At 62.0% G+C, this 54,251-nt stretch carries 60 protein-coding genes and 1 pseudogene (1 of these 61 running past the window's edge); 27 read left to right on the top strand and 34 right to left on the bottom strand.

Annotation, left to right across the window (positions count from 1 at the left end; genetic code table 11):
• The 4 genes from AC19YR_RS19835 to AC19YR_RS19820 form a co-directional block, all read right to left on the bottom strand.
• Positions 1-2,268: the 5' portion of a LuxR C-terminal-related transcriptional regulator gene (locus AC19YR_RS19835; RefSeq protein ID WP_500599801.1), read on the bottom strand. 282 nt of this gene lie to the left of the window's left edge; only the first 2,268 of its 2,550 coding nucleotides appear in the window; the start codon lies at positions 2,266-2,268; its stop codon lies beyond the left edge, outside the window.
• A gap of 131 nt (positions 2,269-2,399) precedes the next feature.
• Positions 2,400-3,926, bottom strand: coding sequence for a glycoside hydrolase family 10-like protein (locus AC19YR_RS19830; RefSeq protein ID WP_500599800.1), 1,527 nt, complete (start codon positions 3,924-3,926; stop codon positions 2,400-2,402).
• A 242-nt stretch (positions 3,927-4,168) separates the two neighbouring features.
• On the bottom strand, positions 4,169-5,536 hold the full coding sequence (locus tag AC19YR_RS19825; protein ID WP_095107878.1) for a DUF1329 domain-containing protein: 1,368 nt from the start codon (positions 5,534-5,536) through the stop codon (positions 4,169-4,171).
• A gap of 24 nt (positions 5,537-5,560) precedes the next feature.
• Positions 5,561-7,354 (bottom strand): DUF1302 domain-containing protein, encoded by a 1,794-nt coding sequence (locus AC19YR_RS19820; RefSeq protein ID WP_095107877.1) that lies wholly within the window; start codon positions 7,352-7,354, stop codon positions 5,561-5,563.
• A gap of 595 nt (positions 7,355-7,949) precedes the next feature.
• Here AC19YR_RS19820 and AC19YR_RS19815 point away from each other — a divergent pair.
• Positions 7,950-8,717: an N-acetylmuramoyl-L-alanine amidase gene (locus AC19YR_RS19815; RefSeq protein ID WP_500599799.1), complete on the top strand. Its 768-nt coding sequence runs from the start codon at positions 7,950-7,952 to the stop codon at positions 8,715-8,717.
• A 7-nt stretch (positions 8,718-8,724) separates the two neighbouring features.
• Here AC19YR_RS19815 and AC19YR_RS19810 read toward each other — a convergent pair whose 3' ends face one another.
• From AC19YR_RS19810 to AC19YR_RS19790, 5 genes are all read right to left on the bottom strand, one after another.
• On the bottom strand, positions 8,725-9,636 hold the full coding sequence (locus AC19YR_RS19810; RefSeq protein ID WP_095107875.1) for an SDR family oxidoreductase: 912 nt from the start codon (positions 9,634-9,636) through the stop codon (positions 8,725-8,727).
• A 242-nt stretch (positions 9,637-9,878) separates the two neighbouring features.
• The gene (locus tag AC19YR_RS19805) at positions 9,879-10,781 is read right to left on the bottom strand and encodes an alpha/beta fold hydrolase (RefSeq protein WP_500599798.1); all 903 of its coding nucleotides are present in this window, start codon (positions 10,779-10,781) and stop codon (positions 9,879-9,881) included.
• Complete coding sequence (locus AC19YR_RS19800) at positions 10,781-11,563, bottom strand: class II aldolase/adducin family protein (RefSeq protein ID WP_500599797.1); 783 nt, start codon at positions 11,561-11,563, stop codon at positions 10,781-10,783. Before AC19YR_RS19800 ends, AC19YR_RS19805 begins: the two co-directional genes overlap by 1 nt.
• A gap of 131 nt (positions 11,564-11,694) precedes the next feature.
• Positions 11,695-12,381, bottom strand: coding sequence for an LrgB family protein (locus tag AC19YR_RS19795; protein WP_095107872.1), 687 nt, complete (start codon positions 12,379-12,381; stop codon positions 11,695-11,697).
• Positions 12,371-12,757, bottom strand: a complete 387-nt coding sequence (locus AC19YR_RS19790) for a CidA/LrgA family protein (RefSeq protein ID WP_095107871.1) — start codon at positions 12,755-12,757, stop codon at positions 12,371-12,373. The genes AC19YR_RS19795 and AC19YR_RS19790 overlap by 11 nt, the downstream gene beginning before the upstream one ends.
• Positions 12,758-12,852: 95 nt before the next feature.
• Here AC19YR_RS19790 and AC19YR_RS19785 point away from each other — a divergent pair, with 95 nt between their 5' ends.
• Positions 12,853-13,737 carry a LysR family transcriptional regulator gene (locus AC19YR_RS19785; protein WP_500599795.1) on the top strand — a complete coding sequence of 295 codons (885 nt, stop codon included), beginning with the start codon at positions 12,853-12,855 and terminating at the stop codon, positions 13,735-13,737.
• Here AC19YR_RS19785 and AC19YR_RS19780 read toward each other — a convergent pair.
• Complete coding sequence (locus AC19YR_RS19780; protein WP_095107869.1) at positions 13,730-14,182, bottom strand: flavodoxin; 453 nt, start codon at positions 14,180-14,182, stop codon at positions 13,730-13,732. The two genes, AC19YR_RS19785 and AC19YR_RS19780, sit on opposite strands and share 8 nt — an antisense overlap.
• 153 nt (positions 14,183-14,335) lie before the next feature.
• Here AC19YR_RS19780 and AC19YR_RS19775 point away from each other — a divergent pair, with 153 nt between their 5' ends.
• Together AC19YR_RS19775 and AC19YR_RS19770 are read left to right on the top strand one after the other, a co-directional pair.
• The gene (locus AC19YR_RS19775; protein ID WP_500599793.1) at positions 14,336-14,809 is read left to right on the top strand and encodes a PAS domain-containing protein; all 474 of its coding nucleotides are present in this window, start codon (positions 14,336-14,338) and stop codon (positions 14,807-14,809) included.
• A gap of 51 nt (positions 14,810-14,860) precedes the next feature.
• The gene (locus AC19YR_RS19770; RefSeq protein ID WP_500599791.1) at positions 14,861-15,466 is read left to right on the top strand and encodes a hypothetical protein; all 606 of its coding nucleotides are present in this window, start codon (positions 14,861-14,863) and stop codon (positions 15,464-15,466) included.
• A gap of 5 nt (positions 15,467-15,471) precedes the next feature.
• On the opposite strand, the gene AC19YR_RS19765 is transcribed toward AC19YR_RS19770, so the two are convergent.
• The gene (locus AC19YR_RS19765) at positions 15,472-16,422 is read right to left on the bottom strand and encodes a MerR family transcriptional regulator (protein ID WP_095107866.1); all 951 of its coding nucleotides are present in this window, start codon (positions 16,420-16,422) and stop codon (positions 15,472-15,474) included.
• Positions 16,423-16,633: 211 nt separating this feature from the next.
• Between AC19YR_RS19765 and AC19YR_RS19760 the strand changes: the two genes are divergently transcribed.
• The 6 genes from AC19YR_RS19760 (at position 16,634) to AC19YR_RS19735 (ending at position 19,582) form a co-directional block, all read left to right on the top strand.
• Positions 16,634-17,203, top strand: coding sequence for an antibiotic biosynthesis monooxygenase (locus AC19YR_RS19760; RefSeq protein WP_095107865.1), 570 nt, complete (start codon positions 16,634-16,636; stop codon positions 17,201-17,203).
• 62 nt (positions 17,204-17,265) lie between these two features.
• Complete coding sequence (folM, locus tag AC19YR_RS19755) at positions 17,266-17,976, top strand: dihydromonapterin reductase (protein ID WP_095107864.1); 711 nt, start codon at positions 17,266-17,268, stop codon at positions 17,974-17,976.
• Between the two features lie 23 nt (positions 17,977-17,999).
• Positions 18,000-18,560, top strand: coding sequence for a GTP cyclohydrolase I FolE (folE, locus tag AC19YR_RS19750; protein ID WP_095107863.1), 561 nt, complete (start codon positions 18,000-18,002; stop codon positions 18,558-18,560).
• 2 nt (positions 18,561-18,562) lie between these two features.
• On the top strand, positions 18,563-18,934 hold the full coding sequence (gene folX, locus AC19YR_RS19745) for a dihydroneopterin triphosphate 2'-epimerase (protein WP_095107862.1): 372 nt from the start codon (positions 18,563-18,565) through the stop codon (positions 18,932-18,934).
• A gap of 20 nt (positions 18,935-18,954) precedes the next feature.
• On the top strand, positions 18,955-19,251 hold the full coding sequence (locus tag AC19YR_RS19740) for a DUF1244 domain-containing protein (RefSeq protein WP_095107861.1): 297 nt from the start codon (positions 18,955-18,957) through the stop codon (positions 19,249-19,251).
• The gene (locus AC19YR_RS19735; RefSeq protein ID WP_500599789.1) at positions 19,244-19,582 is read left to right on the top strand and encodes a HopJ type III effector protein; all 339 of its coding nucleotides are present in this window, start codon (positions 19,244-19,246) and stop codon (positions 19,580-19,582) included. Before AC19YR_RS19740 ends, AC19YR_RS19735 begins: the two co-directional genes overlap by 8 nt.
• Before the next feature lie 65 nt (positions 19,583-19,647).
• On the opposite strand, the gene trxB is transcribed toward AC19YR_RS19735, so the two are convergent.
• On the bottom strand, positions 19,648-20,610 hold the full coding sequence (gene trxB, locus AC19YR_RS19730; RefSeq protein ID WP_095107859.1) for a thioredoxin-disulfide reductase: 963 nt from the start codon (positions 20,608-20,610) through the stop codon (positions 19,648-19,650).
• 313 nt (positions 20,611-20,923) lie between these two features.
• Between trxB and cysZ the strand changes: the two genes are divergently transcribed.
• Both cysZ and AC19YR_RS19720 read left to right on the top strand, forming a co-directional pair.
• A complete protein-coding gene (gene cysZ / locus AC19YR_RS19725) occupies positions 20,924-21,679 on the top strand; it encodes a sulfate transporter CysZ (RefSeq protein ID WP_095107858.1) in 756 nt (251 codons plus the stop codon).
• A gap of 42 nt (positions 21,680-21,721) precedes the next feature.
• Positions 21,722-22,972, top strand: coding sequence for a glycosyltransferase family 4 protein (locus AC19YR_RS19720; RefSeq protein WP_500599788.1), 1,251 nt, complete (start codon positions 21,722-21,724; stop codon positions 22,970-22,972).
• Here AC19YR_RS19720 and AC19YR_RS19715 read toward each other — a convergent pair.
• The 3 genes from AC19YR_RS19715 to AC19YR_RS19705 all read right to left on the bottom strand — a co-directional run bounded on the left by AC19YR_RS19715 (position 22,941) and on the right by AC19YR_RS19705 (position 25,293).
• The gene (locus AC19YR_RS19715; protein WP_095107856.1) at positions 22,941-24,044 is read right to left on the bottom strand and encodes an NADH:flavin oxidoreductase; all 1,104 of its coding nucleotides are present in this window, start codon (positions 24,042-24,044) and stop codon (positions 22,941-22,943) included. The two genes, AC19YR_RS19720 and AC19YR_RS19715, sit on opposite strands and share 32 nt — an antisense overlap.
• Positions 24,045-24,201: 157 nt before the next feature.
• On the bottom strand, positions 24,202-24,684 hold the full coding sequence (locus tag AC19YR_RS19710) for a glutathione peroxidase (protein WP_500599787.1): 483 nt from the start codon (positions 24,682-24,684) through the stop codon (positions 24,202-24,204).
• Between the two features lie 123 nt (positions 24,685-24,807).
• The gene (locus AC19YR_RS19705; protein WP_095107854.1) at positions 24,808-25,293 is read right to left on the bottom strand and encodes an FKBP-type peptidyl-prolyl cis-trans isomerase; all 486 of its coding nucleotides are present in this window, start codon (positions 25,291-25,293) and stop codon (positions 24,808-24,810) included.
• Between AC19YR_RS19705 and AC19YR_RS19700 the strand changes: the two genes are divergently transcribed.
• The 3 genes from AC19YR_RS19700 to yihG are packed head-to-tail and all read left to right on the top strand — an operon-like array spanning position 25,262 to position 28,664.
• A complete protein-coding gene (locus AC19YR_RS19700; RefSeq protein WP_095107853.1) occupies positions 25,262-25,600 on the top strand; it encodes a DUF3565 domain-containing protein in 339 nt (112 codons plus the stop codon). The genes AC19YR_RS19705 and AC19YR_RS19700 overlap by 32 nt on opposite strands.
• A gap of 58 nt (positions 25,601-25,658) precedes the next feature.
• A complete protein-coding gene (pta, locus tag AC19YR_RS19695) occupies positions 25,659-27,758 on the top strand; it encodes a phosphate acetyltransferase (protein WP_500599786.1) in 2,100 nt (699 codons plus the stop codon).
• A complete protein-coding gene (yihG, locus tag AC19YR_RS19690) occupies positions 27,759-28,664 on the top strand; it encodes a 1-acylglycerol-3-phosphate O-acyltransferase, YihG family (protein WP_095107851.1) in 906 nt (301 codons plus the stop codon).
• A gap of 127 nt (positions 28,665-28,791) precedes the next feature.
• On the opposite strand, the gene cysN is transcribed toward yihG, so the two are convergent.
• The 4 genes and pseudogenes from cysN to AC19YR_RS19670 form a co-directional block, all read right to left on the bottom strand.
• Positions 28,792-30,690, bottom strand: coding sequence for a sulfate adenylyltransferase subunit CysN (gene cysN, locus AC19YR_RS19685; protein WP_500599785.1), 1,899 nt, complete (start codon positions 30,688-30,690; stop codon positions 28,792-28,794).
• A gap of 53 nt (positions 30,691-30,743) precedes the next feature.
• Positions 30,744-31,085: pseudogene (locus AC19YR_RS19680) on the bottom strand (four helix bundle protein).
• 104 nt (positions 31,086-31,189) lie between these two features.
• The gene (cysD, locus tag AC19YR_RS19675; protein ID WP_095107849.1) at positions 31,190-32,107 is read right to left on the bottom strand and encodes a sulfate adenylyltransferase subunit CysD; all 918 of its coding nucleotides are present in this window, start codon (positions 32,105-32,107) and stop codon (positions 31,190-31,192) included.
• Between the two features lie 169 nt (positions 32,108-32,276).
• The gene (locus tag AC19YR_RS19670; RefSeq protein ID WP_500599784.1) at positions 32,277-33,035 is read right to left on the bottom strand and encodes a Nif3-like dinuclear metal center hexameric protein; all 759 of its coding nucleotides are present in this window, start codon (positions 33,033-33,035) and stop codon (positions 32,277-32,279) included.
• Positions 33,036-33,137: 102 nt separating this feature from the next.
• Between AC19YR_RS19670 and algW the strand changes: the two genes are divergently transcribed.
• A complete protein-coding gene (gene algW, locus AC19YR_RS19665; RefSeq protein ID WP_500599783.1) occupies positions 33,138-34,298 on the top strand; it encodes a Do family serine endopeptidase AlgW in 1,161 nt (386 codons plus the stop codon).
• Between the two features lie 71 nt (positions 34,299-34,369).
• On the opposite strand, the gene hisC is transcribed toward algW, so the two are convergent.
• The 10 genes from hisC to AC19YR_RS19615 all read right to left on the bottom strand — a co-directional run bounded on the left by hisC (position 34,370) and on the right by AC19YR_RS19615 (position 42,319).
• Positions 34,370-35,422, bottom strand: coding sequence for a histidinol-phosphate transaminase (hisC, locus tag AC19YR_RS19660; protein ID WP_500599782.1), 1,053 nt, complete (start codon positions 35,420-35,422; stop codon positions 34,370-34,372).
• 2 nt (positions 35,423-35,424) lie between these two features.
• Positions 35,425-36,750, bottom strand: a complete 1,326-nt coding sequence (gene hisD / locus AC19YR_RS19655; protein ID WP_095107845.1) for a histidinol dehydrogenase — start codon at positions 36,748-36,750, stop codon at positions 35,425-35,427.
• Between the two features lie 126 nt (positions 36,751-36,876).
• Entirely contained in the window at positions 36,877-37,512 is a 636-nt protein-coding gene (gene hisG, locus AC19YR_RS19650) for an ATP phosphoribosyltransferase (RefSeq protein WP_095107844.1), read from the bottom strand.
• 124 nt (positions 37,513-37,636) lie between these two features.
• A complete protein-coding gene (gene murA / locus AC19YR_RS19645) occupies positions 37,637-38,902 on the bottom strand; it encodes a UDP-N-acetylglucosamine 1-carboxyvinyltransferase (RefSeq protein WP_095107843.1) in 1,266 nt (421 codons plus the stop codon).
• Between the two features lie 22 nt (positions 38,903-38,924).
• Positions 38,925-39,164 carry a BolA family protein gene (locus tag AC19YR_RS19640; RefSeq protein ID WP_095107842.1) on the bottom strand — a complete coding sequence of 80 codons (240 nt, stop codon included), beginning with the start codon at positions 39,162-39,164 and terminating at the stop codon, positions 38,925-38,927.
• Between the two features lie 114 nt (positions 39,165-39,278).
• On the bottom strand, positions 39,279-39,584 hold the full coding sequence (locus AC19YR_RS19635; RefSeq protein ID WP_095107841.1) for an STAS domain-containing protein: 306 nt from the start codon (positions 39,582-39,584) through the stop codon (positions 39,279-39,281).
• The gene (locus AC19YR_RS19630) at positions 39,581-40,234 is read right to left on the bottom strand and encodes an MlaC/ttg2D family ABC transporter substrate-binding protein (protein WP_095107840.1); all 654 of its coding nucleotides are present in this window, start codon (positions 40,232-40,234) and stop codon (positions 39,581-39,583) included. The genes AC19YR_RS19635 and AC19YR_RS19630 overlap by 4 nt, the downstream gene beginning before the upstream one ends.
• An 11-nt stretch (positions 40,235-40,245) precedes the next feature.
• The gene (gene mlaD / locus AC19YR_RS19625; RefSeq protein ID WP_095107839.1) at positions 40,246-40,713 is read right to left on the bottom strand and encodes an outer membrane lipid asymmetry maintenance protein MlaD; all 468 of its coding nucleotides are present in this window, start codon (positions 40,711-40,713) and stop codon (positions 40,246-40,248) included.
• Positions 40,713-41,510, bottom strand: coding sequence for a lipid asymmetry maintenance ABC transporter permease subunit MlaE (gene mlaE, locus AC19YR_RS19620; RefSeq protein WP_095107838.1), 798 nt, complete (start codon positions 41,508-41,510; stop codon positions 40,713-40,715). The genes mlaD and mlaE overlap by 1 nt, the downstream gene beginning before the upstream one ends.
• Positions 41,510-42,319 (bottom strand): ATP-binding cassette domain-containing protein, encoded by an 810-nt coding sequence (locus AC19YR_RS19615; RefSeq protein WP_095107837.1) that lies wholly within the window; start codon positions 42,317-42,319, stop codon positions 41,510-41,512. Before AC19YR_RS19615 ends, mlaE begins: the two co-directional genes overlap by 1 nt.
• 276 nt (positions 42,320-42,595) lie before the next feature.
• Between AC19YR_RS19615 and AC19YR_RS19610 the strand changes: the two genes are divergently transcribed.
• From AC19YR_RS19610 to AC19YR_RS19565, 10 genes are all read left to right on the top strand, one after another.
• Positions 42,596-43,570: a KpsF/GutQ family sugar-phosphate isomerase gene (locus tag AC19YR_RS19610; protein WP_095107836.1), complete on the top strand. Its 975-nt coding sequence runs from the start codon at positions 42,596-42,598 to the stop codon at positions 43,568-43,570.
• Entirely contained in the window at positions 43,571-44,095 is a 525-nt protein-coding gene (locus AC19YR_RS19605) for a KdsC family phosphatase (RefSeq protein ID WP_095107835.1), read from the top strand.
• Positions 44,096-44,102: 7 nt separating this feature from the next.
• A complete protein-coding gene (gene lptC, locus AC19YR_RS19600) occupies positions 44,103-44,675 on the top strand; it encodes an LPS export ABC transporter periplasmic protein LptC (RefSeq protein WP_095107834.1) in 573 nt (190 codons plus the stop codon).
• Positions 44,662-45,207 carry a lipopolysaccharide transport periplasmic protein LptA gene (lptA, locus tag AC19YR_RS19595; RefSeq protein ID WP_095107833.1) on the top strand — a complete coding sequence of 182 codons (546 nt, stop codon included), beginning with the start codon at positions 44,662-44,664 and terminating at the stop codon, positions 45,205-45,207. Before lptC ends, lptA begins: the two co-directional genes overlap by 14 nt.
• The gene (lptB, locus tag AC19YR_RS19590; protein WP_095107832.1) at positions 45,207-45,932 is read left to right on the top strand and encodes an LPS export ABC transporter ATP-binding protein; all 726 of its coding nucleotides are present in this window, start codon (positions 45,207-45,209) and stop codon (positions 45,930-45,932) included. Before lptA ends, lptB begins: the two co-directional genes overlap by 1 nt.
• Positions 45,933-46,108: 176 nt before the next feature.
• Positions 46,109-47,602: an RNA polymerase factor sigma-54 gene (locus AC19YR_RS19585; RefSeq protein WP_500599781.1), complete on the top strand. Its 1,494-nt coding sequence runs from the start codon at positions 46,109-46,111 to the stop codon at positions 47,600-47,602.
• 125 nt (positions 47,603-47,727) lie between these two features.
• Complete coding sequence (gene hpf / locus AC19YR_RS19580) at positions 47,728-48,036, top strand: ribosome hibernation-promoting factor, HPF/YfiA family (protein WP_095107830.1); 309 nt, start codon at positions 47,728-47,730, stop codon at positions 48,034-48,036.
• Between the two features lie 12 nt (positions 48,037-48,048).
• Positions 48,049-48,513, top strand: a complete 465-nt coding sequence (gene ptsN / locus AC19YR_RS19575; protein WP_095107829.1) for a PTS IIA-like nitrogen regulatory protein PtsN — start codon at positions 48,049-48,051, stop codon at positions 48,511-48,513.
• A gap of 1 nt (position 48,514) precedes the next feature.
• Complete coding sequence (gene rapZ / locus AC19YR_RS19570) at positions 48,515-49,372, top strand: RNase adapter RapZ (protein ID WP_095107828.1); 858 nt, start codon at positions 48,515-48,517, stop codon at positions 49,370-49,372.
• 16 nt (positions 49,373-49,388) lie between these two features.
• The gene (locus AC19YR_RS19565; RefSeq protein ID WP_095107827.1) at positions 49,389-49,661 is read left to right on the top strand and encodes an HPr family phosphocarrier protein; all 273 of its coding nucleotides are present in this window, start codon (positions 49,389-49,391) and stop codon (positions 49,659-49,661) included.
• Between the two features lie 64 nt (positions 49,662-49,725).
• Here the strand turns inward: AC19YR_RS19565 and AC19YR_RS19560 are convergent, their stop codons facing one another.
• Genes AC19YR_RS19560 through AC19YR_RS19540 form a run of 5 tightly spaced genes read right to left on the bottom strand, consistent with a single transcriptional unit; the run spans position 49,726 to position 53,499 of the window.
• Positions 49,726-50,619: a ZIP family metal transporter gene (locus AC19YR_RS19560; protein WP_500599780.1), complete on the bottom strand. Its 894-nt coding sequence runs from the start codon at positions 50,617-50,619 to the stop codon at positions 49,726-49,728.
• A gap of 32 nt (positions 50,620-50,651) precedes the next feature.
• On the bottom strand, positions 50,652-51,263 hold the full coding sequence (locus tag AC19YR_RS19555; RefSeq protein WP_500599779.1) for a superoxide dismutase: 612 nt from the start codon (positions 51,261-51,263) through the stop codon (positions 50,652-50,654).
• Positions 51,264-51,713: a DUF2753 family protein gene (locus AC19YR_RS19550; RefSeq protein WP_500599778.1), complete on the bottom strand. Its 450-nt coding sequence runs from the start codon at positions 51,711-51,713 to the stop codon at positions 51,264-51,266. It lies immediately after the preceding gene.
• A gap of 27 nt (positions 51,714-51,740) precedes the next feature.
• The gene (locus AC19YR_RS19545; protein WP_500599777.1) at positions 51,741-53,111 is read right to left on the bottom strand and encodes a class II fumarate hydratase; all 1,371 of its coding nucleotides are present in this window, start codon (positions 53,109-53,111) and stop codon (positions 51,741-51,743) included.
• The gene (locus AC19YR_RS19540; protein WP_095107822.1) at positions 53,098-53,499 is read right to left on the bottom strand and encodes a FagA protein; all 402 of its coding nucleotides are present in this window, start codon (positions 53,497-53,499) and stop codon (positions 53,098-53,100) included. The genes AC19YR_RS19545 and AC19YR_RS19540 overlap by 14 nt, the downstream gene beginning before the upstream one ends.
• A 297-nt stretch (positions 53,500-53,796) precedes the next feature.
• Between AC19YR_RS19540 and AC19YR_RS19535 the strand changes: the two genes are divergently transcribed.
• A complete protein-coding gene (locus tag AC19YR_RS19535) occupies positions 53,797-54,048 on the top strand; it encodes a hypothetical protein (RefSeq protein WP_500599776.1) in 252 nt (83 codons plus the stop codon).
• Positions 54,049-54,251: the final 203 nt, after the last annotated feature.

The raw sequence follows: 54,251 nt of genomic DNA, 5'->3' as shown, positions 1-54,251 counted from the left end.
GGCCTGTTGCAGGTTGCACCGCTGCACCAGGCTCAGGCCGCTTTCAAGGGCCTCGCGGGCCAACGCCGTTTCGCCGCGCAAGAACGCCACCTCGCCACGGGCCAGCAGCAACTCGGCCTCCAGGCCATGGCGGCCCTGGCGGCGGGCGCTTTCCAGCAGCGCGGCCAGTTGCTCCAGCGGCTGGCGGGCTTGATTCAAGTGCACGTCGGCGAGGATCAGCAGGTACTCGATGCGCGGGATCAATTCGACGCTTGCCGGTGGCGCCTGCAAGGCTCCCGGCCCACGGTAATGGCGCAACAGCCGGGTAAGGGCTTCGTGAGCCAGTTCGGGGCGGCCCTGCTGTAGCCAGAACTGGCTGCTGATTTGCAGCAGCACGCCACGGTACACGGTGTCGGGGATCTGCCGTTGCTGCATCAAGCGTTCGGCGTCGCGTAGGCGCACAAAGCCGTGGGCATAGTCGCCCTGGTTGACGGCCAGCAGGGCCTGGCCCAAAAAGCCGTACAGCGCCCGTTTGTCCTGGCTCGGCAGGCAGGCTTGCAGGCCGGCCTGGAAAAACACCTGGGCCAATTCACCCTGGCCCTGGCTCAAGGCCAGGCGCCCGCGCCGCAGGGCGATGCGCCCCAGCAACGGGGTGGCGCAGGGCACATGCTGGCTGACCAAGTCGTGCACGCCGCACAGCAGGCTTTCGGCGCGATGGGCGGCGCCGCGCTGCTCCAGTAACTGTGCGTGGTCCAGCTCCAGCAGCGCCTCGAACAGCAACGAGCCCTGGGCCCGCGCCAGGCACAGGGCCTCGCGGTTGATGGCTTGGGCGACGTCCAGCTCACCTTTGAGCAACGCCTGTTGGGTCAAGCCGCACAGGCACAGCAAACGGGCGGTCCAGGCTGAGGCGGGCAGCGCAGCCAGGGCTTCCTGGAAATGTTCGCGGGCCGGTTCCAGGCGCCCCTGCAAGTGCAGCAGCCAACCCTGTTGCGCTTCCCAGCGCGCCAGCAAGAGTTTTTGCTGCGCGGCGCAAGGCTGCGGGGCGAACCGGGCCATTTGCTCGATACATGCCGCCGCTTGTTCAAAACGCCCGGCGAACAACAGTGCGGCGGTCAACAAGCCTACCAGTTGCGGGCTGCCGAGCATCAGTTCTTCGCCCTGCTGCTCGTGCAGGCGCAACAGCAGCACCACGTTGTGCTGCTGGAACACGTGTTCGAAATCGAAATGCTGCAACAGGCTTACCGCCACTTCGTACTCTTGGGCGAGCAAGGCCTGCTCGAACGCCGCTTGCCAGTCTTGCTCGGCGGTGAACCATTGGCAGGCGCGCCGGTGCCACGAACGCCCCACCGGCCATTGCTGGCGGCGGATCAGCTGCGCCAGGGGCTCGAACACCTGGAGCCATTCGCCGCTGTCGTCCCAGGGTTCGATAAAGCAACCCAGGGCCTGCAACGAACGCAGCCACTGCGCGCCCTCCCCCGCGCCGAACAGGTGCTCGCACAAAGGCGCGTTGAAGCGCGGCAGGTGGGCGAGCACGCGCCATGCCTCGGCTTGCTCCGGCGACAGGCAACTGAACAGTTCATGTTCCAGGTAATCGAGCAAGGTGTCCGACGGCCCGGGTTCGCGGTCGGCGACGGCCCAGTCCTTGGTTTCCAGCAAGGCGATGCGCACCCCGGCGCACCAACCGCCGCTGCCCTGGAAGATGCGCTCCGGGGTTTGCGTGCAATAGGGCTGGGGCAGATTGTGGATCAGTTGGCGGATTTCGTCGGCGTTGAACAGCAGCCCATGGCCATCGCATTCGAGCAGTTCATCGTCGAGCAGCAGGCGCGGCCAGTTGCATTGCGGGCGGCGGCGCCCATTGAGCCACCAGATCAGCGCGGGGCTGCTGACCACCAGCAAGCGGTCGAGCAAGCCGTCCAGTTCCGGGGCCGGCACCCGGCAGTAGTCATCCAAAAACAGCCAGGTGGGCGCCTGCAACCGCGCCAAGTGGGCCAGCAGGCTGGGTTCGTCGGCCGCCCCCAGGCCCAGCGCCTGGGCCAGGGCGGCGCACAGTTGTTCGGCGGTTTTCAGCGCGCCGGCCAAGGGCAGCCAGTACACCTGGCAGTCCGCCGGGGCCTGGAGCAAGCACTCGGCCATCAAGGCGCTCTTGCCGCTGCCCGCGGGCGCACACAGCAGGCGCACGCGCGCAGGCGAAGCCATCAAGGGCGCACTCAGGCGCTGGCGCGACAGGTGATGGGACGACAAGCGGGGCAGGAACCCAGGGCGGTCCAGACACAGGCTCATGGCGGTCATTGCGGCGGGCCTTTTTTATTTTTATCCAGCGTGCCTCCACCCTAGCCCTCTGCAAGACGCTTGTTGAGAGCTATTCAGCACGCTGATTGGCCACCATAAAAAACCGAGCCGCCACGGTGCCGCGGCCGCACTTACCAGGCCAATGTCGCCGCGCTCTCGAAATGCCCGCGATCCAGCGCCGTGACACCGTAGGTCACAGCGCCCGCGTCAGGGTTGGCGTCGGTCCAGTGAGCGCTGGCGCTTTCACAGCGCACCGTCGCCACCAGGCAATCGGCGCGCGTGGTGTCCAGCGCTTTGCCCGGCGCACTGCGGTACACGGCGTAGTAACGGGTCTGGCCGGGCGTGTTGGCCGGGTGGTCCTGCCACTGCAATTGAGTGCCCGCCGCCGTCTCCTCGCGCCGCACGGCCACCGGGGGTTGAGGTGCGCGACCTGTCTTCCAGGCCATGGCAGGGATCAATGCCGGGTGTTGCCACACTTGCGCGCGGATCGCCGCGACGGCCCGTGCAGCCTGGGGTGCACGTAGCGACAGGTGGCGAAACAGCACGCTGCCGCTTACCTGCGGGTTGTCGGTGTTCCAGGTCAATTGCCGACTGATTTGCGTGATGCCCTCGTCCTCTGCCCAACCCGGTTCCCGGGCACTGGCGACCCCGACTTTGTAGAGGGCCTCACCGATGTACAGGTGCACATTGCGCCCGCGTACCGTGTCGGCCCACCACTTGGCCACCACCTCGAAGGGCGCCACCTCCAGGTCAAAGGTCCAGTAGACCTGGGGCAGGATGTAGTCCAGCAGTTCTTCGTGAACCCAGCGCCGGGTGTCGGCAAACCCCACGTCGTAATTGGGGGCGCCGTGGCGGGTAGCCGAGCCCAGGGGATCGACGCTTTGGTTACGCCAGACCCCGGCAGGGCTGACGCCGAACTTTATCCCTGGGTCAAATTCGCGCAGGGCGGCCGACAGTTCGCGGATAAGTTGATAGGTGTTGTCGCGGCGCCAGTCGCCCTTGTCGGCAAAGTCCTGGCCGTAACGGGCGAAGGTGGCGCTGTCGTCTAGTGGCGAGGCGGCGGACTCGTAATAGAAGTAGTCATCGAAGTGCACGCCATCGATGTCGTAGTTGCGCGCCACCTCCATCACGGCCTCGACGATCGCGCTTCGCGCCTGGGGGATGCCGGGGTCGATCACGAAGCGATCGGAGGCGCTGGCGATCCATTGCGGCTGAGCCTGGTACACGCTGGCGGGGCGCCCCGGTGCCACGCGGTTCAGTTGTTCGACCGTGGCGGGCGAACGATCCATCGAGACGCGGTAAGGGTTGAACCAGGCATGCAGCTCCAGGTTGCGCCGATGGGCCTGCTCGATGACGAACGCCAGCGGATCGAACCCTGGGTCCTGGCCCAGGGTGCCGGTCAGGTAGCGTGACCAGGGTACGAGGGTGGAGCGGTAAAAGGCATCGGCACAGGGCCGGACTTGGAAGAACACCGCGTTCATCCGCAGGCTCACTGCTTCGTCGAGCATGGCGGTCAGTTCGCGTTGTTGCAGGGCCACGCGCTCGGCCTCGTTGCTGATGGCCAGCGACTGCTTGGATGGCCAGTCAAGGTTAAGCACCGTGGCAATCCAGCTTGCGCGCAAGTGATGTTTGGTCGTTGTCGTTAGGTGATGAGTCATGGCTCGGATTCCTGATGACGGGGGCCTGGTGGTATCCCGTCGATAACGCACTTGCAGGCACTCCGTGGGCCTTGAGCCTAATCAAGCCGTGGAGGTTTACAGGGGTGAGGGGCAGATTCAGAAAAGCCCTGCGATGAGTGCCGATCCATTCCCCCCTGAACATAGGAAGAGCCTGACAGGTTGGCGCTGATCTGTGGGAGCGGGCCGGGCAAGCCCGCCCCCACAAGGAGCGTGGCAAGCGATCAGCGCACCCCGCTGCTGCGCAGGGCCGAGGGAGTGTAGTCGGCGGCTTGGGCCTTGAAGCCGAAGATCAAGCTGTGTTTTTCCTCGTTCTTCATGCCCAGGGCGATGTAACGGCCGGCGATCAGGTCGTAGAGGGTTTCCAGGGTGTAGGCCGGGGCTTGGTGGTTGTAGTAGAACTGCGCATGCCCTTCGGCCACCCGCCACAGTTGCCCGCGGCCGTCATAGTGATCGACCAGCGCGGCCTGCCAGCTGTCTTCGTCGATGTACATGTGGCGCTTGGCGTAAATGTGGCGCTCGCTGGGCTTGACCGTGCCGACCACTTCCCACACCCGGTGCAGTTCGTAGCGGGTCAGGTCCTGGTTGATGTGCCCAGCCTTGATGACGTCGTCGTACTTGAGGGTCGGCGAGTCGAGCTTGTAGCTGTTGTAGGGGATGTACATCTCTTTTTTGCCGATCAGTTTCCAGTCGTAGCGGTCGGGGGCGCCGGAGAACAGGTCGAAGTTATCCGAAGTGCGCAGGCCATCGGCGGCGGTGCCCGGGCCGTCGTAGGCCACTTGCGGGGCGCGGCGCACGCGGCGCTGGCCGGCGTTGTAGATCCACGCCAGGCGCGGTTCTTTCACCTGGTCGAGGGTTTCGTGCACCAGCAGCACGTTACCGGCCAGGCGCGCCGGGGCGGTCACCGATTGTTTGAAGAAGGTCAACACGTTGGCGGCCTTGGCCGGGTCCATGTCGGGGATCAGGTTGGGCACGGCGATTTCTTCTTCAAAACGGATCGGTGTGTAGCTGCCGTTCGTCTGCGGCGTGGCCTGGGTGATGATGCGTTTGACGTTACCGCCGTGGTAGCGGGTGATGTGGTTCCACAGCACTTCGACGCCGTTCTTGGGCAGCGGGAAAGCGTAGTAGCGGTTGCCGGTGAAATTGGCCAGGCCATTGCCGTCGTTGATGGTGGTCACGTTCAGGGCGCTGCGCTTGGCCGCTTCGTAGACCTCGTCGGGCAGGCTCACGGTGCGGTGGGTTTTGTACACCGGGATTTTGTAGGTTTCGGGGTAGCGCTTGAACATTGCCACCTGGCCGTCGGAGAGTTTGTCCTTGTACTTGTCCACCGTGGCCGCGGTGATGGTGAACAGCGGTTTTTCATCGGCGAAGGGGTCGGCCAAAAAGCCCTTGCTGTCTTCAGCGCCGGCGTTCTTGCCGATGCCGCCGGTCCAGGCCGGGATCGAGCCATCGGCGTTGCCGGCCTTCTCGGCGCCTACCGGGGTCAGGCTGGTGCCCAATTTGGCGGCCTCTTCGGGCGATACCTGGGCCATCACGTTCAGGGCCAGCAAGCTCAGGGCCAGGGCGCTGCATTGCAGAATCATCTTGCGCATAAAAGTTGTTCCTCTTGTGCCGAATCAGAAGTTCACGCCAAAGCTCAAGGCCAGGAAATCGCGGTCGGTCAGGGTGTTGTAGTCGCCGCCGAAGAAGTCGGTGTAGCTCAGGCTGGCGGTGTAGGTGTTGCGGTAGTCGGCATCGACACCGAGGCTGACCGCTTTGGCGCCTTCGTTGAACAGGCCGTTGGGGCCGTAACCCTTGACGTCATGGGACCAGGACAGGTTGGGCTTGAAGTTGATGCCCGCCACCAGGTTGTTGTAGTCCAGGATCGCCCGGGCGCGGTAACCCCAGGAGGTGGCCGTGACGAAGCCTTCGGTGTCGCCGCCATAGCCGTACTGGCCGTAGACCGAGTCGCGGCCGTAGCGGATCTTGTCCCGCGATTCCAGGCCCCCGACCCGCACCACCGCCGCCTCGCCCACCAGGGTCAGGCGATCGGCACCCAGCACTTGGTCGAAGAATTGGGTCATGGTGCTTTGGATTTGGGTGACTTCCTTGCGCCGATAGCCGGTGTTGTCGGCGCCCAGCGAAGTGGCCAGCGGCGAGGTGGCGCCACCGGTGAGCGGGTTGAGCAGGGCCAGGGTCAGGTCGTTGGTGTTGACCTGCACGGGGGCGTTGGGGCGGTAGCTGATTTCGCCGGTCCACGCGGTGCCGGTGCGCAGGGTCGTGGAGAAACTGGCGCCGTAGAGGCGGATGTCTTCGGGGTATTCGAGGTAATACTTGCCCCGGCCCAGCATCACGCTTTGCGCCAGGCCCGCGCTGCTGCCCGGTGCCAACTGCTCGGCGATGCGCAGCATGCCCGGCAGCGCGGCCACGGTGGAAGCGCTGGCGGTGGTGGTGCCCACGGTGGGGGTGCGGCTGTGGTAGTTCATGAAATACAGACCGTACTCGGTGTCGTCCCCCAGCCAACGCAGGGCCGTGCCCCACTGCCCGGAATCGCGGGCATCGCGGTCGCCCGTGCGGCCGATGACCACGCCTTCGGAGGTGACATTGATGTCCTGGCCGAACGCCGCCGCCAAGGGCCGAAACGGCGCAATCGCCGGGCTGCCGACGGTGTAACCGGTGGTGCAACCGTCCTGCACCACGTCCACGCCGAAGTAGGTGCCACAGTTGTCCACCACCGTCTGGTCCCACTCCAGTTGGTAGAAGCCCTCGATGGTGAGTTGGTCGGTCAGGCCCTGGGAGGCGAACAGCATGTTCACCGGGACCAGGCCTTCCTTGATTTCCGCGCCGGGGCGGCGGAAGGCCGAAACGTCCACCGGGTTGATGCTGTTGATGGAGTTACCGATAAAGGTGCTCTCGCCCCAACTGACCACTTGCTTGCCTGCGCGCACGGTGCCCGGCAGGTTGGCGATGGAATAGTTGTGGTAGACGAAGGCGTCGAGGATCTGCGCGCCGGACGACTTGGAGCCTTCCTTGCGGTTGTGGTCGCTAATCTGCTTGAACTCGCGGTCTTCGTCCTTGAGCTCGAAGTCGTACCAATACTTGCCGCGCACGAACACGCCGGTATCGCCGTACTTGAGTTCGAGGTCGTGCAGGCCCTTGAAGATTTTCGAGAAGGTCTCGCCCTTCTTGAAGTTCAAGCGCCCGTCATCACCGGTGGAAGCCTGGCCCGTGCCGCCGTTGGACACCCCGACCAAATCCTTGTCGGCACTGCGCATGCCCCAACTGGCGCCGACCGAGAGGGAAGAGTCGAATTGCCCCTCGATTTCGCCAATGTTGAATGAAACCGCTTGCGCCTGGGCACAGCAGCCCATAGCCACCGCCGCGGCGAGCGCCTGCGGCGTGAAGATGGCGCGCATTGTTGTTTTTGTCATGCGTCTTCCCCGGTGAGTGAACAGAAGGCCTCACCCTACTGCCGGCACTACGCAGCGATAAGCGCACCAAGGAGGTATTCACGCTGTACCTCTAAAGGATGACACCCCCCTCTAGCCCAGGCTTGCGCACGCCATGCACGGGATGGATAGCGGGGCATCAGGGGCGTGGATTCAGGGCCAGCGGCCACTGTTACCTGAACTGCAACAGTCTTTGTCGACAATCGCGCTGTTTCCCCGGGGGGCAAGCTCTTATTCTTACCGGGCTCTCACAGCCATCCCCGCTGTAAGAGCAAATGTTCAATAGCTGTTTAGTTGCACTTATTGAACGACCGTTTTTATCTAAGTTGATGGCTCAACTTAGCGCTGCGTGTTCACTGACGTAGATTTGTTGCTCCTTGATCTGACGTCTTACTTTAGCCGCTGCCGATGCAGCGGCTTTTTTTTGCCTGTGGATAAGTTGGCGTAAAACTTACGCGACTGGGTGAAAACAACTACAACCCTCAGCGACAACCGCGCAAACCCGAACGGCTAGCCTGATTCAAGTGACTTAGCGAGGCATGCGCCTTGGTTTAACCCCACTTATTCAGGCACCTTTATGTTCCCCATCAACACTACGCGTTATCGCTCAACAACAGGCTTTAATGGCCGCGTACGTTTTTTAATCATGCACTACACCGCGGCCAACTTTTCAGTCTCGGTCAATGCCCTGACCGGGCCGAATGTCAGTGCCCATTACTTGGTGCCCAATATTGTCGACCCCACTTACCGCCAGGCCGGTTTCACCGAACAGCAGATATTCAACCTGGTGGATGAAGACAAGCGCGCCTGGCACGCCGGAGTCAGCAGTTGGGCCGGGCGCAATAACCTGAACGACACCTCCATCGGCATCGAGGTGGTCAACCAGGCCAGCGACAACCAGGGCCAATTCACCTTCCCGCCCTATCACCCGCAACAGGTCGAAGCCATCGCCCAACTGGCCAAAGACATCCTGCAACGCCACCCGGATATCAGCCCGACCCATGTGCTGGGCCACTCGGATATCTCCGTGGGCCGCAAGAGCGACCCGGGGCCGATGCTTCCCTGGCATGAGCTGTATTTGCGCGGCATCGGGGCCTGGTTCGACCCCGCCACCCAAGAGCGCTTCGCCAGCACCTACAGCGCCAATGGCGTGCCGGCGCGGGCCGAGGTGATCGCGCTGTTCAAGAAATATGGCTACGACGTTGCCGCCGCGACCACTGAGGTGGGTTTCCAGCGTTTGGTGCGGGCCTTCCAGTTGCACTTTCGGCCCGAGAACTACAACGGCGTGCTGGATGTGCAAACCGCCGCCAACCTGGCGGCGCTGGTGAGCAAGTACATGCCTTGAGGGCGGGTCAGAGGGCGTACTTTTGCAGGTTGGCCATCATTTCCTTCAAGGCTTCGATGTTGTCCTTGGGGTGGGCCGCCCCGTCGAAGTCGCAGATCTGCTGCCAGTGGGCGGCGACATCTTCCGGCGAGAAGCCTGCACGGGGGTCGAACCCGGCGCCGAGGCTGCGCTCCCAACGCACCTTGCCGATCCAGCCGCCGCCAACCTCAAACAGGCCGCTGGTTTCCTGGCAGTTTTCGCTACCCAGATACACCACCAGCGGGCTGACCAGTTCCGGCTTGAGTTGCTCGAACACTTGCGGCGGGATCAGGCCTTCGGTCATGCGCGTACCGCCCGTAGGGGCGATGGCGTTGACCAGGATGTTGTTCTTGCGGCCCTCGATGGCCAGGGTGCGGGTCAGGCCATAGAGGCCAAGCTTGGCCATGCCGTAGTTGGCCTGGCCGAAGTTACCGTAGATGCCCGAGGTGGACGCGGTGAAAATCACCCGCCCGTAGTTTTGCTCGCGCAGGTGCGGCCACGCGGCGCGGGTCACCTTGTAGGCGCCTTCGACGTGGACGCGGTACACCAGGTCCCAGTCGCTGTCGTCCATTTTGTGGAAGCTTTTGTCCCGCAGGATGCCGGCGTTGTTGACCAGTACATCGACGCGACCGAAAGCATCGAGGGCGTTCTGCACGATTTTTTCGCCATCGGTGACAGAGTCGTGGTTGGCCTCGGCGGTGCCGCCGGCGGCGCGGATTTCAGCCACCACGCGGTCGGCGGCCGAAGCGTTGGCGCCTTCGCCCTGGGCCGAACCGCCAAGGTCGTTGACCAACACCTTGGCGCCATGGCGCGCAAACAGCAGCGCGTGGGCCCGCCCCAGGCCACCGCCGGCACCGGTGACAATCACGACTTTATCTTCCAAGCGCACAGACTCACTCATAACGAACTCCCGCAGGGCCAATGACTAATGCCCCGAGTGTCGGGCACCGGCGTTCTGGTCACAATAAACACGGCCCACGCTGAATGGTGCGCGATAAGGCTGGGGGATAAAGCGCCGGATTTGCTCTGTAGCAAGCGGGCTTGCCCGCGCGGGGGTGCGAAGCAGCCCTGACGGATGTGTGCCCATCCATTTTTACGCCCGCCATGCCGCCGAGCGCGGGCAAGCCCGCGTGTTACAGGTGCTCAGGAACAGGCGCGGATACGCGGCGGCGCGGCCAGTTGTTCGCGAAAAGCCAGGTAATGCCACAGCACCTGCACCGGCGCTTCCGCGTGGGGGTAATGGCCAATGCCGGGCAGGGTCACGGTGTCGGCGCCGGGGATCAGTTGCCGGTAGCGCGCCACCATGTGGCCACCCGACACCGGGTCGGCTTCGCCGTCGATCACCCGCAGCGGTAAATCACCGCGCTGCATGGCGGCGACCCAGCGGTCGCGGTGCACGCGCCGTTCGGGCACGTAAGCCATGAGCCGGTGCAGGATGCGCGGCCCGTGGTTGCTGGCCACCAGGCTCCAGAAGTCGTCCAGGGCACTCTCGCTGGGGCGGGTGTGGGGGCCGAAGATCTGCCGGAAGTTCTTGACCAGCGTATCGCGGCTGAACGCCCGGCCGATCATCCAGCCCAAGGGGCTAAGCAGCAGTTTTTGCATCAGCACCGGGCGGTGGGTTTCCGGGAACAGCCCGCCGTTGAGGAACACGCAACTGGCCAGGGCGCTGCGGCCTTCGTAATGGCGGGCCAGCAACTCTTGCGCAACGCTGTCGCCGTAGTCGTGGGCCAGCACATGCACGGGCTCACTGACCTGCACGTGGGCGAGCAAGGCCAGTTGCAGGTCGGCTTGCTCGATCAGGCTGTAGCGGTGCTGGCGCGGTTTGTCGGAGTCGCCGAAACCGAGCATGTCGCAGGCAATCACGCGGTAGCGTTGGGCCAATGGTTGCCATAGGTAGTGCCAGTCCCAACTGGCGGTGGGGAACCCGTGGATCAGCAGCAGCGGCTCGCCCTGGCCTGCGGCCCAGTAACGGATGCGGTGGCCGCGAAACGTAAAGCTCTGCGCGCGTTTGCGCCACACGCTCAGGGGGATCTCGGCCAGTGGCATCAGTCGCGGTATCCGCTGTGGTGTTGATCGAGTTTGCGCAGCAGCGCCGGCCAGGCCAGCGCGCCACCCATGCCCTGGGCACTTTTGGTGACACCGGCGACCATCGCCTTGGCGCCGGCGAGGATCTGCGGCTCGATGTGGATCAACTGCGCCGCACCGTTTTGCGCCAGCACCTGGATTTCGCAGGTGCGCTGGAAGGTGAACATCATCAAGAAGGTGTCGGCGATGGTGCCGCCGCAGGTCAGCAGGCCATGGTTGTGCAGCATCAGAAAGTTATTCGGCCCCAGGTCGGCTTGCAGCCGGGCCTTTTCCTCATGGTTGAGGGCCACCCCTTCATAGGCGTGGTAAGCCAGGCTCGACAACACGAACAGCGACTGCTGGCTGATGGGTAGCACACCCTGGCGTTGGGCCGACACGGCCACGCCGGCGGCGGTGTGGGTGTGCATGACGCAGGCTACGTCGTGGCGCACTTCATGCACCGCGCTGTGGATGGTGTAGCCGGCGGGGTTGATCTCGTAGGGGCTGACCATCAGTTTGCGCCCGGCCTGATCGACCTTGACCAGGCTGGAGGCAGTGATTTCGTGAAACATCAGGCCGAACGGGTTAATCAGGAAATCTTCGGTGCCCGGCACCTTGGCCGAGATGTGGGTGAAGATCAGGTCATCCCAACCGTGCATCGCCACCAGGCGATAGCAGGCCGCCAGGTCAACGCGGGCCTGCCATTCGGCGGCGCTGACGAGGTCTTTGACACTGGTGGACGACGGGGCTGGGGCTGGGCTCACGGCAACGGACCTCGCGTTGGGTTTTTTTATTGTTCAGCGAATGTCCTGGCAGTCTAGTCAGGTGGCGCGTGCGCCGTAGTTGCATTGGCAGCCAGCTTACTGGCCGAGGGAGTCATCCTGGCGCAAGGTTGCTACAACAGGGCGGCCAACAATGGCGCGGCGAACAGGTTGAGCAACCCGGTCAGGACCATCACCAGGCCCGCCACCGAGCCCTCTTCACCGCCCACTTCCTGGGCGCGGCTGACCCCGGCACCATGGGCGCCCACGCCGAACAGCGCACCGCGGGCCAGGGCGCTGCGCAGCGGCAGCCACTTGAGCAGAATGCCGCCGAGCAAGGCACCGAACACCCCGGTGAACATCACGAACACGGCCGTCAGCTCCGGCACGCCGCCCAGGTCGTGGGCCAGGGGCATGGCAAAGGGCGTGGTGATGGAGCGCGGCACCAGGGACATGGTTACCGAACTGTCCAGCGCCAGGGCCTTGGCCAAACCGTAGGAACTGGCAATCGAGGCCACGCTGCCTGCCAGCATGCCCAGCGACAGCGCCGACCAGTGCCGGGCAAGCAAACGCCGTTGCTGCCAGATTGGCACCGCGAAGGCCACGGTCACCGGCCCCAGCACCAACATCAGCCAATGGGTGTTGCGGGCGTATTCGGCGTAGGCCGTGTGCAGCGGCACCGCCAGAGCCAGCAGCAGCGCCGGCACGAGGATCAGCGGCGACAACACATAGCGCCCGGTGCGCCGGTAGAGCCAACGGCTGAACAGGTACGCGCCCAGGGTCAGCAGCAGCCAGAACACCGGCATCGGTTCAAACGTCATGGCGAGTCCTCCAGCGGCACACCCATTCCACGGTGAACGCGGTGACCAGCATCACCAGCAAGGTGCTGACGCCAATCACCAGCAGGATGCGCCAGCCGTCATGGCGTAGCAGGCTGCCGTAGTCCAACAGGCTCATCAGCGCCGGGATAAAAAACAGCAGCATTTCCGCCAACAGCAGGCCCGCGCCCAATTGCAACGCGGCAGGCTTGACCACGCCCGAGGCGAACGCCAACAACAGCAACGCCAGGCCAATCACCCCGCCGGGAATCGGCCAACCCAGCCACACCGCCAACTGGCAGCCCAACAGGTAGATCGCCAACAGGATCGCCAACTCGCCCAATAGGCGGGCCAGATGTTTTAACGCAACAGGTTTCATGGTGGGGGTCCTCTGAGAGGCTCAGTTTAAAGAAGCCCCTTCCATCCCCAAAACGAATTGTTAGACTACAAGCCATTCCAAGCTGGAATCACACAATGGAATTCAAACACCTGCGCAGCTTCGTCGAAGTCATCCACCAGGGCGGCTTCACCCAAGCGGCGAAAACCCTCAACGTCAGCCAATCGGCGGTCAGCAAGCAAATCGCCCAATTGGAACAGAGCCTGGGCACCCCGCTGCTGGATCGCCTCGGCTCCCATATCCGCCTCACCGCCGCTGGCCAAGTCGTCCTGCAACGGGGCGAAGCCATGCTCCGCCAGCACAACGAATTGCTCAGTGAACTGGACGACTTGAGCCAACTGGCCAGGGGCGAACTGCGCCTGGGCCTGCCGTTGCTGGGCAGTGATGCGCTGTTTGCCGGGTTGTTTGCCGAATATCGCCGACGTTACCCCAACATCACCGTGTATTTGCTGGAGGGCGGCAGCCGTAGCATCGAGCAAGCGGTGCTCAGTGGCGAACTGGAACTGGGCGGCAGCCTGCAACCCAAGGACCCGCAATTTGCCTTCCAGCCCTTCTGCGACGAGCCGCTGGACGCCTTGCTGCCCGCCGATCATCCCTTGGCCGGGCAGGTTGTGATTGGCCTGGAAGAATTAGCGGATACGCCGTTCCTGCTGTACCAGCGCAGTTTTGTCCTCAATGACCGTTTGCACCAGGCTTGCCAGCAACTGGGCTTCACCCCCCGCGAGGGCGGGCGCAGTGGCCAGGCCGATTTTCTCGCGGCGCTGGTGGCCGCGGGCCAGGGCGTGGTGCTGCTGCCGCGGCTGGTGGCGCGAGGCCTGGTGCGCGAAGGCGTTATCCTGCGCCCGTTGCGGGCGCCGGACTATTTGCGTTGGGACATTGCCTTTATCTGGCGCGAGGGCGCGTACCTGTCAAAGGCTGCCCAGGCCTGGCTGGCCCTGTTGCGCGAGCGCCCGGTTACTTGAGGGCGTGGATGAAGTCGGCGATCCATGGCTCGGAATCGCGGTCCGGGTTGATGGTTTCGCTAGCGTCCAGGCGCAGCATCGGCAGCACCTCACGCACGCCCAACTCCTCGAACAGTTCGTGCATTTGCTCCCCGCCACTGCAAAAGGTGTCGCCGTAGCACGAATCGCCCAGGCCGATTACGCCGCCGGGCAAACCGCGCCAGGCACCGGGCAACTGGTCACGAAGGCTGGCATACAGCCCTTGCAGGTTGTCTGGCAGCTCGCCCAGGCCGGTGGTCGAAGTCACCGCCAACAGGGCGTCGGGGGCAAATTCCAGGAACTGCTCCAGGCTTGCCCGGGGGTTGTGCATCACATCGAAACCCGCGGTTTTGAGCAATTTCGCAGCGTTCTGTGCGACGTCTTCCGATACGCCGTACACCGAACCGTTAAGAATGGCGACTTTCATCAATCTGATCCTGAGGCTGATACAAAGACCGCGATACTAGCAGTGCGCAGGAAAAAAATGCGACTGCCTCTCAATTAGAAATGATGGCAAGTGGACAGTTGCCGATCTTGCCTTAGAATCCCCGGCTACCGCGAATGACCGGACAGCTTGCCGATGATAAATGCCCACCTGCTGCAAATGGTCATCAACGCCTCCCACGACGGCATCGTCATCGCCGAGAAAGAAGGCGAAGACAACATCCTCATCTACGTGAACCCGGCCTTCGAGCGCATGACCGGCTACAGCAGCGACGAGATTTTGTACCAGGACTGTCGCTTTTTGCAGGCCGGCGACCGCGACCAACCGGCATTGGCGCTGATCCGCGACGCCCTCAACCGACGCCGCTCGTGCCGCGAAGTGCTGCGCAACTACCGCAAGGACGGCACGCCGTTCTGGAACGAGCTGTCGTTATCGATGGTGCTCAACGCGAACGACCAACAGACGTACATAATCGGGGTGCAGAAGGATGTCTCGGCCCAGGTTCGCGCTGAACAACGGGTGCAGAAGCTGGAAAACCAAGTGGCCGAGTTGCAGGCGCAATTAAGCGCGCTCCAGGCGACGGGCGGCGCAAACAAGACCGCGAATTAATTGTCATTAACTACAATCACCCCTGAACCTGCCCTTTTTCTCGAGTTCGCCATGCACCGTGACACCCTCCTGACCCAGGATGAGCTGGATTTCATCCAGACCATGCAGCACAACCCGCAGCTCAATGTGCGGGATGCGACCTCGAGCCTGTTGGTCAACGGCGGTTCGCAGATCCGCGATCTGCTCACGCGCCTGGCGGCCAACGAGCAAGTGACGATTCAAGCGCAATTCGAAAACCAGCAGATGACCTTTCCCCTGCACCTGGTGGAAGACGAGTTCCACGCCTTGCACCTGCGCCTGGGTGTGCCGAGTATTTTTGAAGACGGGCCGATGGTTCGCCCCTGGCGCCTGGCGCTGGAAGAGCCGGTGCCCCTGGAGAATGCCCATGGCCAGCCCGGAGCCCTGTGGGTACACGAGGTGTCGTTCAAAGGCGTGCTGGTGGAAATCCGCAACCGCACCAAGCCGCCGCGCCAGTTCGCCCAGTGGTTCAGCCCCTCAGGCTATGAGCGCATTGCCCTGCGCGGCAGCTTCGAGCGCGAAACCGCCCAAGGCTTCTTCGCCTATCGCCTGAACCAGAGCGACACGGACGAAACCGAGCGCCTGCGCCAGTTCATCCTGCAACAGCACCGCCTCAGCCATCCGGCCCTGCATAGCTGAGCCACTCAGGTATCCAGCGTACCGCTGAGAAACCGCATCAACCGCCGCTGCATCAAAGGCCCTTCGCTACCCAGGCGACCGATCGAGGTGCCGGCCAGGCTTTCCTGAAGCAGGTCAGCGGTAGCGCCCGCCAGCATCAGCGGGCAATCCAGGCTCATCGCCAGGCGATTGAGGCGCCGTGGCCACTCCGGCGCCGGGGCATGGTTGCCGAACAGCACCAGCGCCTGGGGCTTGATCCGCTCGCACAGCAAGGTCAATTCATCGAAAGGCTGGCCCAGCGCCAACACCCGCACCTCAACCTGCTCGTTACCCAGCAACAGCGCCGCCACCAGCAATTCGAGTTCGTAGCTGGGTTCGGTAAGGGCGCTCAGCAGGATCTTGTGCGGTTGTTCGCCGCGCAAAAACAGCAAGCGTTGAGACACCCGGGTGCGCAGAAAGCTGTCGAGCATCAGCCATTCGCTGGCCTGGCCAAAGCCCCGGGGCTGCTGCATAAGGCTTTTCCACAACGGCAGCAGAATGTCCTGGAACACCACCGCCACGGGGTAGCTGGCGAATACCTGGCCATAGAGCCGCTCCAGGTGCCGCTCGTCAAAGGCAGCGAGGGCACCGCGCAGGCGGCTTTGCCACTGTTCGTATTCCTGGCGGGCGCCTGGCGCGTCGGCATAGGCGTGAACACTGCTGTTTTTAGCCAGGATCCGGCCGATCTTGCTCACCGCCACACCGCGTTCGATCCAGTGCAGGATGCTGCGCACCCGCTCGATATCGGTCATGGAATACAGGCGATGCCCACTTTCGGTGCGTGTGGGCACGATCAAACCATAGCGCCGCTCCCAGGCACGCAGGGTGACCGGGTTGACGCCAGTCAGGCGTGACACTTCCCGAATCGGGAACAGGTCTTCTTGCTGGAGCTGTCGGGACGCCGTGGAAGATCCGTGAAGTTCGGTGATAACAGGCATGTTCTGCGGGAAAGGTCCGAAAAAGTATTGGATCCCATTCTATCCCCGGCTCACCTGGGGATATCAAGTGCAGTTTGTCGCACACCGCGCTGGTGTATTTGATGGAATCGGGAATAATCCTTGCCTGAATTTCAACGCAGCCCACCACCCCGGCGCTGCGTGCAGTGCGCCCCTACCCGGGAACGCGCGTCAGCATTACGGAGATAAACCCATGTCGACCTCACCCGTCACCCTGATGGTGGCGCGCCGCGTTGCCGATGGCCGCTATCAGGACCTGATTGCCTGGCTCCACGAAGGCGAGCAACTGGCCACCGACTTCCCCGGCTACCTCGGGTCCGGCGTACTGGCCCCACCGCCCGACGATAACGAATTCCAGATCATCTTCCGCTTCGCCAATGAACAGACCCTGCACGCCTGGGAGCATTCTGTCTCGCGTACAGCGTGGCTCGCCCGTGGCAGCGACCTGTTCGCCCACCCTTCGGAACATCGGGTACGCGGCATCGACGGCTGGTTCGGCACCAGCGGCGCGCGCCCGCCACGCTGGAAGCAAGCGGTGGCGATCTGGCTGGCGTTCTTTCCGGTGTCGCTGCTGTTCAACTGGCTGCTGGGCCCGTGGCTCACCGACCTGGGACTGCTAAGCCGAGTGTTCGTCAGTACCCTGGCCCTGACGCCGCTGATGGTGTACCTGTTCATCCCACTCTCCACGCGCCTGTTGGCTAATTGGCTCAACGCCACGGCGACCCGCGCCCTGCCCGCCCCGACCGCTGCGCAGAACCCATAAGCGCGGGGCGCTGATAGCCCGTCGCTGGTATAGTTTTGCCCTACCCGTGACGCGAGCCGCACATGACCCAGCCCCCAGCCCCGATTCTTATCACCGGCGCCAGCCAGCGTGTCGGCCTGCACTGTGCGCTGCGCCTGCTCGAGGCCGGCCACCCGGTGATTGTCAGCTACCGCAGCGAACGCCCCGGCCTGCAAACCCTTCGCGAGCGGGGCGCGGTAACGCTGTTCGCGGATTTTTCCAGCGAGGCCAGCATCCTGGCCTTTATCGGCGAACTGAAAACCCACACCGACAGCTTGCGCGCCATCGTCCACAACGCCTCGGCGTGGCTGAAGGAACCTGCGGGCGATGAGGCGCAAGCCTTCACGCAGATGTTCAGCGTGCACATGCTCGCGCCCTACCTCATCAACCTGCATTGCGCGCCGCTGCTGGAGCGCTCGAGCCCGGCGGATATCGTCCACATCAGCGATGACGTGACGCGCAAGGGCAGCAGCAACCACATCGCCTACTGCGCCAGCAAGGCCGGGCTGGACAGCCTGACCCTGTCGTTCGCCGCCCGCTATGCGCCGCACATCAAGGTCAACGCTATCGCCCCGGCCCTGGTGCTGTTCAATGAGGGCGATGACGCGGCCTACCGGGCCAAGGCCTTGGCCAAATCGGTGATGGGCGTTGCGCCCGGTAGCGAGGCGATTTACCAGGGCTTGCGTTATCTGCTGCAAAGCCCTTGTGTCACAGGCACCACCCTGACCGTCAATGGCGGGCGGCACCTCAAGTAGGCGGCCCCCGCGGAGGATGTTGTATGACGCTGTCCCTGCCCCAGCATTACCGGCAAATCCTCATCGGCCTGGGCGAAGACCCCACGCGCGAAGGCTTGCAAGACACCCCGGCACGCGCCGCCAAGGCCATGCAGTACCTTTGCCACGGCTATGGGCAGAGCCTGGAGGACATCGTCAATGGCGCCCTGTTCGCGTCAGATAGCGACGAGATGGTGATCGTTGCCGACATTGAGCTGTACTCACTGTGCGAACATCACCTGCTGCCCTTTATCGGCAAGGCCCACGTGGCGTACATCCCCACCGGCAAGGTGCTGGGGCTGTCGAAGATCGCGCGCATCGTCGATATGTACGCGCGGCGCTTGCAGATCCAAGAGAACCTCACGCGGCAGATCGCCGACGCGGTGCAGCAGGTCACCCAGGCCGCCGGCGTGGCGGTGGTGATTGAAGCCAAACACATGTGCATGATGATGCGCGGGGTCGAGAAGCAGAACTCGACCATGAACACCTCGGTGATGCTCGGCGCCTTTCGCGAGTCGAGCAACACCCGCCAGGAATTCCTGCAACTGATTGGACGGAGCAAGTAGCAATGCCACAACTACAACCAGCAATGGCCCGCATCCGCGTCAAGGACCTGCGCCTGCGCACCTTTATCGGCATCAATGAGGACGAAATCCTCAACAAGCAGGATGTGCTGATTAACCTGACCATTCTCTACGCCGCCCAGGATGCCGTGCGCGACAACGATATCGACCACGCCCTGAACTACCGCACCATCACCAAGGCCATCATCGCCCACGTCGAGGGCAACCGCTTTGCCCTGCTCGAGCGCATGACCCAGGAACTGCTGGACCTGGTGATGCAAAACGCCTCGGTGCTGTACGCCGAAGTCGAAGTGGACAAACCCCATGCCCTGCGCTTTGCCGAGTCGGTGTCGATCACCCTGGCGGCCAGCCGTTAACCCTCCCGGACCCTGCCCCTATGTCTCCTCAAGAACGCCTGGAACTCGAAGCCGCCGCCTTTCGTCGATTGGTGGCGCACCTGGACAGCCGCAAGGATGTGCAGAACATCGACCTGATGAACCTCGCCGGGTTCTGCCGCAACTGCCTGTCCAAGTGGTACAAGGCCGAGGCCGACGAGCGCCAGATCGAGGTCAGCCTCGATGACGCCCGCGAAGTGGTCTACGGCATGCCGTACGCCCAGTGGAAAAGCCAATACCAGAAAGAAGCCAGCGCCGAGCAGCAAGCGGCGTTCGCCAAAGGAAAAACCCATGACTGACCTCGACACCCTGCGTGCCAGCCTCGACAGCGGCGCGCACGCCTTCGCCGACACCCTGGCCTTTATCGCCGCGGGCTACGACTACCAGCCCCAGGCCTTCACCAACGGTGGCGTAGCAAATGCCGCCGGGCAGAACGAAGGCTCGTGCAAGACCCTGGGCCTGGCCTTGCTTGAAGGTTTGAGCGACCAGCATGCGCTGCTGGCCTTTGGCGAGCACTACCGTTCGGTCCTGGCCACGCCCGAAGGCAACGACCACGGCAATATCCGTGCATTGATCGCCTATGGTTTGGCTGGCGTACAGTTCACCGCCCCGCCCCTGAGCCGGCGCTGAACACGGCCCTTACAGGCATAAAAAAACCGGCCTGAAACTCAAGCCGGTTTTTTCGTTGCAGCGCCTTAGAGCGCTGCGTTCTGCAGGTCGTCCAGGTAGCGCTCGGCGTCCAGAGCGGCCATGCAGCCTGCGCCGGCCGAGGTGATGGCCTGGCGGTACACGTGGTCGGCCACGTCGCCTGCGGCGAAGATACCTTCCACGCTGGTGGCGGTGGCGTTGCCTTCGGTGCCGCTCTTGATGACCAGGTAGCCATCCTTGAGGGTCAGTTGGCCTTCAAACAACGAGGTGTTCGGGGTGTGGCCAATGGCGATGAACACGCCATCGACTTTCAGCTCGTCGAAGCTGCCGTCGTTGTTCTTCAGGCGCGCACCGGTCACACCCATGTTGTCGCCCAGCACTTCGTCCAGGGTGGCGTTGAGCTTGAGCACGATCTTGCCCTCGGCAACCCGCGCATGCAGCTTGTCGATCAGGATCTTCTCGGCGCGGAAAGTCTCGCGACGGTGGATCAGGGTCACTTTGCTGGCGATGTTGGCCAGGTACAGGGCCTCTTCCACGGCGGTGTTGCCACCGCCAACCACGGCCACTTCCTTGTTGCGATAGAAGAAGCCATCGCAGGTCGCGCATGCCGAAACGCCTTTGCCCATGAAGGTTTCTTCGGACGGCAGGCCCAGGTAACGGGCGCTGGCGCCGGTGGCGATAATCAGCGCATCGCAGGTGTAGACGGCGCTATCGCCGGTCAGGCTGTACGGCTTGGAGGCGAAATCCACCGCATTGATATGGTCGAACACGATCTCGGTTTCAAAGCGCTCGGCGTGCTCTTTCATCCGCTCCATCAGGGCAGGGCCCGTCAGGCCATGGACGTCGCCGGGCCAGTTGTCGACTTCGGTGGTGGTGGTCAGTTGGCCGCCGGCCTGCATGCCGGTAATCAGCAGCGGCTTGAGGTTGGCACGGGCAGCGTAGACCGCCGCGCTGTAACCGGCAGGGCCGGAACCGAGAATAATCACTCGCGAATGACGGACTTCAGGCATGACTCACTCCTATTGATCGGTTCGGGCAGCAAGGGCACGGAACCGATAAACCTGCGGAAATAAAAAAAGGGTTGCCAAAGCGCTTGGGGAAGGCTTGAAACCGGCAGCCCTGAAAAATAGTGGGTGCAGCGTATCGAGGGGGGGAAGATTAAGGAAATACGGTTTAACAATCCAGCTCATAGGTGGTCTCTATCTGTAACGCCTCTGTTTAACAGCCCCTTTGTTACAGCTAATGTCGAGGCCATCACTGTGCTTTCACCCCCGGGGCAAAGCCGGTAAGGTCGGCGCGTTTTCTCACTGCAAGGAACCCTTTATGCCCGCCCCCGTTCTGTCCGGCCCGCAATACCTGCGCGAAGGCCTGAAACTGGTCTTGAGCCCGGGCCTGCGCCTGTTCGTCCTGTTGCCGCTGCTCATCAACCTGGTGCTGTTCGTCGGATTGATCTACCTGGCCGGCCATTACTTCAGCCTGTGGGTCGATACGCTGATGCCGTCGCTGCCCGACTGGCTGAGTTTCCTCAGCTATGTGCTGTGGCCCTTGTTCGTGGTGCTGGTGGTGCTGATGGTGTTTTTCAGCTTCACGATGCTGGCCAACATCATCGCCGCGCCGTTCAACGGTTTCCTCGCGGAGAAAGTCGAAGTGGTGGTGCGCGGCACCGATGACTTCCCGGCCTTCAGTTGGGGCGAGTTGTTCGCCATGGTGCCCCGCACCCTGGCGCGGGAAATGCGCAAGCTGGGCTACTTCCTGCCCCGGGCCCTCGCGCTGCTCATCCTCTCGTTCATCCCCGTGGTCAATTTGATCGCCGCGCCGCTGTGGCTGCTGTTTGGCGTGTGGATGATGGCCATCCAGTACATCGACTACCCGGCGGACAACCACAAGCTGGGCTGGAACGAAATGCTCGCCTGGCTACGCGAGAAGCGCTGGCAGAGCCTGGGCTTCGGCGGCATCGTCTACGTGGCGCTGCTGATTCCGGTGGTCAACATCCTGATGATGCCGGCTGCCGTGGCCGGCGCCACACTGTTCTGGGTGCGCGAGCGCGGCGCCGAGAACCTGCCTACCCACCAAGGCTGAACCGGCGTCATAAATCCATCACCGCACTGACATCTGCACGACATGGCCCGGGGTGACACTCAGGCCATGACAGCCGCCCTACGCATCACCCTGGTTACCGAAACCTTCCCCCCGGAAATCAACGGCGTGGCCAGCACCCTGGCCCACTTCTGCGATGGCTTGCGCGCGCGCGGCCATCGCATTGAGTTGGTTCGCCCGCGCCAACCCGCTGACCACAACCGCCCCAACGACGAGTTCCTCATGCTCTGCCGGGGCTGGCCGCTGCCGGGTTACCCGGGATTGCAGTGGGGGCAATCGTCGATGCACAAGCTGCTGCGCCGCTGGAAACGCCAACGCCCGGATGTGCTGTACATCGCCACCGAAGGCCCGCTGGGGCTGTCGGCCCTACGCGCGGCGCGGCGCCTGGGGATAGCGGTGGTCAGCGGCTTTCATACCAATTTCCAGCAGTATTCGCGCCTGTATGGCCTGGGGCCACTGAGCCGCCTGCTGACCCACTACCTGCGCGGGTTCCACAACCGCTCGCACCTGACCCTGGTGCCCAGCCTCAGCCAACACCTGGAGTTGGCGCGGCGCCACTTCGAGCGTTTGGCCCTGCTTACTCGCGGTGTGGACAGCCACCTGTTCAACCCGGCCAAACGCCGCGATGAGCTGCGCCGCCAGTGGGGCCTGGAGAACGACGATATCGCGGTGATTTACATCGGGCGCCTGGCCCCGGAAAAAAACCTCGGCCTGCTGCAACGCTGCTTCGCGACCCTGTGCAGCAGTTATCCACAGCGGCCCATGAGGTTGATCCTGGTGGGCGATGGGCCGCAGCGTGGCTCGCTGGAAAAAGACCTGCCCGATGCCGTGTTCTGTGGTGCGCAATGCGGCGAGGCACTGGCCGAGCACTACGCGTCGGGGGACGTATTTTTGTTCCCCAGCCTTACCGAGACCTTCGGCAACGTCGTGCTCGAAGCCCTGGCTTCAGGCCTGGGCGTGGTGGCGTATGACCAGGCTGCCGCCGCCCAGCATATTCGCCACGGCTACAACGGCGTGCTGGCGATGCCCGGCGACGAGGCGGCGTTCTGCGATGCGGCGGCCTGGTTGCTGGAAGAGCGCGAAAGCCTGCGCCGAGTGCGCCTCAATGCCCGGCAACACGCCGGCCGCCAAGGCTGGCCGGCAGTGATCGAACAGTTGGAAGGGTATTTGCGCGCGGCGAGTGCGTCGGCCAAGGGTGTGGCGGCCCTTGAGGGTGGCGCGGGGAACGCCACCCCGGACGCCCTTAAACCAGGCTCATCAGGGCTTCGCGGCTAAACGGCAGGATGTCCTGCTCGCGGCCTTCGCGCACTTTCACGGCCCAGTCCGGGTCCACCAGCAGAGCGCGGCCCACGGCTACCAGGTCGAACTCGTCGTTGTTCAGGCGTTCCAGGAGTTTTTCCAGGCTCGCCGGTTGGGCGACTTTGTCGGTGTTGACCATAAATTGCAGGAATTCGCCGTCCAGGCCCACGCTGCCCACGGTGATGGTCGGTTTGCCGGTCAGTTGCCGGGTCCAACCGGCCAGGTTGAGGTCAGAGCCTTCGAATTCCGGCTCCCAGAACCGCCGCGTCGAGCAGTGGAAAATATCCACCCCAGCGTCGGACAACGGCTGGAGAAACTCCGCCAGCGCCTCGGGGGTTTGCACCAGGCGAGCGGTGTAATCCTGCTGCTTCCACTGGGAAAACCGCAGGATGATCGGGAAATCCTTACCGACCGCCGCACGCACGGCCTGAATCAGTTCAATGGCAAAACGCGAGCGATTGGCCAGGTTGCCACCGTATTCGTCGGTGCGCTGGTTGCTGCCCTCCCAGAAGAACTGGTCCACCAGGTAACCATGGGCGCCGTGGATTTCTACACCGTCCATGCCGATGCTCTGGGCATCCTTGGCGGCCTGGGCGAAGGCGCCGATCACGTCCTGGATGTCTTGCTTCGTCATGCCGTGGACCACCACCTGGCCGTCCTTGAGTTTTTCCATCGGGCCATAGGCCGGGACGCTGGCGTCCGGCTCGGTGCCGATGCGACGCACGCTGCCCACGTGCCACAACTGCGGAACGATCTTGCCGCCCTCGGCGTGCACCGCGTCCACGACTTTCTTCCACCCGGCCAGGGCCGCGTCGCCATAGAAATGCGGCACGTTCGGGTAGCCGTTGGAGGCCTTGTGCCCAACGGTAGTGCCCTCGGTAATGATGAGGCCCACGCCGGCCGCGGCGCGGCGGCGGTAGTACTCGATGACTTTGGAATTGGGCACGCCGCCGGGCGAGAACGAACGGGTCATGGGCGCCATCACCACGCGGGTCGGCAGCTCCAGGGAGCCGAGCTGAAAGGGTTTGAACAAGGCTTGGACAGGCATCGCATTCTCCGCACGCACAGGATTTTATGACGGCAATAATATGGAGCCATCACAGCACTGAACAGCACTATTGATTCCGGTGATTAAGGGGTAGAAGCCTACAAGTAAGCGCAGGCGAGGTTCGGCGCGAGCGCGCCGCCTCCCGCCGTGCACGCCATCAGGCCAGGGCTTTTTCGATGGCCTGCACCACGCTCACATCATCCGGTGCGGTGCGCGGCGAGAAACGCGCCAAGACGCGGCCGTCCTTGCCGACGAGGAATTTCTCGAAGTTCCAGGTGATGTCCCCCGGAAACTCCGCGCCCTCGCCCGCCAGCAGGCGATACAGCTGATGGCGTTCCGGCCCGTTAACGTCCAGCTTGCCGGCCAGCGGGAAGCTCACGCCGTAGTTGAGGCTGCAGAAATCCTGGATCTCTTGGCCCGTGCCCGGCTCCTGCCCGGCAAACTGGTTGCACGGCACGCCCAGCACACTGAAACCCTGGCCCTTGAATTGCTGGTAGAGGTTTTCCAGCGCTGCGTACTGAGGCGTCAACCCGCACTTGGAGGCGACGTTGACCACCAGCACGACTTGCCCCTTGAGCGGCATCAGAGGAAGGGCCTTGCCGTCCAGGGCGGTGAGATTAAGGTCGTGAAAAGCACTCATGGCGAACTCCAAAATTCCCGTGTTTTCTTGAAACCTGCCGACAGCGTTCACCATCGCCAACTGCCACCGACTAAAAAGGCGCCCTCGGGCGCCTTTCCAGATCAGTGAGCTTAGCCCACAAAATCAGTGGTGATGACCGCCTTCGCCATGCACGTGACCATGGGCGATTTCTTCTTCGCTGGCATCACGGATATCAACGATCTTGACCTGGAAGGTCAAACGCTGGCCGGCCAATGGGTGGTTGCCGTCAACGGTCACGTCGTCGCCGTCCAGGTCGCGGATGGTGACGATCTGCATCTGGCCATCCGGTGCCGACGCGTGGAACTGCATGCCCACTTCCAGCTCGTCGACGCCTTCGAACATGCTGCGGCTCAGGGTGCTGACCAGTTCGGCAGCGTATTCGCCGTAGGCATCTTCAGGTTCAACGGCCACGGTCAGTTCATCACCGACGCTCTTGCCATCGAGGGCTTTTTCCAGGCCCGGGATGATGTTGCCTGCGCCTTGCAGGTAGACCAGCGGCGCGCCGCCGGCTGAGCTGTCGATGACCTCACCAGCGTCGTTGGTCAGGGTATAGTCGATGGAGACAGCCTTATTGGCGGCGATCAGCATGGGGCGAGACCTTTTGCATAAGAATGAAGAACGGGCAAGTTTAGCGAAGCAAACGAGCGAAAGCGACCACAACCCGGACAAACGGCCGATGCCAGGGGGCAGTACGGTCAGCGGTTTTCATCAGGACGAAGATGGCCACTGGGTTGCGCTGCTGTCGTGCGGCCATAGCCAGCACCTGCGCCACCAACCGCCCTGGCAATCGCGGGCCTGGGTCGAGGATGCGCACGCGCGCCAGGCAAAAATAGGCCAGCCCTTTGACTGCGGTTGGTGTGCTCAAGGCCCGGTTAGCGATAACCTTAGCGCCTGATACCCGGCAAATGGCCAGTTATAGGCCAGCGCCCGCCATGCAACTTCCGAGAATCCGCATGCAAACTTTTTTTATCGCACCCACCGATTTTGGCGTGGGCCTGACCTCCATCAGCCTCGGGCTGGTGCGCACCCTCGAACGGGCCGGGCTGAAAGTCGGCTTCTTCAAACCCATCGCCCAGCCCCACCCAGGCGACACTGGCCCGGAGCGCTCCACCGAACTGGTGGCCCGCACCCACGGCCTGAAACCGCCGCAGCCCCTGGGCCTGGCCCATGTCGAGCGGATGCTGGGCGATGGCCAGCTCGATGAACTGCTGGAAGAAATCATCACCCTTTACCAGCAAGCGGCCGTGGGCAAGGACGTGCTGGTGGTCGAAGGCATGGTGCCGACCCGCAGTGCCAGCTATGCCGCACGGGTCAACCTGCACCTGGCCAAGAGCCTGGATGCCGAGGTGATCCTGGTTTCGGCCCCGGAAAACGAAGTGCTCACCGAACTCTCCGGGCGCGTGGAGTTGCAGGCCCAACTGTTCGGCGGGCCGAAAGACCCGAAAGTGCTGGGTGTGATCCTCAATAAGGTGAAAACCGACGAAAGCATGGAGGCCTTCGCCGCGCGCCTGAAGGAACATTCGCCGTTGCTGCGCAGTGGCGATTTCCGCTTGCTGGGCTGCATTCCGTTCCAACCCGAACTCAACGCCCCGCGCACCCGCGATGTGGCCGACCTGTTGGGCGCCCAGGTGCTCAACGCCGGGGACTACGAAACCCGGCGCATGAGCAAAATCATCATTTGCGCGCGCACCATGCGCAACACCGTGGAGCTGCTCAAGCCCGGCGTGCTGGTGGTGACCCCGGGGGACCGCGACGACATCATCCTCGCCGTCAGCCTCGCGGCGATCAACGGCGTGCCCCTGGCCGGCCTGCTGCTGACCAGCGATACCCTGCCCGACCCGCGCATCATGGACCTGTGCCGTGGCGCGTTGCAGGCCGGGTTGCCGGTGTTGTCGGTGAGCACCGGTTCCTACGACACCGCCAACCAGTTGAACGGTTTAAACAAGGAAATCCCCATCGATGACCGCGAACGTGCGCAGATCATCACCGACTTCGTCGCCAGCCACCTGGACGCCAAATGGCTGCACCAGCGCTGCGGCACCCCACGGGAAATGCGCCTCACCCCGGCGGTGTTCCGCTACCAGTTGATCCAGCGCGCCCAGCTCGCCAACAAGCGCATCGTGTTGCCCGAGGGCAGCGACCCGCTGACCGTACAAGCCGCGGCCATTTGCCAGGCCCGTGGCATCGCCCGTTGCGTGCTGCTGGCCAAACCTGAGGATGTGCAAGCCGTGGCCCGTGCCCAGGGCATCGAACTGCCCGAAGGCCTGGAAATCCTCGACCCGGACCTGATTCGCAAGCGCTACGTTGAGCCTATGGTGGCCCTGCGCAAAACCAAAAGCCTGAACGCGCCCATGGCCGAGCAGCAACTGGAAGACACCGTGGTGATCGGCACCATGATGCTGGCGCTCGATGAGGTGGACGGCTTGGTGTCCGGGGTCATCCACTCCACCGCCAATACCATTCGCCCGGCCCTGCAACTGATTAAGACCGCGCCTGGCTGTACCCTGGTGTCGTCGGTGTTCTTCATGCTGTTCCCCGACCAGGTGCTGGTGTACGGCGACTGCGTGATGAACCCCCACCCCAGCGCCACAGAACTGGCGGAAATCGCCCTGCAAAGTGCCGACTCTGCCGCCGCGTTCGGCATCACCCCGCGGGTGGCGATGATTAGCTATTCCAGCGGTGAGTCGGCCAGTGGCGAGGAAGTGGAGAAAGTCCGCGAAGCCACCCTGCTGGCCCACGAGGCGCAAAGCACCCTGCTGATCGACGGCCCCCTGCAATACGACGCCGCCGCCAATGAACACGTCGCCCGGCAACTGGCGCCCAACAGCCTGGTGGCGGGCAAGGCCACGGTGTTCGTGTTCCCCGACCTCAACACCGGCAACACCACCCACAAGGCGGTGCAGCGCAGCGCCGATTGCGTCAGCCTAGGGCCGATGCTGCAAGGCCTGCGCAAACCGGTGAACGACCTGCCCCGCGGCGCGCAAGTCGATGACATCGTGTACACCATCGCCCTCACCGCGATTCAAGCGGCCAACCGACCTATGGATGCCTAAATGCTGGAATTTCTACCTGCCCCCGTGCGCGGGGTGATCGCCTCGCTCTTACTGGCGCTGAACACGATCCTGCTGTGCTCGTTCCTGTTCTGCGTGGCGATCTTCAAGGTGCTGCCGTTCGCCCTCACGCAACGCTTCACCGCGTGGCTGATGAGCCACACCCACGAAGCCTGGATCAGCAACAACAAAGCCTGGATGGACCTGGTATGCCGCACCCGCTGGCACCTAGAGGGGTTGCAGGGCCTGGACTACCAGCACTCGTACCTGATTACCAGCAACCACCAGAGCTGGGTCGACATCATGGTGCTGCAGTACGTGCTCAACCGCCGCATCCGCCCGCTGAAGTTCTTCCTCAAGCAAGAGCTGATCTGGGTCCCGGTGATCGGCCTGGCCTGGTGGGCCCTGGGCTTTCCGTTCATGAAGCGTTACTCCAAGGCCTACCTGGAAAAACACCCGGAGAAAAAGGGCAAGGACCTGGAAACCACGCGCAAGACCTGCGCTAAGTTCCGCAATAACCCGGTGGGCATGTTCAACTTCGCCGAGGGCACGCGCTTCACCCCCAGCAAGCATGCCCAGCAGCAGTCGCCGTTCCGCTACCTGCTCAAGCCCAAGGCCGGCGGTATCGCCTTTGTTCTGGACTCCATGGGCGAACAGCTCCAATCCATCGTCAACGTGACCATCCACTACCCCGGTGGGCGCCCCGGCTATTGGGATTTGCTGTGCGGTAACGTCAAGGAGGTGGTGGTGCATTTCGAGGAAGTGCAGATCCCGCCCGAGTTCATCGGCAAGAACTACGAACAGGACGGCGAGTACCGGTTGCAGTTCCAGCAATGGATCAACCGCTTATGGGAAGAGAAGGACGCGTTGCTGGAGCGATTGCATCACCAGTATCCCGCCAAGCCTTGAGGCGCCTGTAAGGGCGCCATCGCGAGCAGGCTCGCTCCCACACCCCACCAAAAAGCCCGCCACCGATCACTCGGTGGCGGGCTTTTCACTTACCGCTTGCAGCTAACCACTTACCGCTGCGTCCCTCTTAGATCGCCCCACGCTGACGCAACAGTTCGAGCACCTGCTTGACGCTGTCGTCCAACGACAACGCCTGGGTGTCGATCACCAGGTCGGCATTGAGCGGCACATCGTAGGGGAAGGATTCACCCGGGATGTTGTCGCCACCCGCCGCATACAGGCCCTGCGGGTCACGCTCGGCGCACACCGCAGGCGAGGCCTGGACGTACACGGTGAGCAGGCGCTCGTTGCCGATCAGCGCCTTGGCCTGTTCGCGGCCTTCGGCATCCGGGGCGACGAACGCGGCCAGGGTCAGCAGGCCGGCTTCGTTGAACTGACGTGCGACATGGGCCGCACGGCGCCAGTTCTCGGTGCGCCCGGCGCGGTCCTGGGGCAAGCCCTTGTTCAGGTCGTGGCGCAGGTTCTGGCCATCGAGCACAAACACCGCCCGGCCCATGTCGAACAGCTTGCGCTCTACCGCATAGGCCAGGGTGCTTTTACCGGCGCCCGACAAGCCACTGAACAGCACGGTGGCCGGTTGCTGGCCGAAGCGCTCGGCGCGCTCTTCGGTGGCCACGTGGGCCAGTTTGCCGTGGTGGCTTACGCTGCCGTGGGCCAGGGGCGCGGCGATAATCATGCCGGCGGCGACGGTGCCGTTGGTCAGGCGATCGATGACGATGAACGAGCCAGTGGTGCGGTTGCTGGCGTAACCGTCCAGGGCGATGGCGGCGTCCAGGCTGATCTTGACCCGGCCGATTTCGTTCAACTGCAACGCACTGGCCGGGCCTTCGGCCAGGGTGTTGACGTCCACGCGGTGGACGATGCTGGTGATCGAGCCCGGCACATAACTGGTGGCGCGCTTGATGTCGTATTTCTTGCCCGGCAGCATCGGCTCTTCGGCCATCCACACCAGCATGGCGTCGAAGGCGTCAGTGACTTGCGGCACGTTGTCGGCATGCACCAGCAGGTCGCCACGGGAGATGTCGATCTCGTCTTCCATGGTCAGGGTCACGGCTTGGCCCGGGCCGGCGTGCTCCAGCTCACCTTCGAAGGTGACGATGGATTTGACGCGGCTGCTCTTGCCCGACGGCAGCACCACCACTTCGTCGCCCTTGTGCACGATGCCGCTGGCCAGGGTGCCAGCAAAACCGCGGAAGTTCAGGTTCGGCCGGTTGACATACTGCACCGGGAAACGCAGGTCGGTGTAGTTGCGGTCGTTGGCGATCTCGACGGTCTCGAGGATCTCCATCAGCGACTGCCCGGTGTACCAAGGCGAGCGCTCGCTCTTGTTCACCACGTTGTCGCCCTTGAGCGCCGACATCGGAACGAAGGCCAAGGTGCTCGGCTTGAAGGCGATACCTTCGGCGAACTTCAGGTAATCGGCCTTGATCGACTCGAAAATGCTCTCGTCGAAACCGTTGAGGTCCATTTTGTTGATCGCGACCACGATGTGCTTGATGCCCAACAACGAGGCAATAAAGCTGTGGCGGCGGGTCTGGGTCTGCACGCCGTAGCGGGCGTCCACCAGGATAATCGCCAGATCACAGGTGGACGCACCGGTGGCCATGTTGCGGGTGTACTGCTCATGGCCGGGGGTGTCGGCGATGATGAATTTGCGCTTGGCGGTAGAGAAATAGCGGTAGGCCACATCGATGGTGATGCCCTGCTCACGCTCGGCCTGCAAACCGTCCACCAGCAACGCCAAGTCGATATCGTCACCGGTGGTGCCGACTTTCTTCGAGTCGCGGGTGATGGCTTCCAGATGATCTTCGTAGATCATCTTGGAGTCGTGCAGCAAACGCCCGATCAGCGTGCTCTTGCCGTCGTCAACGTTGCCACAGGTCAGAAAGCGCAGCATTTCCTTACGTTCGTGCTGGCCCAGGTAGGCGAGGATGTCCTCGCTAATCAAATCAGATTGATGGCTCATTACGTTCAAGCTCCAAGCTGTGAGCTTCAAGCGGCAAGCTTGTCGGCGTACAGCTAGTCAGAAATTTTGTTAATCAGGCCGCAGAGCATTTTTGAGAGCTCCCGGGTTTCTGCAATCCAGTTATCAGCCAGTGGTTGGGCGATGTAAGCGATGTCACTGCCGATGAGAGTCTGAGTTCGTAACTCTCCACAAGAGGCCTTCGCAATCCAGAGGAAACGTACCTTTTCTTTGGCACTGCGACGCTCCATTCCTTCAGCAATATTGGAAGGCACCGAAAGTGCTGAGCGAGTGATTTGGTCCTTGAAACCAAGATCCCTGCATTGAGCAAACTCTCAGTAAACTCTCACCGCTAGACACGTGCTTCTCTGCCAAACAACCAACTTCTCGAAATCCATTACGAGTCACTCAAACGCGACCCGCAACAACCGGCTGCTAGCACCAGGCTGCAAGATGACGCATACCGCCCTTCACTTGCAGCTTGAGGCTTGTAACTCGAAGCTTAAAAGTACCCCTGCCGTTTTTTGTCTTCCATGGAGCCTGCGCCATCGTGGTCGATGACACGGCCCTGGCGCTCGGAAGTTCGCGTCAGGAGCATTTCCTGGATGATGTCCGTCAGCGTCTCGGCTTCGGACTCCACCGCGCCCGTCAGCGGGTAGCAGCCGAGGGTGCGGAAACGCACTTTCTTTTTGACGATGCGGGCTTTGTCCTCGTCGGAGAGGTGCTCGAGGATGCGCTCGTCGTCGATCATGATGAGCGTGCCGTTTTTCTCGATCACTTCGCGCTCGGCGGCAAAGTACAGCGGCACGATCGGGATGCCTTCGAGGTAGATGTACTGCCAGATATCCAGCTCGGTCCAGTTGGACAGGGGGAACACGCGGATCGACTCGCCCTTGTTGACGTTGCCGTTGTAGACGTTCCACAGCTCCGGGCGCTGGTTTTTCGGGTCCCAGCGGTGCTTGCTGTCGCGGAACGAGTACACGCGCTCTTTGGCGCGGGATTTCTCTTCATCGCGGCGCGCACCGCCGAAAGCGGCGTCGAAACCGTACTTATCCAGGGCCTGCTTGAGGCCCTCGGTTTTCATGATGTCGGTGTGCTTGGCGCTGCCGTGGGTGAAGGGGTTGATCCCTTGCGCCACGCCGTCGGGGTTGACGTGGGTAATCAGCTCCAGGCCCAGCTCTTCGACCATGCGGTCGCGGAACCTGTACATCTCCTGGAATTTCCACTGGGTATCGACGTGCATCACCGGAAAGGGCAGCTTGCCCGGGAAGAAGGCCTTGCGCGCCAGGTGCAGCATCACGGCGGAATCTTTACCGATCGAGTAGAGCATCACCGGGTTATCGAACTCGGCGGCGACCTCGCGGATGATGTGGATGCTTTCGGCCTCCAGCTGTTTCAGATGCGTCAGTTTGTCGACCATGGCTACTCACGAAAACGATCTTATGGACGGCCAGCGGGCCGTGTTCGAGCGGGGCATGCTAGCACAGCGCCTGATTCTATAGAGGGCGCCAACTAGATCGAAACGGTATATGAATATGCCTGCTCGTTTGGCCTTGGCGCCCGCCTGCTACGGGGATCGCGTGCAGGGCTCAGATCGGGTTCGGGCAATCGATGAACAGGTGCTCAAGGGCAAAGCGCCGCGCCAGGTAGTCGCCCAACGCCTGAACGCCGTAGCGCTCAGTGGCGTGGTGGCCGGCGGCAATGAAGCTGATGTTGTTTTCCCGCGCACTGTGGAACGTCTGCTCGCTGGCCTCGCCGCTCAGGTAGAGGTCGACACCGGCCAAGACAGCCTGGTCGATGTAGCCCTGGCCGCCGCCGGTGCACCAGCCGACCCGGCGGATCATCTCGCTGCCTTCAATGAGCAAGGGCTCGCGGCCCATAGCGCCCTGCACGCGGCGGGCGAAATCCCGCGCGGTCAGGGGCTCGGCCAGGGAACCCACCAGCCCCACGACCTTGAGGTTGTCCGGGTCCAGCGAGCCTTCGACGGTGATGTCCAGTTGCCGGGCCAGTTGCACGTTGTTGCCCACCTCGGGGTGCAAGTCCAGCGGCAGGTGGTAGGCCAGCAGGCTGATGTCGTGCTTGAGCAGGGTCTTGAGGCGGCGCTGCTTCATACCGGTGATGCAGGGGTTTTCGCCCTTCCAGAAGTAACCGTGGTGGACCAGCACCAAGTCGGCCTTGGCCTCTACCGCCGCATCCAGCAGCGCCTGGCTGGCGGTGACGCCGCTGACGATGCGCATCACCTGCGGGCGGCCCTCGACCTGCAGGCCGTTGGGGCAATAGTCGGCAATTCTCGAACTGCCCAGATAACGATCCGCTTCTTGTACCAGGGTGCTCAGGGCGACGGCCATAAAAGACTCCTAAATATCCCGTTCAGAGCCGCACGCGCGCCTCTATAATGCGCGACATTATGGGCCGTCCATGGCCCTTCGTAACCTCTCAGGACTTGCTTAATGCTCAAGGCGCTGCGTTTCTTTGGCTGGCCGCTGTTGGCCGGCGTGCTTATCGCGTTGCTGATTATCCAGCGTTACCCGCAGTGGGTCGGCCTGCCCAGCCTGGACGTCAACCTGCAACAGGCGCCGCAAACCACGTCTATCCAGCAGGGTCCGGTGTCCTATGCCGACGCCGTGACCCTCGCCGCCCCCGCCGTGGTCAACCTGTACACCACTAAAGTCATCAACAAACCGGCCCACCCGCTGTTTGAAGACCCGCAGTTCCGGCGCTTCTTCGGCGATAACTCGCCCAAGCAGAAACGCATGGAATCGAGCCTCGGCTCGGGCGTCATCATGAGCCCCGAAGGCTATCTGCTGACCAACAACCACGTCACCAGCGGCGCCGACCAGATCGTCGTCGCCCTCAAGGACGGCCGCGAAACCCTGGCTCGAGTGATCGGCAGCGACCCGGAAACCGACCTGGCGGTGCTGAAGATCGACCTCAAGAACCTGCCCTCGATCACCATCGGCCGCTCGGACAACATCCGCATCGGCGACGTGACCCTGGCCATCGGCAACCCCTTCGGCGTTGGCCAGACCGTAACCATGGGCATCATCAGCGCCACCGGGCGCAACCAGTTGGGCCTGAACAACTACGAAGACTTCATCCAGACCGATGCGGCGATCAACCCCGGCAACTCCGGCGGCGCCCTGGTGGATGCCAACGGCAACCTGACCGGCATCAACACCGCGATTTTCTCCAAGTCCGGCGGCTCCCAGGGCATCGGCTTCGCCATCCCAGTGAAACTGGCCATGGAAGTGATGAAGTCGATCATCGAGCACGGCCAGGTGATCCGTGGCTGGCTTGGCATCGAGGTGCAGCCGCTGTCTCAGGAACTGGCGGAATCCTTTGGCCTCTCCGGGCGCCCGGGCATTGTAGTGGCGGGGATTTTCCGGGACGGCCCGGCGCAGAAGGCCGGTTTGCAACTGGGTGACGTGATCCTGAGCATCGACGGCGAACCGGCCGGCGATGGCCGCCGCTCGATGAACCAGGTGGCGCGGATCAAGCCGACGGACAAGGTCCGCATCCAGGTGATGCGCAACGGCCAGGAGCTCAAGCTCACCGCCGAAATCGGCCTGCGCCCACCGCCGGCCGTGGCGCCGGTGAAAGAAGAAGAGTAAGCCGCAATACTCATGTGGAGGCGGGCAAGCCCGCTCCCACACAAGCCTACGCCTGGAAATCCGGCTGAGGCTTAAAGCTCCCCCAACCCTTCGACCAACGCCTGATTCTGCTCGGGCGTGCCGATGCTGATGCGCAGGAATTGGTCGATGCGCTGCTGCTTGAAGTGGCGCACGATCACGCCCTGCTCGCGCAACTTGGCCGCCAGGGCGGCTGCGTCGTGCTGCGGGTGGCGGGCAAAGATGAAGTTCGCGGCCGAGGGCAGCACCTCGAAGCCCTTGGCCTTGAGCTGGCCCACCAGTGCTTCGCGGCTGTCGATGACCAACCGGCAAGTCTTGGCGAAGTACTCGCGGTCGTCGAACGCCGCTGCGCCGCCGACATTGGCCAGGCGATCAAGCGGATAGGAGTTGAAGCTGTTCTTGACCCGCTCCAGCGCCTCGATCAAATCCGCATGGCCTACCGCCAGGCCCACCCGCAGGCCCGCCAGGGAGCGGGACTTGGACAGGGTCTGGGTGACCAACAGGTTCGGGTAGCGATCCACCAGGCTGATGGCCGTCTCGCCGCCGAAATCGATGTACGCCTCGTCGACCACCACCACCGAGGCCGGGTTGGCCTTGAGGATCTGCTCAACCGCCTCCAGCGCCAGCAGGCAACCGGTGGGCGCGTTCGGGTTGGGGAAAATGATCCCGCCGTTGGGCCGTGCGTAATCCGCCGGGTCGATCTGGAACTGCTCATCCAACGGCACTGCATCGAAGTGGATGCCGTAGAGGCCGCAGTAGACCGGGTAGAAGCTGTAGCTGATGTCCGGGAACAGCAGCGGCAAGTCGTGCTGCAACAAGCCGTGGAAGATGTGCGCCAGCACTTCATCCGAGCCGTTGCCCAGGAATACCTGGTTGCCCTGCACGCCGTAGTAGCGGGCGACGGCTTGCTTGAGCAGGTCGCTGTTGGGGTCCGGGTACAGGCGCAACGTATCGCCCAGCTCGGCCTGCATCGCGGCCAGGGCCTTGGGCGATGGGCCATAGGGGTTTTCGTTGGTGTTGAGCTTGACCAGTTTGGTCAGCTTGGGTTGCTCGCCCGGCACGTAAGGCACCAGGTCCTTGACGAATGGGCTCCAGAATTTACTCATGCTCAGTCTCCTTTTTTATCGGCAAGGATGCGGTATTCAGCACTGCGGGCGTGGCCCGTGAGGGATTCGCCCCGGGCCAGTACCGAGGCGGTCTTGCCCAGCTCGGAGGCGCCTTGAGGCGAGCAGAAAATGATCGACGACCGCTTCTGGAAGTCATACACCCCCAGCGGCGACGAAAACCGCGCAGTGCCGGAGGTCGGCAGCACGTGGTTGGGGCCCGCGCAGTAGTCGCCCAGGGCTTCGCTGGTGTGGCGGCCCATGAAGATCGCGCCGGCGTGGCGGATCTGCGGCAACCAGGCCTGGGGGTCGGCTACCGACAGTTCCAGGTGTTCCGGGGCGATGCGGTTGGCGACGTCTATCGCTTGCTGCATGTCGCGCACCTGGATCAACGCGCCACGGCCGTTGATCGAGGTTTCGATGATCTCGGCACGCTCCATGGTGGGCAGCAACTTGGCGATGCTGGCGGCAACCTTGTCGAGAAACGCGGCGTCCGGGCTGACCAGGATCGCCTGGGCGTCTTCATCGTGCTCAGCCTGGGAGAACAGGTCCATGGCGATCCAGTCCGGGTCGGTCTGGCCATCGCACACGACGAGGATCTCCGAAGGGCCGGCGATCATGTCGATACCCACTTGGCCGAAGACATGGCGCTTGGCCGTGGCCACGTAGATGTTGCCCGGGCCGACCACTTTGTCCACCTTGGGCACGCTTTCGGTGCCGTAGGCCAGGGCCGCCACCGCTTGGGCGCCGCCGATGGTGAACACCCGGTCCACCCCGGCAATGCAGGCAGCGGCCAGCACCAGCTCATTGATTTCGCCGCGCGGCGTAGGCACGACCATGACCACTTCGGCCACACCCGCCACCTTGGCCGGAATCGCGTTCATCAATACCGACGACGGATAAGACGCTTTGCCGCCCGGCACGTAGAGGCCGGCGCGGTCCAGTGGCGTGACCTTCTGGCCCAGCACCGTGCCGTCGGCCTCGGTGTAGGTCCAGGAGTCCTGCTTCTGTTTTTCGTGGTAGCTGCGCACGCGCTCGGCGGCGGTTTCCAGGGCCTGGCGCTGCTCAGCGGTGATGCGGGTCAGGGCCAGCTCCAGGCGTTCGCGGGGCAGGATCAGGTCTGCCATGGACGCCACTTGCAGGCCATCGAACTGCTGGGTGAACTCCACCAACGCCGCATCGCCGCGCTCGCGCACAGCCTTGATGATGTCCAGCACCCGCTGGTTGACCGAGTCGTCGGACACACTCTCCCAGCTCAGCAGATGATCCAGATGATGGGCAAAATCCGGGTCGGCAGCGTTGAGTCGGCGAATGGCAGTGGACGTGGTCATAGCGAGAGCCTCATAGGATTGGCAAAAACTCAGGCGCCCATAACTAGCAGTCATTTCCGCTTGGGCACCTGAGAATTCTGGCTATGAGGCGGATAGACGGGCGCGCTTTAGGGGCGCGCGAGTGAATCAACCGCGGTGTCGCGACTCCACTGCTGTGCGCAGGGTATCGATCAACGCCTGAATCCGGGCGTGCTGCATTTTCATCGAGGCTTTGTTGACGATCAGCCGGGAACTGATGGCCGCGATGAATTCCTGGGGTTCCAGGCCATTGGCGCGCAGGGTGTTACCGGTGTCGACGACGTCGATGATTTTGTCGGCCAAGCCGATCAACGGCGCCAGTTCCATCGAGCCGTAGAGCTTGATGATATCGACCTGGCGGCCCTGTTCGGCGTAGTAACGCTTGGCGACATTGACGAACTTGGTGGCGATGCGCAGGCGGCCCTTGGGCTCGGGCGCGCCGACCTTGCCGGCCGTCATCAGCTTGCACTGGGCAATCTGCAGATCCAGCGGCTCGTACAGGCCCTGGCCGCCGTACTCCATCAACACGTCCTTGCCCGCCACGCCGAGGTCGGCGGCGCCATGCTCGACGTAGGTCGGCACATCGGTGGCGCGCACAATCAGCAGGCGCACATCGGCCTGGGTCGTGGGGATAATCAGCTTGCGGCTCTTGTCCGGATCCTCGGTCGGCACGATGCCCGCTTCAGCCAGAAGCGGCAGGGTGTCGTCAAGGATGCGGCCCTTGGACAGTGCGATGGTCAACATGGGAAACGTCAGTCCTTATCAGGCTACTGATGCCCGGTCGCAAACGGCGCCGGACATGAATCGAGGCCGTGAAGCCCCGATCGAAAAAACCTTGTGGGCACGTCCCTGTGCCCTGCTGCGAGAACTAGCCCGGTACGCGGCGGATTTTCGCGCCGAGCATCTGCAGTTTCTCTTCGATGCACTCATAGCCACGGTCTATGTGGTAAATGCGGTCGATCAGCGTGTCACCTTCGGCGATCAGCGCCGAAATCACCAGGCTGGCCGAAGCCCGCAGGTCGGTGGCCATGACCGGGGCGCCCTTGAGCTTCTCGGTGCCGGTGACGATGGCGGTGTTGCCTTCGACCTGGATCTTGGCACCCATGCGATGCAGCTCGTAGACGTGCATGAAGCGGTTTTCGAAGATCGTCTCGATCACCGCGCCGGTGCCTTCGGCAATGGCGTTCAGGGAGATGAACTGCGCCTGCATGTCGGTGGGGAACGCCGGGTATGGAGCAGTACGCACGTTGACAGCCTTGGGCCGCTTGCCGTGCATGTTCAGCTCGATCCAGTCTTCGCCGGTGGTGATCTCGGCGCCCGCTTCCTTGAGTTTTTCCAGGACAGCTTCGAGGATGGTCGGATCGGTGTCCTTGACCTTCACACGGCCGCCGGTCACGGCAGCGGCGACCAGGTAGGTGCCCGTCTCGATACGGTCCGGCATCACTTTATAAGTGGCCGAGTGCAGGCGAGGCACGCCGTCGATGGTGATGGTGTCGGTGCCCGCGCCGGACACTTTCGCGCCCATGGCGTTGAGGAAGTTCGCCAAGTCCACCACTTCCGGCTCACGGGCGGCGTTTTGCAGCACGCTGCGGCCAGTGGCCAGTGCAGCGGCCATCATGATGTTCTCAGTGCCGGTCACGCTGACGGTATCGAAGAAGAAACTCGCGCCGCGCAGGCCACCCTCAGGCGCCTTGGCCTTGATGTAGCCACCTTCGACGTCGATGGTCGCGCCCATGGCTTCCAGGCCACGGATGTGCAGGTCGACCGGACGTGAACCGATGGCGCAACCGCCCGGCAGAGCCACTTCAGCCTCACCGAAACGGGCAACCATCGGCCCCAGCACCAGGATCGAGGCCCGCATGGTTTTCACCAGTTCGTACGGGGCGATCAGGGTCTTGATGGTGCGTGGGTCGATTTCGACGCTCAGCTTCTCGTCGATCACCGGCTCAATGCCCATGCGCCCGAACAGCTCGATCATGGTGGTGATGTCATGCAGGTGCGGCAGGTTGGCGACCGTGACCGGGCCATCGCACAGCAGGGTGGCTGCCAGAATCGGCAGGGCAGAGTTCTTTGCCCCGGAAATACGGATCTCGCCATCAAGACGAACACCGCCGGTAATAATCAGTTTATCCATAAGAATCTCGACGCCCTTGGGCTCAGGTGCGCTCGGCCCAGGCCGCGCTGCTGAAAAATTTCATAGTGACCGCGTGGATGCTGCCATCGGCGATCCATGGGTTCAAATGGGCATAGACCTGCTGCTGACGCTTGACCGGGCTCAAAGCCACCAGTTCGTCGCTAATCACGTTCAGCTGGAAGTTGCAGCCTTCGCCTTCAACTTCCACCTGCGTATCTGGCAGCTTTCCTTCAAGGAAGCTCTTCACTTCTACGGCCTGCATGCTCAACCTCAATCGGCGCCCTGTGCGCGCGGGTCGTGCATCATACAAAAAAGCCCCGCGCCTGCGAACCCCGCGAAGCAGGACTCTGACGGGGGGCTTTTGTATCGATGCTATTTAGGGATGGATCAGCAACTCGGTCAAACCGCTGACCTGGGCGATTTCCTGCATGTCTTCAGGCAACGCGCGAATGCTCAACGGCTTGCCGGCGGCCTGCGCATCGCGCATGAAGGCCAGCAACAGCGACAAACCGACGCTGCTGGATTTGACCACCGCCGAACAGTCGACTACCAACGCAGTGGCCGTGCTGCTCTTTATCAGGGCCTGGCCCTGCTTGCGCAGGCCCGGGCCGCTGCGGTAGTCGAGCACACCGCTGAGCAGCAACTCGCCGGCCGCGCCCATACGGATTGCCGACTCGCTCATTGCTCGACCTTTATGGCGGGGTCGTCGGTCTTTTCCTTGGCCTTGGCCACTTCGCCCGCCCAACCGTCGATGGTCTTATCCAGATTGTTGCCATTGCGCTGCATGGCATCGGCGAACTGGTCGCGGAACAACTTGCCGATGTTGATGCCGTTGATAATCACGTTCCGCACTTTCCACTCACCGTTAATCTTGGTCAGGGTGTAGGAAACCGGGTAGATGGAACCGTTGTTACCCTTGACCTGCATGTCGACACTGGTACGGTCCGCACCTTCATCCTTGGCCGGGGAAACGGTAATGCCCTGGTTGTTGTACTCCAGCAGGGCATTGCCATAGAACTGCATCAGGCTGCGCTTGAAGTTTTCCTGAAAGCGCGCCATCTGCGCCGGCGTAGCCTTGCGCGAATACTTGACGGTCATGATGCTGCGCGAGATGCCATCGGCATCCACCACCGGGCCGACGATGCCATTGAGCGCGTCGTAGAACTCGCTCGGGCTCTGCTTGTACTTCTCCTTGTTGGCGGCAAGGTCCGCCAGCAGGCGGGTGGTCGTATCCTGGACGATGTCGTGCGCCGAAGGCGCTGCCACAGCGTTGGCCATCAACGGCAGGGCCGCCAAGAGGACCAACAGGCCACGTCGCAAGGTAGAGATCATAAAAAACTTCCTCATTTGGCGTCTTTGCTAACGGTATTGAGCAGGAATTTACCGATCAGGTCTTCGAGCACCAGCGACGACTGGGTGTCGTGGATGGTTGCACCATCCTTGAGCAGGGTCTCCTCCCCGCCCACGCTGAGGCCGATGTACTTCTCGCCCAACAGGCCAGCCGTGAGGATAGATGCAGTGGAGTCGGTCGGCAGGTTATCGACACGTTTTTCCAGTTGCAGCGTGACTCGCCCGGTGAAACTGTCGCGATCCAGATCGATAGCCGTGACCTTGCCGATGGTCACACCGGCCATGGTCACTTTCGATCTGACCGTCAAACCCGCGATATTGTCGAAGTAGGCATAAAGTTTATAGCTGTCGCTGCTTGAACTCGGGGACAGTCCACTGACCCGCAGGGCCAGCAACAGCAAAGCCAGGATGCCAGCCAGCAAGAAAAGGCCGACACCGATTTCCAGGGTGCGGTTTTGCATCAGAAATCTCCAAACATCAAGGCGGTCAAAATAAAGTCCAGGCCAAGAATGGCCAACGAGGCGTACACCACGGTTTTCGTGGTGGCACGACTGATCCCCTCGGAAGTGGGCTCGCAGTCGTAACCTTGGAACACGGCAATCCAGGTCACTACAAAGGCGAAGACAATGCTTTTAATCACACCATTGAGCACGTCACCGCTGAACGTCACGCTATTTTGCATGTTCGACCAGTAGGAACCTTCGTACACCCCGAGCCAGTCCACGGCGACCCATGAACCGCCCCAGATCCCGACCACGCTGAAGATCATCGCCAGCAACGGCAGGGAAATGAAGCCGGCCCACAGGCGCGGGGCAATAATGTATTTGAGCGGATCAACACCAATCATCTCCAGGCTGGAGAGCTGCTCGGTGGACTTCATGTTGCCGATCTCGGCGGTCAGCGCAGACCCGGCCCGGCCGGCGAACAATAGGGCCGTGACCACCGGCCCCAGTTCACGCAGCAAGGTCAGGGCCACCATCTGCCCCACCGCTTGCTCGGAACCGTAGCTGGACAGGATGTTGAAACCCTGCAACGCCAGCACCATGCCGATGAAGATCCCGGAGACGACGATAATCACCAGGGACATCACCCCCACCGAGTGCAACTGTTTAACCAGCAGCCCAAACCCACCACCGATGCCGCCACGGCCCAACAACGCATGAAACAGGAACAGCGTCGAACGCCCCAGCACCTGGACGATATCGATCGCCCCCTGGCCCAAGCGTCGGACTCTCTCAATAATCGATTGCTTGCGCATCAGCGCTTCCCCAGAAGATCTGCGCGGTAGTCCGGCGCCGGAAAGTGAAACGGCACCGGGCCATCCGGATCGCCGGTCATGAACTGGCGAATGCGCGGGTTATCGGTGTTCATCAATTCTTCGGGCGTGCCCTGCCCCAACACCTGGCCATCACCCACGACATAGAGGTAATCGGCAATGCTCGCGGTTTCTGCAAGATCATGGGAAACCACGATACTGGTAATGCCCAACGCGTCGTTGAGCAAACGGATCAGGCGCACCAACACGCCCATGGCGATCGGGTCCTGACCGACGAACGGCTCGTCATACATGAGAATTTGCGGATCGAGGGCGATGGCCCGCGCCAACGCGACACGGCGCTTCATCCCGCCGGACAATTCGTCCGGCATCAGGTCGATGGCGCCGCGCAAGCCTACCGCCTGCAACTTGAGCAGGACGATGTCGCGGATCATCTCCTCCGGCAACTGGGTATGAACCCGCAGGGGAAAAGCGACGTTCTCGAACACATCGAGGTCGGTGAACAACGCGCCACTCTGGAACAGCACGCCCATTTGCTTGCGGGCGTCGAACAGATCGCTGCGCGACAGCTTGGGCAGGTTCTGCCCATTGACCCAGACTTCGCCCCCGTTGGGACGCAACTGTGCCCCCATCAGCCGCAGTAGCGTGGTCTTTCCGCAGCCGGAAGGCCCCATGATGCCGGTGACCTTTCCCCGCGGAATGCGAATATCGACGTTATTGAAGATGCTGCGCGCACCGCGCTTGAAGGACACACCCTTCAGCTCGACCGCGTAGGCTTTATCGGCACTCATCTAAACTCCTTGCGATGCAGCCTGTCACTCGGACGCCTGGCTCCCTACCGAAAGCACATACATCCTGGGCAGGCCGAGCCGGCGGCGAACTATATCACTGCTCAAGCGTGGCGCCCAAGGCCAAGCCCGGGGCCGTTCAGGATCGAGACAGACAAAAACACTGCACTTGGAGCACAGCCACACGATGGAGTTGCACAAAGCCTGACGAACTTCTGTAAGGCACTGCCTCATTCCCGCTATAATCGCCGCCTTTTCATCTGGGTAATCGATTTCTACATGAGCCAATCCAGCGACCTGATTCAATCGGCACAACGCACCATCCGCCTCGAAATTGAAGCCATTCAAGGCTTGATACCCCATATCGACGCAGATTTCGTACGCGCTTGCGAGATGATTCTGGCCAGCAAAGGCCGCGTGGTCGTGGTCGGCATGGGCAAGTCCGGACACATCGGCAACAAGATCGCCGCAACCCTGGCAAGCACTGGCACCACGGCATTCTTCGTACACCCCGCTGAAGCCAGCCATGGCGACATGGGGATGATTACCCGTGACGACGTCATCATTGCCCTGTCCAACTCTGGCTCAACCAACGAAATCATCACTCTGCTGCCGCTTATCAAGCGCCTGGGCATCCAGATGATTAGCCTGACCGGCAACCCGGGCTCGCCGCTAGCCAAAGCTGCCGACGTCAACCTCGATTGCCGCGTGGCCCAGGAAGCCTGCCCGCTCAACCTGGCCCCCACCTCCTCTACCACCGCGGCCCTGGTGATGGGCGATGCCCTGGCCATTGCCCTGCTGGAAGCTCGCGGCTTTACCGCTGAAGATTTCGCTTTTTCCCACCCAGGCGGCGCTCTGGGCCGACGCCTGCTGCTGAAGGTGGAAAACGTCATGCACACAGGTGAAGAACTGCCGAAGGTGCAACGCGGCACACCGCTCAAGCATGCCTTGATGGAAATGACCCGCAAGGGCCTGGGCATGACCGCCGTACTGGAAGCCGACGGCCGCCTGGCCGGGGTTTTCACTGACGGCGACCTACGCCGCACCTTGGACCGCGACCTGGACCTGCGCACCGCCACCATCGACGACGTAATGACCGCCCACGGCAAAACCGCCCGCGCAGAAATGCTCGCCGCCGAAGCCCTGAAAATCATGGAAGACCACAAGATCAGCGCGCTGATCGTGGTCGACGAGCAGGACCACCCGGTGGGCGCGTTCAACCTCGGCGACCTGCTGCGCGCAGGAGTGATGTAAATGAACGACGAACTGATGCAACGGGGTAAAGCCATCAAACTGGCGGTTTTCGACGTTGATGGCGTTTTGACCGACGGTCGTCTGTATTTCCTCGAAGATGGCAGCGAGTTCAAGACGTTCAACACCCTCGACGGGCAAGGCATCAAGATGCTGATGGCCACGGGCGTGACAACCGCCATTATCAGTGGGCGCAAAACCCCGGTGGTCGAACGCCGGGCCAAGAATCTCGGTATCCCCCACCTATTCCAGGGGCGCGAGGACAAAATGGTCGTGCTCGACGGGCTTCTGGCGCAACTAGGCCTAAGCTATGAGCAAGTCGCCTACCTGGGCGACGACCTGCCCGACCTGCCGGTGATCCGCCGCGTGGGCCTGGGGATGGCCGTGGCCAACGCCGCCAGCTTCGTACGTGAACACGCCCATGGCATTACCCAGGCCCGCGGCGGCGAAGGCGCTGCACGGGAGTTCTGCGAGTTGATCCTGCGCGCCCAGGGCAACCTAGAAGCGGCCAACGCCGCCTACCTGTGAGCCACACATGCTGAGTAAAAACATCCGCAACATTCTGATTTTCGCGGTCATTGCGGCGATTTTCGTCGCCGTTGGCTACTGGAACATCAGCCCGGAGCGCTTTCTGGGCCGTGCTGGCACGGTCACCAACGAAAGCGCCATCGACTACTACGCCATCAATGCCCACAGTGTGCAGTTCCTGCCCGACGGCAAGCTGCAATACGAGATGACCTCCGACAAAGTCGAGCATCTCAAGGCCACAGACGTGACGCTACTGACCAAACCCGACCTACAGATGTATCGCGGCACCACCTTCCCCTGGCACATCCAGAGCGAACGCGGTGAAGTCAACCCTGGTGGCACCGAAGTAGAACTGATTGACTCGGTACGCATCGCGCGCACCGACGAGAAGAACCGTACGACCCTGATAACCAGCAGTCGTATGACCGTATTCCCCCAGAAGCAATATGCGCAGACCGAGCAAGCCGTTAGAATCGACGGCGCTGGCGGCGTATCGACTGGCAATGGAATGAAAGCGTACTTGAAAGAAAGCAGGATACACCTGCTATCGAACGTAAGAGGACAGTATGAGTCTCGTTAAAACCCTCCCTATTTTGCTCAGCCTGAGCGCAGCACTGGGAAGCGTGAGCGCCTGGGCTCTGCCGAACGATAGCCAGCAACCGATCCGCATCCAGGCCGACGACGCCCAACTCGATGACAAGCAAGGCATTGCCACCTACCGGGGCGACGTCATCATCACCCAGGGTTCAATGAAGATCACCGGCAACACCGTGACCATCACCCGGGCCGGCTCGGGCGATATCGACGTCGTCACCGCCGTGGGCAACCTGGCCTACTTCGAGCAGTTGCAGAAACAGACCGATCCCAAACCGGTCCAGGCCTACGCCGTAACCATCCAATACCATGCGCCGCAGAACCGCATCGTGCTGATCGACCGCGCTAAGGTCATCAATGACGGCAACACCACCGAAGGCGAGAAAATCGTCTACGACACCGTCAAACAGATCGCCAACGCCGGCCGCGCCAACGGCTCCTCTGTCACCGCGCCACGTCCGCGGATCGACATGGTGATCCAGCCCAAGAAGAAAACCGACGAGAAAAAGGCCCCTTAATGGCAACTCTGAAAGCTCAGCATCTGGCCAAGAGCTACAAGAGCCGCCAGGTAGTGCGTGACGTCAGCCTGTCCATCGACAGCGGCCAGATCGTCGGCCTGCTCGGCCCCAACGGTGCCGGCAAGACCACCTGCTTCTATATGATCGTGGGTCTGGTGCAGGCCGACCAGGGCCGCATCCTGATCGATGACCTGGATGTCAGCCACCAACCCATGCATGGCCGCGCCAAGGCCGGTATCGGCTATCTGCCGCAAGAAGCGTCGATCTTCCGCAAACTGTCGGTAGCCGACAACATCATGGCCATCCTCGAAACCCGTAAGGAGCTCGACAAGGCTGGCCGGCGCAAAGAGCTCGAAAGCCTACTGCAGGAGTTCCACATCAGCCACATCCGCGACAACCTGGGCATGAGCCTTTCCGGTGGCGAGCGTCGCCGCGTGGAAATTGCCCGAGCCCTGGCCACAGCACCAAAATTCATCTTGCTCGACGAACCTTTCGCCGGCGTGGACCCGATCTCGGTGGGCGATATCAAACAGATCATCCATCACCTCAAGGCCAAGGGCATCGGTGTGCTTATCACCGACCACAATGTGCGCGAGACTCTGGATATCTGCGAAACCGCCTACATCGTCAACGACGGCCAGCTGATCGCCGAAGGCGACTCTGCCACCATCCTTGCCAACGAGTTGGTCAAGGAAGTGTACCTGGGCCATGAGTTCCGCCTGTAAGCGTGGAGTTTGGCTTTTCGCCAGGGCGGCCAGCAGTGAACTCTGAAAAGTTTATTATTGCGGCGCCCTAGGCAAGCACTCCAGTTTCAGGCATATAATTTGCTTAAGTTTGGCGCTCCGGCGCCCTGTAGTGGATGGCGCATGTGCGCCGGCAAATAAGGTGTTAAGCCCCTGCCATGAAACCATCGCTAGTCTTGAGAATGGGCCAGCAGCTGACGATGACACCGCAGCTGCAACAGGCCATCCGCCTGCTCCAATTGTCGACCCTGGACCTGCAACAGGAAATCCAGGAGGCTCTGGAATCCAATCCGATGCTCGAACGCCAGGAAGAAGGCGACGACTTCGACAACGTCGATCCACTGGCCGACAACGTCGAACAGAAACCCAATGCCGACGTTCAGGAACCTTCCTACCAGGAAACCGCCCCGACGGTGGACAACCTTGAGGATGGCGAGTGGGGCGAGCGCATTCCCAATGAACTGCCCGTCGACACCGCCTGGGAAGACATCTACCAGACCAGCGCCAGCAGCCTGCCGAGTAACGATGACGACGAGTGGGACTTCACCACACGCACATCGGCCGGTGAAAGCCTGCAAAGCCATCTGCTGTGGCAATTGAACCTGGCCCCGATGTCCGACACCGATCGCCTGATCGGCGTGACCCTGATCGACTGCATCAACAACCAGGGCTACCTGGACGAATCCCTCGAGGAAATCCTCGAAGCCTTCGACCCGGAACTGGACATCGAACTCGATGAGATCGAAGCCGTACTGCACCGCATCCAGCAGTTCGAGCCGGCCGGAATCGGCGCACGCAACCTGGGCGAATGCCTGCTGCTACAACTGCGCCAACTCCCCGCCAAGACCCCTTGGCTGACCGAGGCCAAGCGTCTGGTCAGCGACTTCATCGACCTACTCGGCAGCCGCGACTACAGCCAGCTGATGCGCCGCATGAAGATCAAGGAAGATGAACTGCGCCAGGTCATCGAACTGGTGCAGAGCCTCAACCCGCGCCCAGGTTCGCAGATCGAGTCCAGCGAGGCCGAATACGTCATCCCCGACGTCATCGTGCGCAAGGATAACGACCGCTGGCTGGTCGAACTCAACCAGGAGTCGGTACCGCGTCTAAGGGTCAACCCGCAATACGCCGGTTTCGTGCGCCGCGCCGACACCAGCGCCGACAACACCTTCATGCGCAACCAATTGCAGGAAGCGCGCTGGTTTATCAAGAGCCTGCAGAGCCGCAACGAAACCCTGATGAAGGTTGCTACCCAAATCGTCGAGCATCAGCGCGGCTTTCTCGAGTACGGCGACGAGGCGATGAAACCCCTGGTTCTGCACGACATCGCCGAAGCGGTGGGCATGCACGAGTCGACCATTTCCCGGGTAACCACCCAGAAATTCATGCACACGCCCCGCGGCATCTACGAACTGAAATATTTTTTCTCCAGCCATGTCAGCACCTCCGAAGGCGGCGAATGCTCGTCCACGGCGATCCGCGCGATCATCAAAAAACTGGTTGCCGCGGAAAATCAGAAAAAGCCGTTGAGTGATAGCAAGATCGCTGGTTTACTGGAGGCACAAGGCATTCAGGTAGCCCGCCGCACCGTCGCCAAGTACCGCGAATCCCTTGGGATTGCGCCTTCAAGCGAACGCAAGCGGCTGATGTAACGGGTTACGCCACAGCGTTCCAGGGTGTGCTTGACGTCTCGCCCAAAAGCAGGTCTTCGAGCACAACCTAAGTGGCAGGCAAACCGGCCTGCCGCCTTATGCACTGGCAACGAAGGAGAAGCTGTATGCAAGTCAACATCAGTGGACACCAACTGGAAGTGACCGAACCTCTGCGGGCCTATATCGGCGAAAAACTCGACCGACTCGAAAGGCACTTCGACAAGATCACCAATGTGCAGGTGACGATGAATGTCGAAAAACTGAAGCAGAAAATCGAAGCCACCCTGCACATTCACGGAGGGGAGGTCGTTGCCAATGCCGAACATGACGATATGTACGCTGCCATCGACCTGCTCACCGACAAGCTTGACCGCCAACTCAAAAAGCATAAGGAAAAGACCCAAAGCCTCCTCCAGGGCGCGACCGGTCGTTAACACTCCCCACCCATGATCCGACTTGAAAATATCCTGACCCCCGGCCGTTCCCTCGCGAACGTGCCGGGCGGCAGTAAAAAGCGCGCACTCGAAAAAATTGCCAACCTGATCGCGGATCAAGTTCCCGATCTGGAAATGCAGGATGTTTTCGAGAGCCTGATTGCCCGTGAGAAGCTTGGCTCTACCGGCTTCGGCAACGGCATCGCCATTCCCCATTGCCGTCTCAAGGGTTGTGAGTCGCCCATCAGCGCCTTGATCCACTTGGACGCCCCCATCGATTTCGACGCCATCGACGGTGCACCGGTCGACCTGCTGTTTGTCCTGCTGGTCCCGGAAGCGGCCACCGATGCCCACCTGGAGCTGCTACGCCAGATCGCCAGCATGCTGGACCGCGAAGACGTGCGCAAAAAACTGCGCAGCGCCCAGAGCAGCGAAGCCTTGTACCAGGTCGTCCTGGACGAGCAGAACGGCCAATAGCATGCGCCTGATAATCGTCAGCGGCCGCTCCGGCTCCGGTAAAAGTACCGCCCTCGATGTCCTGGAGGACAACGGCTACTACTGCATCGACAACCTCCCGGCAGGCCTGCTGCCGGAACTGGCCGAACGGGCCCTGATCCACACGGAACTGGCTCAACCGCTGGTCGCGGTGTCCATCGACGCCCGTAACCTGCCCAGCCACCTGTCGCGTTTCCCGGAGTTGCTGGAGGAAGTCAAGAGCCGGCACATCCAGTGCGAAGTGCTGTACCTAGACGCCGACGAAGAAACCCTCATCAAGCGCTTCTCGGAAACCCGACGCCGGCACCCACTGACCAGCGCCAACCGCTCCCTGCCCGAAGCCATCAGCGATGAGACTAACCTGCTGGGGCCGATTGCCGATCTGGCCGACCTGAAGATCAACACCACCAGCCTGAACCTCTATCAACTGCGTGACACCATCAAGCTGCGCCTGCTGAACCAGCCCGAACCGGGCACAGCCTTCCTAGTGGAGTCCTTCGGGTTCAAACGCGGCATGCCGGTGGATGCAGACCTGGTGTTCGACGTGCGTTGCCTGCCCAACCCCTACTGGAAGCCCGAACTGCGCGCCCAGTCAGGCCTGGACCAACCCGTTGCCGATTACCTGGCCGCCCAGCCGGATGTGGAGGAGATGTTCCAGGACATCTCTTCCTACCTGCTCAAGTGGCTGCCCCGCTTTGCCGCCAGCAGCCGCGCCTATGTCACGATCGCCATTGGCTGTACGGGCGGACATCACCGCTCTGTCTACCTGACCGAACGCCTGGGCCGGGTCCTGCAGCAGTCCCTGAAGAATGTCCAGGTCCGCCACCGCGACCTCAGTTGAAAGGATCTACATCGCGATGCCCGCTCTGGAAATTGAAATCATCAACAAGCTGGGCCTGCATGCCCGGGCATCCGCCAAGTTCGTCGGCGTTGCCGGCCAGTTTCCTTGCCAGGTAAGAGCTGGGCGCACCCCCGAGAGCATGGTCGATGGCAAAAGCATCATGGCCATGATGATGCTGGCAGCCGGCAAAGGCACCAAGATCCACCTGAAGACCGAGGGCGAGCAAGAACAGGAAGCCCTCGAAGCGCTGAAAAAACTCATCAATAACTATTTTGATGAAGGCGAGTAAGCGGCCGCTATCTCGCCGAGCCCGCGGCGCCTACACAGGCGTGTAGGCCACCGACAACAAACGCTCAAGCCAACGCAGTATCCATCACCATCATCAGGCAAAAGCCGATGCACAGCCCCAGGCTGGCCAGCTTGTCGTGCCCATTGCGGCGGGACTCCGGGATCACTTCATGAGTCACCACCAGCAGCATCGCCCCCGCCGCCAGAGCCAGGCCCAACGGCAGCAACAGCTCGGCCAGGCTCACCAGCCACGCGCACAAAAGTGCGAACACCGGCTCCACCAACCCTGACGCCGCGCCGATCAAGAACGCCTTGCCCCGCGACATCCCAGCCCCGGCCAACACCAGCGCTATCACCAGCCCCTCGGGCACGTCTTGCAAGGCAATGCCCATAGCCAGGCTATCGGCATCGGCCATGCCGCCGCCGGCAGACACCCCAACCGCCATGCCTTCGGGAATGTTGTGGGCGATGATCGCAAACACAAACAGCCAGATGCGCGGGGCGATCACCGGGTGCTCAGCAGTGCCCACCAGCATGTCGGGGCTGACCCCGGAGACCTTGCGGTCCACCAGAAACAAACCGAATGCGCCGAGCATGATGCCGAAACTCACCAAACCGCTCGCGGCCCAGGGCGACAACCCGAGGCTCTCTGCGGCGGCGATCCCCGGAACGACCAGGGAAAACGCCGTGGCCGCCAGCATCACACCTGCGCCGAAGCCCAGCAGGGTATCGCTGACCGCTTGCGGCATCCGCCGAATGACCAACACCGGAACGGCGCCCAACGCCGTGCCCGAGGCGCAGATCGCCCCGCCTTGCAATGCGCGCAGCAAACGTGGCTCAAGGTTGAGCCATTCCAAACCTTGAGCTACCAGCAACGTCATACCCGCTAACAGCAACAGCGAGCCCAAGGCGAAACGAAACATCCGCCCGCTGCTGCTCGCCAGTGTTTCAGTGCCCATAATCGGCCTTAGGTCGTTTTGTAGTGGAGAGCTTAGACCAGCGCAGCCTCGTACCGCTGGGCAACTTCGGGCCAATTAATCACGTTGTAGAACGCATTGATGTATTCCGGGCGACGGTTCTGGTAGCGCAGGTAATAGGCGTGCTCCCACACGTCCAGCCCCAGGATCGGCGTGTTGCCGCTCATCAGTGGGCTGTCCTGGTTACCGCTGCTCTCCACCACCAGTTTTTTTTGTGGCGTTACGCTCAGCCAGGCCCAGCCGCTGCCGAAGCGGGTCAACGCAGCTTTGGTGAAGGCGTCCTTGAAGGCCTCGAAACCACCCAGGTGTTCGTCGATGGCCGCGCCCAACGCGTCGCCTGGCGCGCCGCCGCCCTTGGGAGTCATGACCGCCCAGAACAACGAGTGGTTGGCATGCCCGCCACCCTGGTTGATGACGGCGGCGCGCAGTTTTTCCGGTAGTTGCTGGACACTGGCCACCAGTTTTTCCACCGACCAATCCGCCCATTCGGTGCCTTCGACGGCGGCGTTGAGGTTGTTGATGTAGGTCTGGTGGTGCTTGGTGTAGTGGATTTCCATGGTCTGCGCATCGATGTGCGGTTCCAGGGCATCGTAGGCGTAAGGCAAGGCAGGCAAGGTAAAAGGCATTCAATGTGCTCCGTAATGTGGGCCATTCGGGGGCGAGGCATCCTGTGCCCCAGGTGTCACACCGCTGTGCAGCAGGCGATGGGTGCGCGGGTATTCACCATGGTCGCTGATGAAATTGAGCAGTTCGACGTAGGTTTTGCTGCTTTGGCGCAGCGCGGCTTCGCGCAGGGCCAGGCTCAGGCGTGCGTCCTGGATGGTTTGCAGCAGCCGCTGATGGATCGCGCACAGGTACTCCGCGCTTTCCTCCGGCTGATTGAGGCGCAGGTGCAGGTCGGCCAGGTTGTGATGGGAAATCACACAGGCCGCCACCGCTTCGTCCGCGTCGGCCCAGCGCTCGAACAGCACCTGGGCCAAGGCCAGCGCCTGCAGGTAATGCTCGCGGGCGTCCACCAGTTCGCCCTGCATAAAACAGCGGTTGGCCCTTTCGATCGTGCGTTTCCAGTGTTCCATGGTGAGCCTCCAAAACCGGGTCGGTGACTAGACCCCGCCTGCCGTGAGCTTTTCTGGATTGAGCAACACTTCCAGTTGGCTACGCGGCAGGTCGGTGTGTTCAAGGGCCACGTCTATGACCGGGCGCCCTTGCTGATAGGCCTGCTTGGCGATTTCGGCAGCCTTCTGGTAGCCAATGATCGGGTTCAGCGCAGTCACCAGGATCGGGTTGCGCGACAGCGCTTCGCTGAGCTTGGCCTCGTTGACCTTGAAACTGGCGATGGCCTTGTCGGCCAGCAAACGGCTGGAATTGGCCAGCAACTCAATGCTGCTCAGCAGGTTGTGGGCAATGATCGGCAGCATCACGTTGAGTTCAAAGTTGCCGGACTGGCCCGCCACCGTAATCACGCTGTCGTTGCCGATCACCTGGGCCGCAACCATCGCGGTGGCTTCCGGGATCACCGGGTTGACCTTGCCCGGCATGATCGAGGAGCCCGGCTGCAACGCTTGTAGCTCGATTTCACCGAGGCCGGCCAGGGGGCCGGAGTTCATCCAGCGCAGGTCATTGGCGATTTTCATCAAGGACACTGCGGTGGTCTTGAGCTGGCCCGAAACGGCGACCGCTGTGTCCTGGGAACCGATCAAAGCAAACAGATCCTTACCCGGCGTGAACGGTACGTGGGTCAAGGCGCTGAGTTGCTCGCTGAAGCGCACCGCGAACTGCGGGTGGGCGTTGATTCCGGTGCCCACGGCGGTGCCGCCCTGAGCCAGGGATTGCAGGCTCGGCAGCAGGTTCTGCAAGTGCTCGAGGTTGGTCTTGAGCTGTTGCGCCCAGCCATTGAGCACCTGGCTCATGCGCACCGGCATGGCGTCCATCAGGTGGGTGCGGCCGGTCTTGATAAAGGGGTGGACCTCTTGCGCCTTGCGCTCGATCACTTGCACCAGGTGAGCGAGTGCCGGCAGCAGGTGTTCGTGCAGGGCCAACGCGGCGCTGACGTGGATGGTGGTGGGAATGATGTCATTGCTGCTCTGGCCGCAATTGACGTGGTCGTTAGGGTTCACCAGCTCGCCCAGCAAACGGCTGGCCAGGGTGGCGATCACTTCGTTGGCGTTCATGTTGGAGCTGGTGCCGGAGCCGGTCTGGAAGATATCCACCGGAAAATGCTGCATGAAGTCGCCTTCGAGCAGGCCTTGCGCGGCATCGACGATGGCCTTGCCCTGGGCCGGGGTGATTTGCTCCAGCGCGATGTTGGCGCGGGCGGCGGCAGCCTTGGCCAGGATCAGCGCGCGAATGAACTGGGCCGGCATGCGTTGCCCGCTGATGGGAAAGTTATCTACCGCGCGTTGGGTCTGCGCGCCGTACAGGGCCTCTACCGGGACGTTCAGTTCGCCCATGCTGTCGCGTTCAATACGAGTCATCGGAAAATCCTTGGACCAATTCGATAAGGGGAATGGAGGGCTGCAACTGGCAGGTCGCCAGTTGCCAGGTGTAGCTTTGCCAGCGCTTGAGGCGGCAGGTGCACAGGGCAAGGCGTTCGAGGTCGCGCAACGGGCGCCAGGCCTGGTCCAGGCACAGCGTGCGCCAATGCCAGGGCAATGCGGTGTCGGCAGCCGTATCGAGCAGCAGGCGGAATGAGGTTTGGGCGATGGTCCAGGGCGATGCGGCAGTGCAACAGCCCAGGTAGCGGCCTTCGGCCAGGTAATGTTCGATCAGCCGCGGCTCATCGGGATCCATCGCGCAACGAATCTGGCGACTCATCCAGCGCCAGCTTTCGAGGTAGGGCTGCTCGTGCAAGGCAGAACTCATAATCCGGGCTCATTCGGTAATGAGATTTATTATTATATGATAATGATAACCAGCACAAGTCTGAATCATCCCCACGCGCACCACGCGATCGAAGGTGGGCCGCTTAAGTACCGAAGTCCAAGAGCTTCGGAAAAAGTACGGCAGGCAGGGAAAAGTCGACGCAAGACTTCAAAACAACGTAGGAAAATATCAACTTATATAAACGCTGCAATACATTTATATGCCCTCTCAAAAAAAAACGAATCTATTATCTCAGGCGAACACCCATATTTTTCCCATGAAGGATCTTGAGAAAACATGACAAACATCGAACTTAATGTATTTATTGAAACCGAACTGAACTTGCTTGCCCGACGAATTATCGACAAAAAAAACGTCAGTGATGAAATTGCCCACGCGAAGATTGGATTCTATCTTTCCCTGCGCAGAGTCCTGAACTCAAAGGAAACCCCTGCTGATATAGGCTTTCTCGACGCCATTAACGACACGCTGCAGGCCTTGGGTATCATCGAAAAAAACAGGACATTCCTTGCCAACACCAAAGAATGAATTAAGTAATAGTGATTACTTGCCCAATACTACCCGCACCATTTAAATAACAAATATACACAACGCGGATTCGCGCCTAAGGAAACTCTGAAGAAGACTTCCTGATTTTGGCAAAATCCCCGGACTCCACTCACCGAGTTTTCCGATGAAGCAGATGACCTTCGCCGATGCCGAGTACGCCGACAAGCGCAAGCAGACCCGCA

This window comes from Pseudomonas sp. MF08817 (assembly GCF_059862705.1).
The sequence above is the reverse complement of the archived record's forward strand: the minus strand, read 5'-3'. Positions and strand labels throughout refer to the sequence as shown.

Bases quoted from the DNA above. Each gene is read 5' to 3' on its own strand.
- AC19YR_RS19585 (WP_500599781.1), top strand. From the start codon at position 46,109: ATGAAACCATCGCTAGTCTTGAGAATGGGCCAGCAGCTGACGATGACA.
- AC19YR_RS19820 (WP_095107877.1), bottom strand. From the start codon at position 7,354: ATGACAAAAACAACAATGCGCGCCATCTTCACGCCGCAGGCGCTCGCC.
- trxB (WP_095107859.1), bottom strand. From the start codon at position 20,610: ATGCCTGAAGTCCGTCATTCGCGAGTGATTATTCTCGGTTCCGGCCCT.
- AC19YR_RS19540 (WP_095107822.1), bottom strand. From the start codon at position 53,499: ATGAGTTCTGCCTTGCACGAGCAGCCCTACCTCGAAAGCTGGCGCTGG.
- AC19YR_RS19555 (WP_500599779.1), bottom strand. From the start codon at position 51,263: ATGCCTTTTACCTTGCCTGCCTTGCCTTACGCCTACGATGCCCTGGAA.
- folX (WP_095107862.1), top strand. From the start codon at position 18,563: ATGCCACAACTACAACCAGCAATGGCCCGCATCCGCGTCAAGGACCTG.
- hpf (WP_095107830.1), top strand. From the start codon at position 47,728: ATGCAAGTCAACATCAGTGGACACCAACTGGAAGTGACCGAACCTCTG.
- lptA (WP_095107833.1), top strand. From the start codon at position 44,662: ATGAGTCTCGTTAAAACCCTCCCTATTTTGCTCAGCCTGAGCGCAGCA.
- AC19YR_RS19550 (WP_500599778.1), bottom strand. From the start codon at position 51,713: ATGGAACACTGGAAACGCACGATCGAAAGGGCCAACCGCTGTTTTATG.
- folE (WP_095107863.1), top strand. From the start codon at position 18,000: ATGACGCTGTCCCTGCCCCAGCATTACCGGCAAATCCTCATCGGCCTG.
- rapZ (WP_095107828.1), top strand. From the start codon at position 48,515: ATGCGCCTGATAATCGTCAGCGGCCGCTCCGGCTCCGGTAAAAGTACC.
- AC19YR_RS19770 (WP_500599791.1), top strand. From the start codon at position 14,861: ATGCACCGTGACACCCTCCTGACCCAGGATGAGCTGGATTTCATCCAG.
- ptsN (WP_095107829.1), top strand. From the start codon at position 48,049: ATGATCCGACTTGAAAATATCCTGACCCCCGGCCGTTCCCTCGCGAAC.
- AC19YR_RS19605 (WP_095107835.1), top strand. From the start codon at position 43,571: ATGAACGACGAACTGATGCAACGGGGTAAAGCCATCAAACTGGCGGTT.
- cysD (WP_095107849.1), bottom strand. From the start codon at position 32,107: ATGGTCGACAAACTGACGCATCTGAAACAGCTGGAGGCCGAAAGCATC.
- AC19YR_RS19830 (WP_500599800.1), bottom strand. From the start codon at position 3,926: ATGACTCATCACCTAACGACAACGACCAAACATCACTTGCGCGCAAGC.
- AC19YR_RS19790 (WP_095107871.1), bottom strand. From the start codon at position 12,757: ATGAAACCTGTTGCGTTAAAACATCTGGCCCGCCTATTGGGCGAGTTG.
- AC19YR_RS19735 (WP_500599789.1), top strand. From the start codon at position 19,244: ATGACTGACCTCGACACCCTGCGTGCCAGCCTCGACAGCGGCGCGCAC.
- AC19YR_RS19720 (WP_500599788.1), top strand. From the start codon at position 21,722: ATGGCCCGGGGTGACACTCAGGCCATGACAGCCGCCCTACGCATCACC.
- AC19YR_RS19705 (WP_095107854.1), bottom strand. From the start codon at position 25,293: ATGCTGATCGCCGCCAATAAGGCTGTCTCCATCGACTATACCCTGACC.
- AC19YR_RS19795 (WP_095107872.1), bottom strand. From the start codon at position 12,381: ATGACGTTTGAACCGATGCCGGTGTTCTGGCTGCTGCTGACCCTGGGC.
- AC19YR_RS19545 (WP_500599777.1), bottom strand. From the start codon at position 53,111: ATGACTCGTATTGAACGCGACAGCATGGGCGAACTGAACGTCCCGGTA.
- AC19YR_RS19805 (WP_500599798.1), bottom strand. From the start codon at position 10,781: ATGCCACTGGCCGAGATCCCCCTGAGCGTGTGGCGCAAACGCGCGCAG.
- AC19YR_RS19565 (WP_095107827.1), top strand. From the start codon at position 49,389: ATGCCCGCTCTGGAAATTGAAATCATCAACAAGCTGGGCCTGCATGCC.
- cysZ (WP_095107858.1), top strand. From the start codon at position 20,924: ATGCCCGCCCCCGTTCTGTCCGGCCCGCAATACCTGCGCGAAGGCCTG.
- mlaD (WP_095107839.1), bottom strand. From the start codon at position 40,713: ATGCAAAACCGCACCCTGGAAATCGGTGTCGGCCTTTTCTTGCTGGCT.
- AC19YR_RS19700 (WP_095107853.1), top strand. From the start codon at position 25,262: ATGGAGACAGCCTTATTGGCGGCGATCAGCATGGGGCGAGACCTTTTG.
- mlaE (WP_095107838.1), bottom strand. From the start codon at position 41,510: ATGCGCAAGCAATCGATTATTGAGAGAGTCCGACGCTTGGGCCAGGGG.
- AC19YR_RS19760 (WP_095107865.1), top strand. From the start codon at position 16,634: ATGTCGACCTCACCCGTCACCCTGATGGTGGCGCGCCGCGTTGCCGAT.
- AC19YR_RS19640 (WP_095107842.1), bottom strand. From the start codon at position 39,164: ATGCAGGCCGTAGAAGTGAAGAGCTTCCTTGAAGGAAAGCTGCCAGAT.
- AC19YR_RS19615 (WP_095107837.1), bottom strand. From the start codon at position 42,319: ATGAGTGCCGATAAAGCCTACGCGGTCGAGCTGAAGGGTGTGTCCTTC.
- AC19YR_RS19785 (WP_500599795.1), top strand. From the start codon at position 12,853: ATGGAATTCAAACACCTGCGCAGCTTCGTCGAAGTCATCCACCAGGGC.
- AC19YR_RS19670 (WP_500599784.1), bottom strand. From the start codon at position 33,035: ATGGCCGTCGCCCTGAGCACCCTGGTACAAGAAGCGGATCGTTATCTG.
- hisG (WP_095107844.1), bottom strand. From the start codon at position 37,512: ATGTTGACCATCGCACTGTCCAAGGGCCGCATCCTTGACGACACCCTG.
- AC19YR_RS19610 (WP_095107836.1), top strand. From the start codon at position 42,596: ATGAGCCAATCCAGCGACCTGATTCAATCGGCACAACGCACCATCCGC.
- AC19YR_RS19715 (WP_095107856.1), bottom strand. From the start codon at position 24,044: ATGCCTGTCCAAGCCTTGTTCAAACCCTTTCAGCTCGGCTCCCTGGAG.
- lptB (WP_095107832.1), top strand. From the start codon at position 45,207: ATGGCAACTCTGAAAGCTCAGCATCTGGCCAAGAGCTACAAGAGCCGC.
- AC19YR_RS19635 (WP_095107841.1), bottom strand. From the start codon at position 39,584: ATGAGCGAGTCGGCAATCCGTATGGGCGCGGCCGGCGAGTTGCTGCTC.
- lptC (WP_095107834.1), top strand. From the start codon at position 44,103: ATGCTGAGTAAAAACATCCGCAACATTCTGATTTTCGCGGTCATTGCG.
- yihG (WP_095107851.1), top strand. From the start codon at position 27,759: ATGCTGGAATTTCTACCTGCCCCCGTGCGCGGGGTGATCGCCTCGCTC.
- algW (WP_500599783.1), top strand. From the start codon at position 33,138: ATGCTCAAGGCGCTGCGTTTCTTTGGCTGGCCGCTGTTGGCCGGCGTG.
- AC19YR_RS19560 (WP_500599780.1), bottom strand. From the start codon at position 50,619: ATGGGCACTGAAACACTGGCGAGCAGCAGCGGGCGGATGTTTCGTTTC.
- murA (WP_095107843.1), bottom strand. From the start codon at position 38,902: ATGGATAAACTGATTATTACCGGCGGTGTTCGTCTTGATGGCGAGATC.
- AC19YR_RS19810 (WP_095107875.1), bottom strand. From the start codon at position 9,636: ATGAGTGAGTCTGTGCGCTTGGAAGATAAAGTCGTGATTGTCACCGGT.
- AC19YR_RS19535 (WP_500599776.1), top strand. From the start codon at position 53,797: ATGACAAACATCGAACTTAATGTATTTATTGAAACCGAACTGAACTTG.
- folM (WP_095107864.1), top strand. From the start codon at position 17,266: ATGACCCAGCCCCCAGCCCCGATTCTTATCACCGGCGCCAGCCAGCGT.
- hisD (WP_095107845.1), bottom strand. From the start codon at position 36,750: ATGACCACGTCCACTGCCATTCGCCGACTCAACGCTGCCGACCCGGAT.
- AC19YR_RS19775 (WP_500599793.1), top strand. From the start codon at position 14,336: ATGATAAATGCCCACCTGCTGCAAATGGTCATCAACGCCTCCCACGAC.
- AC19YR_RS19710 (WP_500599787.1), bottom strand. From the start codon at position 24,684: ATGAGTGCTTTTCACGACCTTAATCTCACCGCCCTGGACGGCAAGGCC.
- AC19YR_RS19815 (WP_500599799.1), top strand. From the start codon at position 7,950: ATGTTCCCCATCAACACTACGCGTTATCGCTCAACAACAGGCTTTAAT.
- cysN (WP_500599785.1), bottom strand. From the start codon at position 30,690: ATGAGCCATCAATCTGATTTGATTAGCGAGGACATCCTCGCCTACCTG.
- AC19YR_RS19765 (WP_095107866.1), bottom strand. From the start codon at position 16,422: ATGCCTGTTATCACCGAACTTCACGGATCTTCCACGGCGTCCCGACAG.
- AC19YR_RS19740 (WP_095107861.1), top strand. From the start codon at position 18,955: ATGTCTCCTCAAGAACGCCTGGAACTCGAAGCCGCCGCCTTTCGTCGA.
- AC19YR_RS19780 (WP_095107869.1), bottom strand. From the start codon at position 14,182: ATGAAAGTCGCCATTCTTAACGGTTCGGTGTACGGCGTATCGGAAGAC.
- pta (WP_500599786.1), top strand. From the start codon at position 25,659: ATGCAAACTTTTTTTATCGCACCCACCGATTTTGGCGTGGGCCTGACC.
- hisC (WP_500599782.1), bottom strand. From the start codon at position 35,422: ATGAGTAAATTCTGGAGCCCATTCGTCAAGGACCTGGTGCCTTACGTG.
- AC19YR_RS19825 (WP_095107878.1), bottom strand. From the start codon at position 5,536: ATGCGCAAGATGATTCTGCAATGCAGCGCCCTGGCCCTGAGCTTGCTG.
- AC19YR_RS19630 (WP_095107840.1), bottom strand. From the start codon at position 40,234: ATGATCTCTACCTTGCGACGTGGCCTGTTGGTCCTCTTGGCGGCCCTG.